Source organism: Brachybacterium sp. ACRRE, from assembly GCF_022346485.1.
In the GTDB taxonomy this organism is placed as follows: domain Bacteria; phylum Actinomycetota; class Actinomycetes; order Actinomycetales; family Dermabacteraceae; genus Brachybacterium; species Brachybacterium halotolerans.
Genome location: NZ_JAKRMO010000026.1, coordinates 1 through 49404 on the forward strand (window position 1 = coordinate 1; position 49404 = coordinate 49404).

Genomic DNA, 49404 nt, shown 5'->3' on the forward strand with positions numbered 1-49404 from the left:
CTCGCGGGCCTGACGGTCGTGGACCATGCGCACGGCACGGTCACGGAGCTCTGGGCTGAACTTCTTGGGCATACTCCGATTCTCCTTCGTGAGACTCGGAACGGAACCCAGGGCGCTTCACCGGTGATATGGCATGCCACCGCAGTGCGCGGGCTGGGCTGCGGAATAATTCTCAATCGAACGATGCCGTCCCCCGGTAACGAGGCGGGGCTGCTGCACGCCTACGTCGCCACCAAGGCTGATCGCGAGGACCGGGACTGGTCGCCCGTGTTCTCGATCGCGCCGTCCACGCTCGTGCCTGTGGTGCGCGAGCACTTCGACGATGACAGCGAGCTGCACCGCACAATCGAGCCCGCCCGGTGGGGCCTGCGGCCGTCCTGGGCGAAGGAGAAGGGACCGCGGCCCATCAACGCCCGCTTCGAGACCGTGACGACCAACGGCATGTTCAAGGGTTCCTTCACCTCGCAGCGCGTCGTCGTGCCGATGACCGGCTACTACGAGTGGGTCGAGCAGGAGGATGGCACGAAGCAGCCCTACTACGTCCATCCCGAGAAGGGCGGGCTGCTGAACGCCGCCGGCCTCGCTGCAGCGCGCAAGGAGGGTGACGACTGGGAGGTCACGTTCACGATCATCACGCGTGAGGCGAAGGACGCAGCTGGCGACGTGCATGACCGGATGCCCGCTTACCTCTCGGACGAGAAGCTGGGGGACTGGCTCGCACCCGGCAAGCTCGACGACGATGAGAAGGCCGACCTGCACCAGGGTCTCGGCGAGGTCTCCGAGGACGTCGCGAAGACCCTCGTGACCTACCCGGTCAGTCGCGAGGTTAACAATGCCCGGAAGATCGACCGCACCGACCCCTCGCTCATCGAGAAGATCGAGCTGGACTCGTGAGTCGCACCAAGCCTGAGGGCCAGGGCGCTGAAGCAGGCCGCATGGAGGTGGTCACGTAGTCCTTTTTTTGGTGCGCTGGTTCTGTTGACAGGAGGGCAAAGCATGAAGCGATGGCACGAGTTCCCAACACATCGCAGCGAAGAGTCGGACCCGACCGACTGGGAAAGAGAAGACCTAGCACGCACGACGGATGATCTAACGGTCCTTCGATCGTTGTGGGATGATCCCGTGCCGGAGGTGCGGGGAGCGGCGCGCGGGCAGACCGCGAACCCCGTCGAGGTTCTTGCGGAGGCTCCGGTGGATTCCTCCTCACCGACCGCGCGCGAGAAGTTCGCGCGAGCGACGTTCACGTCACGCGACCACATCGCACTCTTCCTCGATACGACAGAGGACCTGCGGTTCACCGACGACGCGATCTCTACGACGCTGGGTGAAGTGGCCGAGCAGATTCTCTCCGCGAGGGGATGATCGACCGGGTCGCGCTCGCGGCAACGACGCACTGGACGCTGTGACTGCGGCACCTCCGGTGCAGCCACGCGTCGACCCCTCATGCCATCCTCACGATGAAGGAGCTGCAGCAGATGCGCATGGTCAAGCCCGAGCCGCGCTTCGTCCAACTGATGTTCCGCGAAGTCCCGTCCGACGACAGCCCGTCGGCGTCCGGACCGAACCGGCCGCTCGTTGGTGTCTACGAGGACGAGGCCGACGCGATCAGAGCAGAGCTGCGCAACCCCGGTCTCGGGGTCCACTGGATCGAGCTCGAGGTCATCGGTCCTCGCGCTCGCACATCGCGGGAGTTCGTCTGGGTCGCCGTCGACACGGACAGTCCGCTCGCGCCGGAGGTCGACACCAATCCCCGCGCAGTCTTCGGCACGCTCGAACACGCACGATCCTGGGTCGAGGAGCGCGCCCGACGCGGTGAACACCTCCTGCTGTGGCGACTGCCGCTGAATCAGATCGTTCCCACGGACCGCTCGGTCTTCGAGCCGGTCGAACTGGGCTGAACGAGCGCTGCTGGGAAGGAAAGGCGACGTCATGGAGTGGTACAGGTCCACAGAGTGGTCACTGGGGGAACAGGAGCGCTTCGAGCTGAAGCTGCGTCGAGCCCGTACGGAGAACAGGGGTGACTATCTTCGCATCAAGGGCTTGGCTCTCGAAAGTGCTGGACTCATCGCTGCCGCACGGGCGTTGTACGTGAGAGCCGCTGTCGAGGCCGGCGGGGGCGAGTTCACGCAGAGTGCTGCAATAGAGCACCTGGCGGATTCTCTGTTCGACGACGATCCGGCAGAATCCGAACGGCTGCTGCGCAAGATCATCGCAGTGAACCCCACCTTGAACGGCACGTCCCACATGGAAGAGGTCCACCTCGCGGAACTCCTCATTCGCCGGGGTACGGCAGAAGGGATGGCCGAGTCTCTCGAGCTCCTGGACTCGTGGGATGCGCGGGGCGCGGGTGACTTCCCAGCCCAGCTCTTCGAGGCAGCGGTCGCTCGAGCTCGTTGGAACAATGCCGCAGGCGAGACGCTTGCCGCTGCCAAGTGGGCAGGTCGGGCGCTCGAGCTCGCTGAACCTGAGTCACCGTTGACCGAGACCCCGGGCCTCGCGGTGCAGGACCCCGATGATGCCCTGGTCGAGTGGCTTTCGCAGCTTGCCGAGCGAGGAACATTCGGTCGTGCGCGGTGCGCCCGCACGGACCCTTCGCTCATCGATCCGCTGAACGAAAAATGACCCCTCTGCCGGAGGCCCCGCGCAACCCCCGTCACGGGCGTGCGATCACCGCGGTTTTGACCCCGACGTCGTCGATCCAGTCCACCGTGCCGTCCACCGTGACGACATGCCCCGACTCCTCCGGATCGTCGGAGTCCCAGCAGATGCGATGGTTGTCCGGCGTGCTTCCGACGAGCCGCCACACGCCACCGTCCTCACGGGCCTCCTCGACGCGCACGACCTGATTCTTCAGCCTCTTTCCCACGCGGCCGAGTGCCGTTGGATCGAAGGGGGAGTCGGCCACCGGAATGCCGTCAGCGTCCCTCTCTACAGGCACCTCGAGCTTGGCTCGGGTCACCTTCGTCTGGTCGACGCCCCGGTACTGCTCGTGGGACTTCACGGTCCCGGTGAGCACCGTCGACGCACCGATCTCCAGGTCGACCAGGTTCGTGGTGCGCCAGACGACCTCGTGCCCATCCTCCGTGCGCATCGTGATGAGCTGGAACGGCTCGTCCCCGTGGGGCCAGGCGTACTTCTGCTGCGTCCCTTCGTAGATGTTCGTGATGGTCACGGGAATGTTGCGGAGGCGCTCCTTCTCCTGGCCGATGAACCCGGCGGCAGCCGACTGGACACGATCGACCTGCGCCTTCTCCCGGGCGGCTTCGCGCTGCTTGCGCCCGTACACGGCGACCGCGGAGGCGACGGTCCCCATCCCCTTCTCGCTGACGAACCCGTTGTCCAGCAGCGTGGAGAGGTTCCGTCCGTAGTCCGTGTCCGTGTCGACCTCGCGGGCTGCCGCGATCACCTCGTCGACGGTGCCATCCCGCAGAAGCTCCTGCGCCTGTGCGTGGGCCTCGTCCTTCTCCTTGCGCTGTGCGGCGTTGTCGTAGTTCCCGTACTCGAACATGCCGTCCAGGCTGTCGACCGTCGAGACGGTCCCCCACTCGGTGGCGTTGCCGCGACCGACGAACCTCTTGCCGTTGTCCGAGGCGACCAACGCGCGGGCGATCAGCTCGCGGTTGTCCATCACGGGCACAGGAAGCGGGTCAGCGCGCATGTCGTCGTCGATCTGCTCGGTGAGGTCCATGCCCAGGGCCCACAGCCCCTTGGGCTTCACGCCGAGGAACGTCTGCACGCACGTGGACCCCACCTGGAGCATCTCGCCGGTCTCCGGGTTGGACACCAGGAACGTCTGGTTGCGGTCGCGGAACTGTCCGCAGTGGTCGCATCGCCCCGGCTCCGGTCGCCACTCGCCGAAGTCTCGGCCTGCACTGCGGAGCATGAAGCTGTCGGTGCCCGGCTCACGGTCGAGGACGGCGTCGAACGACCAGCCCTCGTGGCTGATCTCGGGCCTGTTCAGGACGAATGTCGTCGTCCGCTCTTCGATCATCGCCCCGGGGAACGCGCCGCCGCGGAGCTCGTCCTCAGTCGGTAGCCGGCGCTTCACGGTGTCCGTGCGCTCGAACGTGAACCGTTCGTCGATGCCTTCGCGTGCGAGGCGCCGGTTCGCCTTCTCGATGATCTCCTCCGCGCGCTCCGCGAAGACGGTGTCCATGCGGACGGTGCGACGCTGCCGGTCCTCCTCCGCGCGCTCGCGCGCCAGAGCAGAGTCGATCTCGTCGACCGGACGGGGAGGCTGGGCGATGTCCACCACGGCTTCTCGACGCGCGATGGTCCCGAACTCGCCCTTGTTGCCGGCCTCGCCGGTGTCCCGCTTGCGGATCTTGGTGCTGGTCACGACCTATCCCCTTCTCCACTGGTGCCCGGGTGTGGTTCAGTGCTCGCCCGGGCGGCGACCGAAGGACTCCTGCAGCTGCGCCTTCAGCGTGCGCACGCGCGCCTCGGCGGCCTCGATCTCCCGGACTGCGGAGCGCTCAGACTGGAAGTTCACGCCTCCGCTGTCGCCGAGTCCCTCGATCGCCTCGACAGGACCCCCGAGGACCTCTCCGGCGCTGGGCGCCCGGCCGGTGAAGTCCATGAGGTAGTCGGATGCCTGGTCGCCGATCCGGTAGGCAGAGCCGTCCTCGGCGCGGACGAACAGCTCGGCTCCGTAGTGCGGCTCCGGGTTGTGGCCGTACTCCTCGACCTCCTCGACGCTCGCGTCCCAGACAGCGACCAGGGCAGTCCCCTCGGGCATGTCGTCGTTGAAGCGGGTGATGTCGCTCGGCGTCGAGCGGGCCAGTGCGCCCTCCTTGGTGGCGAAATGGTCGGCCAGTGCACGGGTATCCAGCGGAGGCTGGGACGAGCCCTGGGCGGTGGTCACCGCGAGATCAGCCTCGCTGCGGCGGGTGTGGCCGAACTGGCCGCCGTTGCCCTGCTCGCCGGTGTCGCGCTTGCGCGTCATGTGGGTGTTCATGCCTGATCCTTCTTCCATGTTCCAGTGACGATGGTTCCTGCGGGGACGGTGGCTCCGGGTTCGACGACAGCGTCCTTCTCGATGCGCGCACCGTCGCCGATGCGGGCGCCGTCTCCGATCTGCCCGCGCAGGTCGACGTGCACGCGGTCCCCGACCAGGACGCCTGCGCCGATGGATGCGTCCTTGCGCACGCGCACCCGGTACCCGAGAGTCGCGGCGTCGCCCACCCTCGCTGCCTTCTCGAGCTTGCAGCTGCCGCCGGCGCGCACTCCGGCCCCGATGTGCGCGCCCGTGGACAGGGTCGCGCGCGGGCCCAGCACCGTGCCGCGGCCGACACCGGATCCTTCCGTCATCCATGCGCCCGCGCCGAGACGGGCGTGGTCCCCGACCCAGGTGCCGGGGCCCATGATCGTGCGGTCGCCCAGGGACGCGCTCGTGCCGACGCGGGAGCGCAGGCCGACGGAGCTGTCTGCGCCGACGCTTGCGTGCGAGCTCACGCGGGAGGATGCGCCCAGGGTGCTGCCCGGCCCGACGAGCACTCCGCTGTGGACGCGTGCGCCGACACCGGCGTGCACGTCGGCGCACAGGGTGCTCTTCCCGATGCGCGCGCCGGGGGCGATCACGGCCCCGGGGCCGACCGCGGCCCCCTCCTCGATCGTCGCCCGCCGGGACACGGTCGCCCGCGGGTCGATGCCTTCGAGAGGGGGCTCGTCGTCTGCCGGCGGCTCCCACGCCTCGTCCCCGAGGGACGGGAGGTGCGTGCAGGCGATGTCGCCGGCCCCGCGTTCGATCTCCGTGGTGAAGAGTTCCACGTCGACCCACTCGGGGTCTTCCGCGAGGAGCCTGTGGGTGCGGATCCCCGTCTGAGCCAGTGCCAGCTTCTCGTTCTTCCTCAGGGAGTCCCAGAGCTGTTCGATGGCTGCGGGGCGGCGGCGGACGGGGATGTCGCGGACGAGCTGATCGTCGGGCACCGATTCCAGTGCGGGACGGGGCGAGAACACAGCGGGTGCCTCGTCCTCGCGGTCGTCTCGCACCGCCAGGGCGAGGGCGCTGGAGGCGAGGAACGCGTCCGCGCAGAAGGTGTCGTCGGACTGGACGTATGCCTGCAGTGCGGCGCGTCCGAGCTCGTCCCGCTGACTGCTCGTCAGTCGCGCGGCGATGCGGGCGTCCGGAGAGTCGGCGATCCCGGACTGCGCGGCGCCGAGGTCGACGACTGCTTCGAGCCGGTGGAGGGTTCCGAACTCGCCCTTGTTGCCGGCCTCTCCGGTGTCGCGCTTGCGGATCTTGGTGCTGGACTTCATCGGGTTCCTCCTTCCCCTCTCTCCGGGCCTGCCTCATTTGAAGAAGTGGGCGGGTTCCCTCTCGCCACGGCGGAACGGAGCGCCGGTGGCGGTTCAGAAGTCGAAGTCGTCCGGAGCGTCCTCGTCGGCAGCCTCCTGGGGTGCCTCCGCGCCGTCGGAGTCATCGGAGTCGTCGTCGGCCGGAGGGTCGGGTAGCTCCTCGGGGTCCTCACCGAGGTCGCGACGGATCAGACCGATCACCGCATCCAGGCGCTCCATGCGCTCCTCGAGCTCGTCCCGCTGGACGACCAGGTGCTCCAGGCGCATCTGCGAGGCCTCGACCTTCCCCTCGGACTCCGACGTGCCGGCCACGACCCGCGTGGGGCACGGGTAGGGGACTCGCACGGATTCCTCCGAGAACTTCCAGTCGTCCCCGTCGGCGGTCGCGCGGTTGAGGGCGTCCAGACGCAGCCTGGTGCACTCGGCGCAGATGACATCGACGTCGTAGCCGTTCTCGTGGGAGACGAGGGTGGGGCCGTGCAGCTTGCGGACGGATTCGATGAGCGAAGCCATGGTTCTCCTTCGGTGGGGTCTACCCGGTCCAGTGGGCGGATCGCCCGTGCCGCGGGACGATCACAGGGACGCCATGACCGCGTCGGTGGACTCGAACGCTGTTGCACCCAGCGCGAGCAGGGCATACCCGGACAGGGCGGCGCACAGGGCCCATTCGCGTCCGCTGCCCGCGTTGCCCAGGATGGGCAGGGCGACGTTGCCGTCCTCGTGCCACAGCGGAGACGCCGTATCTCGGGGAGGGCGCATCACCAGAGGCCAGGTCGGGAAGGGCAGGCTCTCGGTGGTCAGCAGGTCCCCGGCCAGGTGGACGCACACCCCCAGGCCGACGGAGAGCGGCAGCCAGATCGCGACAGTCGGCGCGGCCGCCGCGACGACGATCCCCGCGCCGGCGCCCACCAGCCACGGCAGCAGGGAACCGTCCACGACCTTCAGCGCCCGGGTCGCGAACACGCACATCAGGGTCACGACCACGACCGCGCCGACCTGCACGTCGCCGAGGAGGGGGACGCTCACGCTCCAGCCTGCTCCGGCGACGAGTGCGGTCACGGTGGTGAACACGAGCGCCGAGAGCAGCGTGTGGGTGGCCCCGCGGTGGCCAGTGATGGCACCGATGGCCGAGGTGATCGACTTCGACGCCGCGCCGGCGGAGCGGGCGATCGTCGCGCTGGGGTGGTCGACGTCCGGGAGGAGGGCCGCGCCGGTGGTCACGATCGCTCCTGCCAGCACCTGTGGCCCGTCCAAGGACAGGGCGTTCACGCCGAGAGCATGCCCGGAGATCTCGGCCGAGCCGAACAGTGCCATCCACGCGGCGGTGCCGCTGATGGCATGGTGCCCGCCCATCATCTTGGTCCCCTCCCGCCGCTGCGGTCTCGTGCTCTGGGCCTGACAGTGGGCGCACCGGGTCTCAGGCGGGACGCGTCGTCACCGGTACGAGGGGCCGGTGTGGAGCGTGCCGGCGCGCAGCATCGACAGGCGTCGCTGCAGCAGCTCCTCGAGCTGGCGTTCGGTTCTGCGTTCGCTGATCTGCTGCCAGTGCGTCTTCGGGCGCTTCGCCTGCGGCCTGGGAGAGGTGCCGATCAGGCATGCGTCCTCGTCGGCGTCCTGGGTGCATACGGCGGGCTCGCGGCATCGACGGCACGGCCACACCGCGGGAACCGAGGCCTCAGGGTGCAAGGGCACCGTCGTGGTGATCTCGCACTGCCCGCACAGGTAGTCGACCTCGTGCGTGCGCAGGGGGACGACATGCCCTGGGTTCTCCGAGGAGACCGCGCGGTGGGGGATGGACCCCACGAGGAGGGTGGAAGTCACTGGCTCACCGCCAGATCCTCGTGCTCGATCACTTCGATGAGCCCCAGCTTCTGCAGGGACTCGAGCATGGAGACGTCGTCGGCGGGATCGATCCAGGCGATGTTCCCGGTGGGGCGTTCGCGGCCGGTGAAGGGGGCGAACAGTGAGGTCACCAGGACCAGCGGCACCGGGTTGTCCCAGCGCGGCCCGGGGTCAGCGCTCTCCCTGCCGGCGAGCAGCGTCGACCAGGTGTCCTCGTCGGTGGTGGAGTCCAGGTCTTCGCGCTGCACGGCGGTGGCCACGATGGACTCCTGTACGGCGGTGGCGATGACGATCGCCTGCTCGAGGCGCATCAGGAACAGCAGGTCGCGATCATCCTCGTCGAGATACTCCTCGCCGATCACCGCGGCCAGCAGCTCGTCGTTGCGGTCTGCGTTCACCACGCGCGAGCCGATGCGGATGGAGAACAGGGTGTCGGGGGCCGTCTTCGTGGGATCAGGGGTCCAAGTGCTCATCGCGACTTCCTCGATCGTGGGATGTAGGGCATGCACTCACTCCAGTGGGCGGGAGAATCCGCAGCGGACATGAAGAGCGGGGAGCGCCCCGTACGCTCCCCGCTCAGCAGGACTGCCCTACACCCCTGCACTGGTGACAGTGGGCGGGGGCGAAGGTGCTGTGTGATCAGGTGCTTGCCTGCCGCCCGGCGCGCGCCGCCGCGGCTGCGCCACGCAGCTCCGTCCCGTCCTCGCTGTACACCCGGTCCGACGCGGCCTTCGGCACCCTCCGTCGGTTCCACGGGTCGTCGTCCGGGAGCTGCTGGATGGCGTCCTCGAAGGACTCCCCGCCCGTGTACTGGGCGATCTGCGACTTCGACGGCGCCGGAGAGTCGCACGTGGTGGCCCCCAGTGCGGTCAGGCGCTTCTCGTACTCGCGGAAGTCCGCGTAGTAGCTCTTGAACACTCCCGGCTCCGCCTCCGTCTCGAAGACCCCGACACCGAGGCGGGCGCGCCTGTCGTTGGCGACGTTCCCCGGGATCCGCGGGACCATCGTGGGGTCGTTCAGCGCCAGGCGGCGGTTGCTGTCGGTGGGCTTGGCGCCCAGCAGGATCTTGTTCTGCAGGTTCGTGCGGAGATCGGGCGTGATGCCCGTGTTCTGCGAGGCGACCTGCGTGGACAGCAGCAGCTTCATGTCCACGAAGCGCAGCTCGGCGGCCGTCTTCTTGATGAACCTCTTCAGCCGTGCCTTGTTGGAGTTGGTCTGCTCGGCCTCGATCCGGATCGGGTCGTCCTTGGAGATCTTGGGGACCTCCTCGGGCAGGAGCAGGCCGGTGAGCTCGTCGACCACGACGAAGATCGGGGGGAACTGCTCGGAGGCGGGCAGTTCGGCGGCCTTCACGACGCCGTGGCGCTCCAGGATCTCCGAGCGCCGCTGCCCTTCGTCGTAGATCAGCCCCATGGTGGTCACCGACGCCTCGAGGCTGTCGCAGCCCCAGAACCCGGGGGCGCAGAACTTCTTGGCCCACAGGAAGTCGACCTTCTTCGCCGGCACGTCGACGATCGCCAGCTGCATGCCGCGGGAGAGCGCACCGAAGATCGCCGCGTTGATGGTGACGGTCTTGCCGGCGCCCGAAACGCCGTTGATCGCGGTGTGAGGACCGGACTCGAGGTCGAGGGTGAACCGCGGGGAGGCGGCGTCCGCGCGCTCGGGGAGGATCCGACCCAGGGGCAGCTGGGCCCATGCTTCGCGGTCCGTGGCGCGGTCCGGGACCTTTTCGTCGAAGGGGTAGGGGATCGCGGCAGGGAACGTGGGGGGCTGGCCGGGGACGATCTGTGCGGACAGGGACTTGGGGGAGACGTCGACGTACCAGCCGGGGGCGCCGACGACGTTCTCGGCGACCTCGGTGAGCTTCTCGTCGTGCTTGGAGGGCATGTAGGACCGGGGCAGGCGCAGCTCGAATCCGCCTCCGTGGCGGGCGGAGACCTGCACATCCCACGGCTTGACGGACAGGGCGTTGGCGACGGCGCTGCGGCAGCGCACGACGTCCTCGCTCAGCCGCTCCAGGACTCCTCGCCCCAGGTGGGGTTCGTACTGGGTCATGGTGTAGCCGGGGTTGGCGTGCTCGAGGCGGGCGGCCTCGCGGTCCCCGTCGGACGGCTTCGCGTCGGTGCGCAGCGTGGCAATCAGGCGGGTCGAGCCTCGCTCGGAGGACACCTCGGTGACCGTGCGGATGCGCTCGAACGTGACCGTCTCGGTGTCGGGGTCGAAGCTGGAGACCTTGAAGCCGACGCCTGCTTCGTCGCTGATCTTCTTCTCCACGGCGAGCACGTGGGCGTCGTTGTAGGGGTCGAAGCCGGGGATCTTGTGGCTGGTGCGCTGGATCTGGGTGCTGCTGCCCATGGTCTCTCCCTTCAGTTGCCGGTGGTCGCGAGGTTCTCGTCGGAGAAGCTGTTGGCGACCTCGGCGAGGACTGGCTGGTAGGCCAGGTACAGGCCCTGCGCGATCTCGCTGAGCTGAGGGGTGATCTCGCCGACGAGGGTGGGGCCGTCCGCGGTCTGCCGATCAGCCTGGGTCTGCAGGTGGTTGAGCAGGGCGGAGATCTCCGGCTGGGAGGCGAAGCGGGAGCGGGCGACGCGGACGAGGGAGCTGACGGCTCGGGCAGGGTCGGATGTTCCCAGGGGGGTGAGGTCGCCTTCGGAGACGAGCTCGCACAGCGCGACGGTGTCCAGGGCGGACAGGGCCATCGAGGCATGCTCGAAGCTCTCGACCAGGGCGAGGGAGGCGATGGAGGCCCAGTCGGAGTCCTCGTTGTCGTCGGGCACGAAGATCGGCGCGATGTCGATCGCGTCGAGGTCGGGGTCATCGACGCCGTTCCACCACGAGCGGATGCGGTCCTGGGTGGCGGGGTCGTCGGCGTCGAGGTCGTAGAGGGCCAGGATGTCGAGCCATCCGCCGCTGTCGACGTCGTAGAGCCCGTTGCCCCACATCTCGAAGGCGATGCGCAGTGCCCAGGCGTCGTCGCTCTCGGGGATCGTTCCCTCGTCGGTGGCGATGTCGTAGCGGTCGCGCAGGGCTTCCGGGAGCCACATGAACGGGTAGCGCAGTGCGTCGGGGCGGACGCCCGGGGTGCCGCGCAGGGGCGCACCGTCTGTGTAGCGGGGCAGAGGGATGGAGACGGCCGGGGAGGTGACGAGATGGTCGTCGTCGAGCCCGAGGACGTCGCGAGCCAGGCCGACCCTGAGCGCTTGCGGGATGATGCGCTCGGGAAGGGTGAGGCTTTCTCCGGGCTGCAGCAGGTATCGGACTCGTCGGGTGTGCATGTGTCCTCCAGGGGTGGTTCGTGCGTGCACCCTCCCCATATGCGAAGGAGCGCCCGCGCCCCGGGGTCGTGACGGTCCAACCCGACGTGTTCGTGCGTATCTGTGCTGGTCAGCAGACGGTTGCGGGCGTAGCCAGGCATCGATCCCCACGGTCTCCACCCGCGGTCCACCCAACGAACGTGCAGGTTGGGGCGGGAACCCCCTCATCCCCTACATACTCTCTCTATCTCTTTAGAAGAGAGATGTATGTATGTATGAGGGGTTCATGTTCTCCAATCCCCTATAGAAGGTCATGTTCCGCGCGTCGGGATGGGGGATATGAGGGAATTCCGCGAACGACCTGCGCGGATTCATGCCAGAGCGCGGGGGAGCGATGGCGGAGCCGGTGGGGAACACCCCTCACCTCCACGCCCATCTGGCCCGTCCCGCGAGGAGCTCTCCCCGCCCACTGCACCCTTCGCATGGCACGACTCGCGGAAGGAGCCAATGTGAGCACAGGCGGCTTCGTCCACCTCCACACCCACTCGGAGTACAGCGACTTCGACGGACTGTCCTCGGTCAAGCGCCTCGTCCAGGCAGCCTCCGGTGACCACCAGGGCGCCCTGGCGATCACCGACCACGGGCGCCTGGCCGCACTGTGGTCTTTGCGCACCGCCTGCGCCGACGTCGGCGACGTCAAGGCGATCCCCGGGATCGAGGCCTACATCGTCGTCTCCGGCACCCGAACCGACCCCGGGACGATCCAGGTCGCCGCCGACTCGGACGACCTCGACGCCGGAGGATCCAGCTCCCCCGGGAAGGGCTCGAGCACGAAGACGAAGAAGTACGAGCACCTCACGCTTCTCGCCGCCACACGCACCGGCCTGCGCAACCTCATCGAGATGTCCAACGCCTCCCAGGAGACGAAGACCGGGAAGTACCGGCTGATCGACTACGAGCTCCTCGCAGAGCACGCCGAAGGACTGATCGTCCTCACCGGATGCGTCGGCGGGCCGGTCGCGGGACCCCTGTCGCGCATCACCGGCGAAGACCCCGACGCCGACGACGCCGAAGCCGCGCGGGCTCAGCAGAACCTCGACAAGCTCGTGAGCGCCGTCGGCCACGAGAACGTGTACATCGAGGTCGCCGACCACGGACAGGACGCCCAGGAGCGCGCCCTGCACGGCCTCTACGAGATCGCCCAGCGCAACGACCTGCCGGTCGTTGTCGCCAACGACTCCCACTACGTCGACGAAAGGGACCAGGTCGTCCACGAGGCGCACATGGCCCTGGGCCAGAAGGGACTGACCGTCAGCTCCCCCGACCGCTACCACTTCAGCGGACACGGGCAGTTCTTCCGCACCGAAGCCCAGATGCGGGCCGTGCGCCCAGACGACGAGACCTGGCAGAGGGGATGCGACGAGACCGTCCGCATCGCCGCCCGCATCGACGAGGACATCTTCCCCGAGACCCGCCTGCGCGTGCCCAGCTTCCCGATCCCCGCATGGTTCACCCGCGGCCTGCAGGACGGCACCTACAAGCGCTACACCGTCCCTGCCTCCGCAGCCGACGGCACCGACCCCGTCACGTTCTCCTACTTCATGCACCGCGTCCACGCCGGAGCCACCGAGCGCTGGGGGAGGGACCTCCCGGCCGAGGTCTCCTCCCGCATCAAGTTCGAGATGTCCGTGATCTGCCGCCTCGGCGTCATGGACTACTTCCTGCTCGTCGCCGACCTCATCGCCTGGGCCCGCTCCGACTGGACCGCCGAGGACTGGGTCAGCAGCCACGACACGGACACCGTGCGCGAGGACCGCGCGCTCAAGGATCCGATCTCGGTCGGCCCCGGCCGCGGCTCCGCCCCCGGGTCGGCCGTCTCCTACAGCCTCAGCATCGTCGGCGTCGACCCCATCGCAAACGGCCTGCTCTTCGAGCGCTTCCTCGACCTCGAGCGCTTCGAGATGCCCGACATCGACGTGGACTTCGAGAAGGAGCGCCGCGCCGAGGTCATCCACTACCTCTCCGTGCGCTACGGGCACAACAACGTGTGCCGCCTGGGCATGCACGGCACCAACAAGATGAAGCGCGCCCTGGACAGTGCCGGCCGCTACCTCGAGATTCCCGTGACCCAGGTGGCAGAGGTCAAGAAGCAGCTGCCCCAGGACGGGGCGGACCTGCGCATGCTCATGGACACCGACCCGCCCGACACCAGCTCGCTGAGTGAGAAGGACGCCGACGCGCTGCTGGAGCGGCACGCATCGGGTGAGACCCTGCGCAGGTACCTGGCCACTGCCGACGATGAGATCCGCTCCATGGTGGAGTACGCGGCGGTCCTCGAGGGCGTCGTGGTCAGCCCCGGCATGCACGCCTGCGGAGTCGTCGTCTCCGACGAGAACCTCACCCCGCTGGTCCCCATGCGCCTGGACAAGGGCGAGTGGGTCACCGAATGGGACGGCCCGGACGTCGCCGACTTCGGACTGCTGAAGATGGACGTCCTCGGTCTGCGCACCCTCGACATCGTCAAGGCCACCCAGCGCAACGTCCTCGACGAGCACGGCGAGATCGACTTCGACCTCGGGACGCTGCACACCGACGGGGCCCGCGGCGAGACGACCTGGGACCTCCTGGGCCGAGGCGACTCCACGGGGGTGTTCCAGCTCGAGTCCGAGGGGATGCGCGAACTGCTCACCACCGCCCACCCCCGATCCCTGGACGACCTCTCCGCCCTCATCGCCGCCTACCGTCCCGGCCCCATGAGCGCCGGCATGCACACTGAATGGGCCCTGCGCGCCGGTGGCAAGGCGCCCGTGTCGTACGACGCTCTGAGCTCGGACCGCGCCGAGCAGGAGACCATCGGATCGGTCCTCGGGGAGTCTCAGGGCGTCATCCTCTTCCAGGAACAGATGATGCGCCTGGGCAAGATCGTCGGGAAGTTCGACGCCGTGCGCGCGAACAACCTGCGCCGTGCGATCTCCAAGAAGAAGCAGAAGCTGATCGACTCACTCAAGCCGGACTTCATCGCCGGCGCGCAGCGCGAAGGCGTCGGCGAGGACGGGAAGACGCCCGTGCCCGCCTTCTCCGCCGAGACCGCGGAGCGGCTGTGGACGGCCTTCGAGGGATCCGGGTCCTACGCGTTCAACAAGTCGCACACCACCGCCTACGGCGTGCTGTCCTACCAGACCGCCTACCTCAAGGCGAACTGGCCCCCGGAGTTCGGCGCCGCAGCCCTGCGCTTCACCGGCTCCGGGAAGGACAAGGCGCACTTGCGCGTGGGCACCATCCGGTCCCTGCGCGCCGAGGGCGTCGAGGTGATGGCCCCCGACATCAACGCCTCCGACGAGTTCACGATCGCGCGCGAGGGGAAGGTGTGGATCGGCCTCGGGGAGATCAAGGGCGTCGGATCGATCGCCGCCGAGGTCGTCGCCGAGCGCCGACGCAACGGCCCCTTCACCTCCATGGGGGACCTCGCGACCCGCGTATCGGTCACCGCCACCAACTCCGACGGGAAGCAGTCGACGAAGTCCCTGACCAGCGCCCAGCTGGCCGCACTCGCCCAGGCCGGCGCCTTCGACTCGTTCGGCGACGGATTCCGGCTCGGCCACGTGATCGCCGCGCGCGCGATCCGCAAGGACCCGCAGCTGAGGATCGCCCAGATGGAGTACTCGGTGCTGGAGAAGGCGGCCCGGCAGCGTGAAGTGATCCTCGCGATCACCGGGACGCACCCCACCAAGACCCTGGCCCGCCAGATCGGCGCCCTCTACCAGCGCCGCGCAGGGGATGACGCTGCACCCAAGCCGCCGCTGGGCCTGCACCGCCTGCCGAGCTCTGACGGATCGCGCATCCACACTCTGGGGGTCGTCTCGGCCTTCACCGAGCGCAGAACGCGCCGCGGGTCCTGGATGGTCACCCTCGAGGTCGAGAACTCCCACACATCCATCCAGTGCGTCGGGTTCTCCGACGTCCACGCATCCCTCAAGGAGCTCGGCATGCCCGCCGTCGGTGACCTCGTCGAGCTCCGCGGGCAGGTGCGCGTGCGGGAGGTCGAGCGGGAAGTCGTCGACGAGGAGACGGGGGAGACCAGCACGCAGGTGACGACCGAGCGCTCGATCGTCCTGTCCGACGTCGAGTACATGGACGTCGAGGACCCCGACCGCGACGCCGAGGGTGACCCGGAGCTGTCGGTCGGTCGACTGCTCGCGGACGGGGCAGACCTTCCCCCGGGGCGCTCTGCCCCAGAGCGCGATGCGCCCGCGGCTCCCACGCGCGCGCAGGAGCCGTCGCCGTCGTCTCCCGATAGTGACGATGAGGAGGAGTTCGAGCCGATGTCCGCGCCCTCGCCTTCTCTCGAAGCGGAGACGAGGAAGCACGCTGAGGACGAGGCACCGTCACAGGTCGCCGTCCGCGTCCCGGCAGCACGAGGCCGAAAGCCGTCCGCCGCCGCCACCACCACGGAGAGCGAGGACGCAGACCTGGAGACTGTGGCCGACAGTGACCAGTGGAAGAGGCTCCGCGAGGCCCTGCGACTCGCCACGGGTAACGAGTTCATTCTCGCCCGCCCTCGGCGCAACTCCACGACCGGCAACGACGTCGGCACCTTCCTGCGCGTGGAGACTCCGCACGGGGCCGCACTCGTCCCCGTGTCCGCCCAGCGCCGGCTGTCCAACCTCGCAGCAGCCGGGCGCCTTCCGGCGGTGGTCTCCAGCGACAAGCTGCGCTGCGTCGTCATCGACACCCGGCAGTGGGACCGGCACCTGCGGGCGATGACAGACGCCATCAACTCCGGGTTCATCGACCCCTCGGCGAGCAGCGTCGACGGCGTGGAACCCACTGCCTTGCGGACCGCATGAACCCGTCCCGGCGTGAGCGTCCCGTGGGACCCAGCCCCCGCCCACTACAAGGGCACACGGGGAGTTCCCGTGACGGCCCCCGGGCCGACGCCATGTGACAGAGCACGAGCGATGTCACGACCACGAAAGAGGAGTTCACATGGCTATCGACGGCAACGCACACGTCATCGTCGGGCAGCTCACGGCCGACCCCGAGCTGCGCTACACCCAGTCGGGCGTCGCGGTCGCCTCCGGCACCATCGCCCACAACGACCGCGTCTACAACAAGGACGCCGGCGAGTGGCAGGACGGGGACCCGCTGTTCATCCGCTACTCGTACTGGCGCGAGTCCGGCGAGAACTTCTCGGAGTCCCACAGCAAGGGCGACCGCGTGATCGCCGTCGGGAAGTTCAAGCAGAACAACTTCACCGACAAGGACGGCAACGAGCGCACCAGCATCGAGCTCGTCATCGAGGAGGCCGGCCCGTCCAACCGGTACGCCACGACCACCGCCACGCGCGTCAAGGGCAACGGCAACAAGGCCTCCGGCTCCAAGCAGAAGGCCAAGGCGAAGGCCGGCGCGTCCTCGAAGGCGTCGTCCAGCGACTCCCAGTCCGACGGCGACGACGACTTCGACTTCTGAGCCGGACCACCTCCCAGAGGCCGCCGACCCACCCACCCAGGGTGCGTCGGCGGCCTTCACGGCACCAGAGAGGCCACACCCGTGCAGTTCCGACAGAACCGGCGACCGATCCGCATCCAGCGCTCATGGCCAGGCACCATCATGTGGTTCCTGTCCTCGCGGCTGGCCATCGCCATCCTCGCCGTCCTCGGAGCCCTGATCATCGCGGGCATCCTCGCGTTCACGCGCCCCTGGCAGGCCTTCACCGACGATGACGACGTCGTCCTCGTGCCCGTCCCCGTGCCAGTCGCCGTCCCGGCCAACAGCGAAGATCAGACCCCACTCGACACCGACGGCGACGGTCTCCCGGACCTCCGGGAGAAGGCCGAAGGCACCGACCCGAAGAAGGCCGACACCGACGGGGACGGGGTGAACGACTCCAACGAACTCCACGACGGCACGAACCCGCGGAAGAAGGACACCGACGGGGACGGTCTCGAGGACGGCGACGAGCAGGAGCGCGGCACCGACCCGTTGAAGAAGGACACCGACGGCGACAAGACCGACGACGGCGACGAGGTGAAGAAGAAGACCGACCCCCTCAAGGCGGAGAAGAAGAAGGACGAGAAGGAGAAGAAGTGAGCGAGCTGCTGCGCGCCGCCGCCACCGCCTGGAACCTCCTGCACGACCATCCGTGGCTGCTCGCCGTTGCCGGAGCGATCCTGCTCATCGTCTTCGTGCTGCGGTCACCTGCCGGAGGGGCCTGCAGCAGCCGCGATCCCCGTCGCACATTCACCGCGGCCGAACGCGCGCACGCGTTCCAGCGCGCCGGAATGCGCTGCGAGCACAAGTCCATGTTCTGGGTGCGATGCACGAACACCGCCACTCAAGGCGACCACGTCTTCCCCTGGTCCCAGGGCGGCCGGACAGCGATGAGCAACCAGCAGGCCCTGTGCGCCTTCCACAACAACCGCAAGTCCGGGGCCGTGCCGACCCGGATGTACATCCTGCGCCTGCAGCGCCGGCGACGCCGCTACTTCCCATCCGGAGAACAGGCCCGCATCGAATGGCGGCCCGGCGCCGCCCTCTGACGCCCGCAGTCGACCAGGCCGGAGCGAACTGCAGGACGCGCGCACCCGAGGCACGCCAGGATCCCTTCGCTGCGACGAGCACGAGGTACAGCACCGCCGCATAGGAAGACGTCTCCGGGGTCGTCGTCGACAGGGGAGAGACGCCCCTCAGGGAGAGGGTCACAGATCGCTCGCACACCGATTCCCCGTCCGGGCGATACCCGAACCCGACGACCGTCGCCCCCTTGGACAGCTCCAGCGGAGACCCGGCCTCGAAGGACGACTGCACGACCTCGTCCAGGCCCGGTGCATCGATCGCGATGTCCGCGTCCTGCGTGATCGCCTCGCTCGCGCGCAGGTGACCGATGACCCCTTCCAGGGTGGTGCCGTCTCGCACGATCAGCTGCTCGCCCACGAACGCAGCGACTCCGTCCGCTCCCTGAGGTGCTCGCGTCCCATGCGCCGACAATCCCCGAGGCGACTCCAGGTTCACTGCCGCGGCGGTCGCGGGGGCTGAGGCCACCGGCTTCTCGTCGGGTCGGGCGCACGCGCTCACGAGGCCGATGCTCGCCACCGTCGCCGCCGTGGCCAGGAGGCCGCGGCGCGAGGGCGGTCGCGCGGGGAGCAGGCTCACTCGTCGCCCCCGTCGTTCTTGGGGATCTTCATCTCCTCGATCGACTTGACCTGGTACTTCCCGTCCTTGTCGCGCACGATCGTGGCCGTGTACGCGGCCGCGGACGTGTTGCCCTGGTCGTACGGGTCGATCCACCGGCCGGTGTAGCCGATGGTGATGGGGCCGCCGTCCTCCGTGGTGTACACCTGCGAGAGGATCTCGGGCTTGTAGCCGTACCTGCCGCTGGGGGAGGCCTCCGGCTTCACCTTCGTGGGCGTGAGGATCCAGTCGGCGAGGCGCTCCTTGCGGTCCTTCGCGCTCTCGCCGTCCTTGTAGGCCAGGACCTGGGCGAGCGCGCCCTTGCGGACGTTCGTGGCGAGATCGATGCGCTGCTGGCTGGAGATCGGGGAGATGAGGTCTGCCGCCGGGCCAGGGGAGTCCTCGTCGCCGAGCATCTTCGGCGACCAGTCGAAGGACTGGACGCGGTACTCGGTGTCGTTGTCCGCGTCGCCCTCCTCAGCGTCCACGGGCCGCGCCACGGTGATCGAATAGGCCGGCACCTCGTCCCCCTGGTAGGTGCCGTAGACCGTGTACGCGTAGGTCTCGTAGACGTCATCGGTGCCGTGGTCGTCCTGCTCCACGCGCGGGTTCGAGATCTTCTTCGCCAGCGACGAGTCGGTCCCCTCCAGGGACGCCTGGAACGTCGCATCGGAGATCGCCTTCACGTTCCCCGGGTAGGAGTCCGCGAACGCGGTGGCGACCTGCTCCGGGTCCGTGAAATCCCCCGTGACCTTCGCAGTCTGCTCCTCGGCGTCGTCCTGGTCCGAGGATCCGCCATCGCTGGGATCAGCCCCGCCCTGGTCCGACGGCATCACGGCGACCCCCGTCGGCTTCGGGTCCTCGTCCCGGCCGCCGCGGGCGGCAGCGAACCAGATCACGCCGCCGAGAAGGGCTGCGACGGCGACGATGATGATCACCAGTCGGATCCTGGGGGTCATGGGGGTCATCCTTTGTAGATGTCGATGTTGCGGTCACGGTTACTGCCGGAGGGGATCGCCTCGATGTGCCAGAACTCCTGATCGTGAATGTACAGGCCGTGCTTCAGGCCGATCTTCCGCAGCTCCTTCCAGCGCTCGAGCTCCTCGCCCCCACCGGGGTACGAGCAGGCGCCCTCCTTCGTCTTGGTCGACCCGCAGTTGTTGCGCGAGTACGAGGCGGAGAACCCATCGATGTCGGCCGCCATCCCGAACTCGTGATTCGAGTAGCCAGGACGTGCCGCCCCACCAGGCGAGCTCGCGTACAGCGACTGCTGCTTCTCGTGGGAGCGGAAGGTCGACGTGAACCCAGGGTCGAGCCCGGCCTTCTTCGCCTCGTTGTAGAAGGCGACGAAGTTGCTGGCGACCATGGCGTTGAACTGGACGGGACCGCCGTTGGCTGTCGTCGCCCCATCGAGGTTGCACAGCCGGATCTCCTTGCCGGTGCCCTCGAAGTAGGCGGTGACGACGCCGCCTTCGCTGGTGCCCTCGGGGCACTTGAGGTCCTTGGAGGACTGCGTGAGCGCAGCGACGTTCACGCATCCCTTCTTCCCGTCCGGGCAAGGCTTCACGGATCCGGCCTCCGTGGTCCCCGCGGTGCTCGTGCTCGCGCAGGACGCGGTGCTGGTCGCGCCGCTGGGCCCCAGGTCGGGTGTCGTGGAGGTGGCCGCGGTCAGCTGGTGCGACTCCCCGGACGAGGACGCCTCATCATCGCTGGAGGAGGCTGCCGGTGCGGCCGCGTCACCTCCCGGGTCAGGCGCATCGGCCTCGTCATCGCTGGAGTCGGTGCCCCCGGCGTCCGGGACCTTCGAGCCCTTGAACTGGTCGTAGATCTTCTGGGCGTTGGCGATGCGCTCGTCGATCGCGGAGACGCCGGCACGCTCGTACTTGGACTCGAACGCGCGCGTGGCATCCTCGACGCTGTCGGAGTTCGCCAGGGCGTCACCTGCAGCCTTCTCCGGTCCCTCCATCTCGCTGATGATGTAGCGCATCTGGAACAGGACCATCGTGTCGACGTCCTCGTCGCTCAGAGAACTCGGCAGCTGGTCGATCGTCGGCGCCCCCACGTAGAACTTCTTGCCGAGCTCCTTGATGACGGCGTCCCGCACGGCCGCGTGGCGATCCGCGGTCCACTGCACGAGAGCCCACCCGGAGCTCACCGTCGGCGTCCCGCTGCCGCCTTGGGACACGAAGGGGTTGAACTTCGACTCCCGCTCGATGTTGCCCATCACCCCGGCGGTCTGCTCTTCGGTGTACCCGGCGCCGCGCAGGTAGTTCCAGACCTTCTCGCGGATGTCATCACCGACGACGGCCCCCGGGTCACCGACAGCGCTCGAGCTCGAACCGGGCTGGCATGCTCCGGACAGGGTGGTGGCCTGGCTGCTCGCGGGAGCGAGGGCGGCGAGCACGGCCCCTGCGACGGCCGAGAGGTAGAACGCCTCGAGAGCGAGGATAAGGGCGAGGGAGAACGCGAGAGCTCCGATGAGCCAGCGGAACGCCTTCGTCTGGAAGATGCTGGTCACCGCGGACCCGGCGAGGCCGGCCACGGGTGCGCCCACTCCGGTCGACGCCAGGGCGGCGGTCGTGGCGGCTCCGGCCCCGGACGCGGCGACGTCCTGGGCGCCGCCGACGATGTCGCCGTTGCGAGCCTTCTGCGCGCCGCGCACGGCGCTGACCGCGACATCGGATCCGGTGGCCTTCTTGACGCCGAACTCGGCGCCCTTCTGGGCGAGCTGCTTCCCGGTCTCGGCGATCTGCGAGGACGAGCCACCATCTTGGCCGGACCCGAGGTCTCCGGCACCGGGGCCCTCGAGATCGTCCTGCTCGGGCGTGCTCGAATCCCCGGTGATGTCACCGGGCTGCGCCTGCTCGTTCGCCATGCGAGACCTCCTCGCTCACCCCAGTGGGCGGGAGGCAGACATATTTGCGTTCACAGTCCTCCGCGCACGATGGGAGGGGGCGCGAACCCGATGTCTCCCCACTCCTCCTCGTTGTCGTCGGCCGCCGTCTCGGCGCGGGGATCCTCCGGTGTGGCGGACGGGGAGTCCTCTACCGGGACGGTCTCCTCGCGCACGCTCACCCCGGCCTCGAACGCGGCATCCTCGACCAGCTCCCGGTACGTCGCGCCCACCTCCGATTCCTCATCCAGGCCGGGCACGTCGATGACCACCTCCGAGGCTTCGTTCGCCTCGAGGGCCCGCTGCAGCTCCTCGACGATGGCGAAGGTGCTGCCACCGGCGAGGTCGGAGAGCCTGAGCGACGGCCGGTCATCGAGCTCGAGATCCGGTTCGGGGGCCGGCTCGGGTTCCTCGACGCCGTCGTCCCGGGGATTCTCCGGTGCGTCGGTCTCGCCCGGGGTGCGGGGAGCGCCCTGGTCGCCGTCCTCCCCGTCCAGGAGCGCGCTCAGGTCGAAGTCGATGTCCAGGTCGAGGTCGACCTCTTCCACGGCGGTCTCGGGCTCGTGCTCCTCCACGACGTCGACGAAGTCCTTCAGGGGGAGCACCGCGAAGCGCGGGTCCGACGGGTCCAGGCGCCGGTCGTCTCCCGGGGTGGCGACCTCGGCCTCGACCAGGTGCTGCTGGAGCGTCTCGTTCTCCTCGTACCAGACCTGCATCAGGATCGGGTGCGGGGCCGTCATCGGCTCGAACAGGCCGCGCCCCACGCGGGGCTCCGCGATCGCATCGGCCTCCAGCGGGTTGCGGAACGCGCTCATCTTGTCGCCCGTGGTCATGTTGCCCAGGCCCATGCGCGCCAGGTTGACCTTCAGGTCCGAGCCGCCGGGCATGGTGTCCAGCGTCTTCGCGTTCAGCTTCTGCGTGCCGAGGATCAGGTGGATCCCCACCGACCGGGCCTCTCGCCCCAGCTTGCCGACGATGTTGCCCACGATCGCGCGCGCGCTGTTCTCCGCCTCGGCCTCCAGGCGGGCGTGGTCTGCCGCAGGGTCGTCGGACTTCGACGGTACGGCAGACTTCCCGATCAGCGACGTGAACTCGTCGATCACCACCACGATGTGCCGAGGGCGCACGTCGGCCGGCAGCTTGTCAATCTTCACGACCCCGTGCTCGCCGTTCAGCGCCTTGCGTCGCTCGAGCTCCCCGTAGAGCGCCTTCATCGTCGACGCTGCCTGGTAGACGTCCGCCGCGAACGGGGCGATCGCCCAGTCCTTGGCGAACAGGAAGTCGTAGCCGCCCTTGGTGGGGTCGATGACGACCGGGTCGAATCCGCGCGTGATCAGTCCGTACAGGAGCGTGCTGATCCCCGCGGACTTGCCCGACCCCGTGCCGCCCAGGACCAGCAGGTGCGGGTTCTCCTCGGTCGCGAAGATCATCGGCTCGCCCAGGGCGTTGACCGCGAATGCGACATCGTCCTCGGGCAGCGCATCGAAGGGGATGCCGACGCGCTCGGGCAGAGGATCGTGCTCGGCCATGAACAGGCGGACCCCGGAGGCACCCCGGCGGCGCACATCCAGGAACTCCACGTTCAGGTTCGAGCGCAGCTTCTCCCGGTTGCCGCGCACCTTCGCGAAGTCGACGCCAGCAGGCAGGTCGAAGTCCAGCACCTCCACGTGCTCGTTCGAGGCGAGCGTGGCGACCTTCGTCAGGGAGGGGACGAGCCCCGACAGGTTCGCGACCGAGGAGTCCACGAACGCCTGGTCGAAGTCGACGCTGCGCACCTCGACCTCGGCGCCGCGGCGCAGCTTCGCCCCCGACCCGGGGTCTCCCATGTAGACGGTGACCTCCCCGTCGCCTGCGTCCTTGATGCGCATCCACGGGCATGCCAGCTGCGACCGGATCGCGTCGGCCTTCTTGCGGACGTCGACCAGCGTCGTCCCGCCGTGCAGGCGCAGCGTGACCTTCCACGCGTGCTTGGAGCTCGACGGCTGCGTCAACGGGTCAGCGGAGACGATCTCCGGCTTGGGGAGCTTCACGTTCGAGGCCCGGAACGCCGTGTTCACCAGATGCGACAGCACCCAGGCGGGAGCGCTCGTGGCCACGGGCGCCGGCGCATCGGTCGGGGTGACGTCCTGTGGGGTCGTGGGCACCGGCTGAGTGGACCAGCGCACCACGAACAGGTGCGGGTGCCTGGACCCCTGCCCCTCCTTGTCGCCGGGCCAGCCCACGATGGAGACCATCTGGGCGCCGGTGATCGACGTGCGCATCCCCTTCTCGAAGTCCTTGCCGCGGGGGTCGATGTAGGTCTCCCCGGCATCCAGCCCGGTCTTCGTGGCGAACAGCTGCTCGTGCAGGATCAGGGGCTCCCGCGAGAACCGCTGCGGCAGCTCAGCATCCCGGGTGATCTCGAACCGCGTCGTGGGCGGCATGAACCCCTGCGGCAGGGTCTGCTCCCACCGCTGCTCCCACTCGATCTCCGCCTGCACGTTGCGCACCTGCTCGGGGGTCAGCCCCGAAGCGTCCGTGTACTGGGCGTCCTGCGCCAGCGGGTCGCCGATCAGGACGAACCCCTCGCGCCGCTCGACGACAGCGTCGACCTCGACGTTCTCGTCGTCGATGACGGTCGAGCAGTGCTGGCCGATGCTCTGATGCTCGGCCTGGATGCTCTGCCACGGCGGCGAGGGGATCTTCGGCATCACCCAGCTGGTCTTCCAGATCGCCAAGGGCGAATCGTCGGGGGTGACCGGGGTCGGGCGGGGAACGCCGCGCACCCAGCGCCACACCTTGCCCAGGGGGCCGTCCTGTGGGGCGCCCACGGGCTCGGTGAGCGTGCGCTCCAGCTTCTCGCGCTCCTCGTCCTGGCCCTCGTCCAGCTTCTCGATCTGCCTGCGCACCCGGGCGTCCCGCTTCTCGGTCGCCTCGGCGACCCGCGGGTCCACCCGGTCGGGGAGGTCCGAGACCTGCGTGGCATCGGTCAGCACCATGCGGTTGATGCCGATCTCGTCGAGCGCCCGCGACATCGCGGACTCCAGGGCGAGGTCACGGGAGAGGTCATCGAGGTCGGGGTCCAGCAAGTTCGGGAAGGACCCCTCCGGCCACTGGACGACCCGCGAGCGCAGCTGGTGCGCGGTGCCGGGGACCGGCCTCCCGGAGGCGTCGAGATTCGGGCTCGACAGGACGTCCAGGCGCGTCGACGGGTCGCCATAGGCGGCGGAAATCAGATCCGCACGATCCTGCATCCCCACGGCCCCGATCTTCGGGGGAGCATCCATCACGTCGACGATCGCGCCGCAAGGGGCATGCGTCCGCTCCACCAGACGGGGCGATCCCTCCTTGGCGTTGAAGGCCTCCTCGAACCGCGGCGCCCACTCGGTGCGGGCCTCCTCGAGCATCCGCCACCGGGTGAGGCAGACGGACGACAAGGGGCGACCGATCACGGCGGCTCCGGCGAGGATCCCCCCGCCGAGCATCCCGAGAGTGTGCCACAGCGGGGCTTCCTGCCCGGTAGCTGTCAGGGCGATGCCCGTCAGCCAGGCGCCTGCGGCGATCGCCAGGGGGGCGACCAGCAGGTACGGCCGGGACAGGGAGGACCACAGGGATGCCACGGACTTGCGCCCGAGGGTGACGGCCGGCTTGTCCTTGATGCGTCGGGAGCGTGCCAGCAGGGACACGATCACGTGATGGGTGAGGAAGCCGGAGGTGGCCGGCACCCACCAGGGCATCGGCACCGTCGGCGCATCCCACGGGAGGAACGCGAACACCTTCTCGAGCGCGAGCGTGGGGACGGCGCCGGACAGGGGGAGCGCGGCGACGATCAGTCCGAACGCCGCGGACGTGAGGAACGACAGGCGCACGGGAATGCCCGGCCACAGCGACTCCCGTCCCCACAGGTTGCCCATCAGCAGCGACGTGCGCGTGTCCAGCCACGAGCGATGGCGGCGCACCAGGAGCTCCTCGCGCTCGTTCGCCGGCGTCTCGCTGGGGCCGGTCAGCGTCGGAGCGGGATGCACCCAGGCCACGACGAGCACTCCGAGGAAGAGGACCCATCCGGTGGGCAGCTCGAGCAGCGCCAGCGCGATCGTGAGCACGGCGGTGGCGGCCAGCAGGATGCCGGTGAGGTTCACGGCGGGCTTGACGTACTTCTGAGGCATGGAACCTTCTCAGCTGGAGCGCAGCAGCGGGTACAGGGCGGCGGTGATGTCGGGGTCGGTCGGGGCGTCGGGGACGAGCGCGCGCACTCGATGCGGCAGCGCGGATGCGCGGGTCACGTTGGCGCCGGGGATGTGCAGGAAGCGGACGTTCACGCTTCCCGAATCGCGCGAGCACTCGACGGAGACGAGCGGCCGGCGGACCAGGGCGCGCGGAATGTGCGCGGCGATGCGCTGCTGGAGCATGGGCATCGTGCGCCGGTCTGCGTGCTCGACCTTCGTCAGCCAGCGGTAGGACACGTCGTCGAGCGTCCAGTACAGGCCGGGCTTCCAGCGCTTGGAGTCGATGATCAGGGCGACGTTGCCGCCGGTGACGATGTGGTCGATGTTCGCCCGGATCCCCTTGGCGGGCACATCCAGGTCATGCCAGACGTCCCGCTGCGACTCGACGGCCATCAGGTTCAGGACGTGCCCGGTGTGCTCCTCGCCCTGGCGTCCCGCCTCTGCGGCCTCGGTGCCGAGATCCTCGACGGAACCTCCGGCGGTGCCGTACACGATGCCGCTCACAGGATCACCCCGAGCAGCAGGGAACCGAGGAAGACCACCAGGATGACGAACAGACCGATCTTCACCCGGCTCTTCGCGAGGAAGTCTGCGAGGTCGTTCGAGTCCTTCTCGAATCGGGGGCCGCGTCCGAGTTCCATTGTCTCCACCTTCGGTAGCGAGTCGTGTCGCTACGGTCAGTGGGCGGGGGAACCGTTAGCTGGGACAGAGGAACGTCTTGTGGTGGCCACGATCATGGCACTGGCATGATCTGCAGATGGCTGACTATCGAGAACCCGTCCGACCCGCGACCGAAGTAATCGACGCTCTGAGCGCCGAGATCGAAGCGGACCTCGATGTGGAGGCCGGCGGAATCGGTTGGTGGAACGGACACGTCGGGTGGCAGGTATCCGCACAGCTCGGTGAGTACCTGATCGCGTCCTGCTCCGGTGTCGCCACGTCTTTGCGTCACGCGTCGCTCGCGGTCGAGGAGCACCGCAAGACCGAGTACTCGCTCAACTATGACCGTTCGACGCGAGCTCAGGCGTTGGTCGGGCGAGTCACCGGTAGCGAGGAGAAGATCGCGGCGTTCACCGCCGCTTCCCCAGCAGAGGAGCGACGCGAGGAACTTCAGGTCATCTGGGTGGAGCAGGTCCTCGTGAGTCTCGCGCAGGCTCTCGATCGTCTCGCAGCCGTAGTCCTCATCGTGTCTGGGGTTCGGGTGAACGTGGTTGCTACCGATTGGGCCGAGCTGACCAAGATGGCGAAGAAGGAGCCGAACAGCGGGCCGTCGCAGGACTTGCGGCAGGGCGCCTTCGAGGATGCCGGAACTACGGGGCGCGACCGCCAAGGAGCCATCCTCAGGATCGCCGTGGCGTGGAGGGAGCATGGTCCCGACGATTGGCTCCCGTGGCTGATGAAGTCACGAAACGCTGCAGTGCACCGAGCCCCACGCATGATGATTCATGCGATGACCACCCACAAGAGGCGGCCATCGGGGCTAATCTCCCCCCTCTACGCGCAGCCAGACTGGGTAGATACGGAGGCGATTGTCAGAGGGTCACGAGGCGGTTTCGCATCGATGTTCCTGGAGCCGTCGCCGCAGGCGGTGTTCGAAGGCCTGCTTGCATCGGTCACGTCCCTTGCCACTGCGGTGGCCGATGAAGCACGAGCCCTATGGATCGAACGCCGCAGCGACCCTGGACTGATCGTCCAGAACGGAGTCACGTGGCGCCCACTGGACAAGGCGTCGGTGCACCAGTTTTCTGGTTACGGCGAGGCGGCTCCGATCGTCTTGGAGGACATCGCCTTGCCCCCATCGACGGAGCGGCGAATGCGTGCCGCCAAGCTGATGGACGACCAAATCGGCGAGTGGGAATCTTGAATTTCGGACAGCTGAGGGCAATCTCGCTGAGCCGCTCGATTCGCTAGGACGTTGCGCGGCCGAACTTCCCTCGCAGCCAGCCTCCCTGGGATCCGAAAGCGAGCTCCTCGTGAGACGCAGTGCGCCCCTCGAATGTCTCGTCGTCGCGGCGGACTTCGCCCGGCGCCACGTCGGAGGTGATGTGCCCCCAGACCAGGGCCCCATCGCCGATCTTCACGCCGTCGTCAATGCGTGCTCGAGCGCCGATCACGACGCCGTCGCCAGCCTGGACGTCCTTGCCGACCTGTGCGCCGTCGACGACGCAGCTGCGGGCACCGAAGCGGCTGCGTTCACCGACGCTGGCGCTGGCTCCGATCACGGAGTCCTCGCCGATCGACGCGTCCTCGCGCACGAAGCTGCGCCAGTCGACGTCGCTGCGATCGCCGATCCGCGCGCCGGCACCGATGACGGAGTGCTTGCCGACCGTGGCACCGTCTCCCAGTCGGGCATCCACTGCGACCACCCCGTGGTTGAAGACCCTCGCGTTCTGTCCGAGCGATGCTCCGCTCTCGATGCACGTGCTGGGCGAGATAAGGGTGCCGGCACCGATGTCGGCGCCACGGTCGACCTGAGGGGTGCTGTTCCTCAGGGGGGAGGTCTTCACCCTGATGCCGCGGTCCGTGAGCGATGCGATCTCATCGGCCGAGTAGTAGTCCTTGTCCGGGAACGGATGCCCACCGGCGCTCCCGGTGACGGCCACGTCTGCGTCGCTGCGGGTGATGGTGCCGAACTGGCCGCCGTTGCCCTGCTCGCCGGTGTCCTTCTTGCGCTTGATCGTCATGTCCCGTCCTTCGCCGTTGTGTTCCTGTCACTGGGTGAAGTGGGCGGGGCGGCCCGATCGGATGCCGGGTCAGGGTTCGAACCCCCATGCCGGCGTGGAGCGTTCGTTGGCTTCGCGAAGGGAGAGCTTGAGCGTGAAGGCATCGACTTTGCGTGCTTCAAGGTCCACAAAGACGGCATCTGACGTCTCAAGCTCGTCCGATGAGAGGTAGTACACGGTATAGCGAGCTTCCTCGTCCTCCTCTACCTGATCAGCCGTTAGCTCTATTGCGAGACAGCAACGGAAAACGGCGCGGGACTTCATCTGCATGTCGTAGTCGGGGGTGAAGAGTTCCAATTCGATACACGGGGAGGGGCTGTCGTCGTGCACCCTTGCCTTCGACTGGGCCTGCTCCCACAGCAAGGCGATCTCCAAGGCGACCGCCTCCGCGCACTCCTCGATGGATACCAGAGGGGAGCTGCCGAACGCGATCGCCCGCGGCGGGGAGTCATCCATGCTGCACATCATGCATGTAGCCCTCACTCGGTGTGGTCAAGACCAACAAGGTGTCGCCACTTCCTGCCTGCGACGCCCTGGGTGAACCCCGGTCCGGTCATGCGGTCCGGGACCAGAGGGCCCGCGAGCGCGTCGACGCCCTCGGCGCCTGCGAAGCGGACCATGTACTGAGCCGTCCGCGGCACCTCCCCCGTGCGCAGCCAGTGCGGGGTGCCCGCGAGCATCCGCGCGTTCAGCGCGATCGTCCGCCCCGCGCCCGCCGACCCGTCCGGGAACGGCATCTCGTCCTCATCCAGCAGCCGCACCTGGTGCCATCCCTCCTGCCCCTCGGCGTCACGCTGCAGGAACGACGCCGACAGCTCGAGGAAGTCATCCGCCGCCTCCCGCAGCCCCGGGAACCACGACTGCCACGACACCATGCCCAGCCGGGCCGCCGTCCGATTCCTCGCCGTCCCCGGGAAGTCCCGCACCGCCTCACGGATCGCCGCCTGGATCTCCGAGCGCGTCGTGTTCTTCGCCGCCGCGCTCGTCGCCTGCGACGGCGTGGACACATCCACCACGAGCACCACCAGGGGCAGCTCATAGGACGGGTGGCGCTGCAGCACCTGCGCCCACTTCGCGACCTTCCGGCGGAACGCCTCACCGACCGACGCCGTCGTCTCCACCGCGATCACAAGACCGTCATGGCGCACGATCCCCGCGTCCGCCTTCCGCCCCAGATCCTCCTGCGGCGCGCTCTGGCCCGCGGCCGCCAGCATCTGCGCCAGAGACACCTGCTTCTCGCCGAGGACGGTGGCGACATCGCAGAACTCCGCGACCCGAAGAGCCAGCTCCGTCGTCAGCACGTTGTGCCGGTCGAACCGGTGCTCGCTGTCCCAGCCCTGCCCTCCCGTGACCGCGACATGCTCGGCGAACGTGAGGGACTTGCGGTACGCGGTGTACGCGTCGACCTGATCGCCGATCGTCCACATGCTCATGCGCTCGCGCGCCGGCGCCAGACGATTCGTCCCCGCCGACACGTACCCGTGCGCCAGCAGGCCCGCGCTGAACGGAGCCGACAGCGACGCCGGGTACGTGGTGCCCATGACCTTCGAGCCCGTGATGCACGCCAGCTGCTCGCGCGTGACCGTCCGCCACGACGAGACTGCCCCCAGTGCGCCGAGGATCGAAGGGCGGTGACGGTTGGACCGCAAGGACTTCATCGCCTCGCCCTGCGCCGTCACGTAGCTGGAGGGGATGCCCGACCACCGCTTCTGGTCGGGGCTCGCGCGGCGATGCTGCGATGCGCTCACCCAGCCGTCGGACGTGCCGGTGGCGAACATGCCCTCCCAGTACGGGTCCGCGCGCTCGGCGGCACGGAACGGGCGCTCATCGATCCGCCCGGGAAGCTCCCCGAGGTTCCACGTCGTCACGAGCTCACTCCTCCAGGCCGGGCGGGTAGACGACGGACCGGAATCCCTCGCGGTCTTCCTCGAACGGGTGCACCCTCGCGGTGAACACGGTCTGCCTCTGCTGCTGCACGGCGGTGCGCACCATGACCATGAAGCGGGGCAGATCCATGACCTCCTTGGTGTGCACGACCTCGAACCCCTCGGTGGCGCCGCCCGTGAAGTCGCGGACGATCTCGGCGGCCACCTCCGCGTTCTCCTGCGCGTACGAGATCACCGTCGACAAGGAGAACATCGTGCGGCGAACATCGTCAGGAAGCAGCTCAGGCTCCTGCGTCGCGAAGATCGGGATGACCCCGAAGTTGCGGCCCTGCATGCGCGACCACTTGATGACGTCCGGAGAGTTCTGGGCGACGCGCGCGAGCTCATCGGAGATCATCGCGACGTACTTGCCCTCGTCCTCCCATCCCGCACACACCGACTCGATGGACTCCTTCAGCGAGTACAGGAGCATGCCGCTCAAGGCGTCGCCCACCGCCTGCGGCAGCCGCAGGTTGTCGGCGCTCGCACCCGTCGCCGTCGACGTCGACCCGGAGTTGATGACGACGCGGAGGTAGCGGCGCAGGATCTCCTCGAAGGAGACGACGCGGCCGTCGGTGCGCCACCAGTGCGGTGCCAGCATGAGCACCTCGACCTTCGAGGACGGGGCCTTCTGCAGGGCGGCCCGTGCCGTCGCCTTCACCGACGCCCCATACAGTTCGGTCAGGCCACCGGCCGCGATCTCCAGGCTCTCGACATCGCCGTCGATGGTCCCCTTCCTCACGTCGGCCAGGCGCCGGCGGATCGTCTCGGCCAGGTGCGCACCGAAGTCGTCCCCGTAGCCGCCCAGCAGCGAATGGGCGATCGACACCGTGGTGGCGACCGGTGTCGGCGACGGTGCGTCCGGGCTCGTCTCGATCGCCTCGGTGAGCACATCCACCGGTGCGCCGAGCGCCGCGGTGAACACGCCGCGCAGCGTCTTCGCCGAGGCCGCACCGATCGAGTCCCCGCCCCAGTGGTAGATCATCTTCTCCACGAACTTCGCGGCACAGTCCTTGACGTCGCTGCCGTCGGCGAACATGTCGATCCGGGCGCCCTCGGGATCAGCCAGATCGAACACGTGGACCTTCTTCTTGCCCAGTGCGCGCGCCCACCGCTGATACTCGGCGGCGTCCTTCCCCGACTTCGACTCGAACGCGACGACCGCACCCTCGGACCCGAGCATCGAACGCAACTGCTCCGGTGCCTCCGCCTCATCACGGGGCAGTGGCTGCTGGTCGGCCAACAGGAACGCGAACAGTGCGCGCAGCAGATACGACTTCCCCGATCCGGGCTTGCCGAACACGGCGATCCCCGCCCACAGGTCGCGGGCACTCAGGCGCACCATGCGGGAGGCGGAGTCCAGTCCGATGACCGGCCCGATGCGTCGCAGCAGCGCCGGGGGAGCCCCGCGGTCCCCGGTCTCCGACGTCCCCGACGATGAGCCCGCGGCGGGTGCGAGCGCACCCACGGGAAGCAGTGCGCCGAGCTTGAACGAACCCCGGTTCAGCGGGTAGTCGCCCGGCCCCTTCGATGTGCGCTTCGAACCGCCGCCCTGGAAGTCGTCCGCCGACTCGGCGCGCCCCTGATCGTTGCCCTGCGTCGGCGGCCGAGTGCGCAGCGCCCACCGGCGCCGGGGGAGTGGGAAGTCACCGCGACGGAAACGCCTCTCGTAGCGCACACCCCAGGCGACATACCCCGCAAGCACGAGCAGAGGAACGAGCGTCGCGAGCATGAGCACCAGCGACACCGACCCCACGACCGCGGCCGGAACCACCGCCGCCACAGCCGACGTCGCGGCCCGCGCAGCGACGCCCGCCGCGAGCACCAGCACGGCGATCCCCGCGAGCGCCGCCACCACCCACCGTCGCGGGAAACGCACGGCGCGCGTCTCCAAGTCGAAGCCGTGCATGTCACCGGCGACCTGCCGCATCAGCGACTCCGTGCCTTCACGGGACGACGCCGCCGTGGCCACGTGCGCGATGACCCCATTGGGCTCGAGCGAATGATGGGTGCCGCCGACGATGCGGCCCTTGATCCACCGATCCCACATCCTGTTCTCGTTCAGCAGCCGAGACCGGCGCGGGGCGCGCATCGTGATCGCCACCCACGACCCCACCGACATGTCCGCCAGCGACGCCGCCATCGAGAACGGATCCTTCCCCGACTGTGTCGTCGACGAGCGCGTCCCACCGGGCCGGTAGAACATGTGCCCGACCTCCCCGGCCGCATCCAACCGCGGCAGCCCATCGACGTAGGCCAGCTTCCCGGTTACCGCCTTCGCCGCAGACAAGGCAGCCTTGTTCATCTCCTCCGTGTCCGGAGTGACGAGGTAGTTCTCCAGCCCGTCGTCCGTCATCACCGCGAGGAACGTGACAGGCGTGCGCGGGCTCAGCGCCGACGCGAACGCGCGCATCCGCGTGGCGACCATCTCCGGGTTGTTCTGACCGCCCGACGCGCGCGTCACTCGGCGGACCACGATGTTGCGACTCATACCCTCCCCATATGCGAAGGAGCCCCCTCTCGGGACCCTCCAAAACCGCCCCGGCGCTCTCACCAGCGCAGACACCTTCCGGACGCGGCCTGACCTCGATAATCCGCCCGACAGCCACGCCGAGCGTCCCCGCCCTGAACGCGCTGTGTCCACGATGCGGCTTCGCCGCGGAAATCGTGGTGCGTCCAGTCGTATGACCTCGTCCTCGTATCGACCCCTGTGCTTGATGGCTTCGCCGCTTCGGTGGTCGATCCTGCGTTCCCTCGTGAGGTCATCCGATCCGGCGGGGACGCTCGTGCGGAGCACTCGCCAGTACGCTTCGCGTACCGCTGCGCGGACGTCACGCTCCCGCTGCGCGGGATCGTTCCGCCGCTACGCGTGGCGTCCCGCAGGGCGGAACGCATGCGCTGCGCGCAACGGCAACGCCGAGACGACGCATCGATGGACGATCCGTCGCCACGAACCCGGCCCCGCAGGGGCTTATCGCACTCCATGAAGTGGGCGGGAAGAACCTCTCACGGGACGTTCACGCATCGACGACGCCGCGACCAGCCGCAACGCGTCCCCACCAGTGCATGCACCCCGCCGGGAACACCACGAACAGTGGCATTAGCGTCACGAGGATCCCCCGTACGCATCAGCCCACCGACACGAACCAGCACACACGAGCACAAGTCGGATTTGCGCTGCGCGCAGCGCCCCGAATCCACCATGCTCACGTACCGAGAAGGACGCACCGACACCGCGAAGGTTGCGTCACGACCCCACACCAGCACCACGTCACGCACACCGCACCGAACACGCCACGCTCTCCGCAACGAACCACGAGGGGCGAAGCCCCCAGGGAGCGAACCGACCGATCCGGACAGGGAGCACCGAGGAGGACGAGCGCCAGCGAGGACGACGACGGGGCGAGTCGGCCGGTGAGGGAGAGTGAGCGACCTCTTGTTATCGCTCTCGGCGCGGTTCGATCGGCTCGCGGCGTCGGGGCTGTCGCCCACGCCCGGTCGCCTCGCGGTGGCTCGGCGGTTCGGTTCGGCGCCTGTCGTCGGATGGTGAGGGTGTCCTGCGGGCTCGGCGGTCCGCCCACTTCTCTGGAGCGCCCGGTATGCCGGCGCGTGGAGCCCGCTCGAGAGGAGACCCGCCATGTTCGGACGGTTCGTTGACGCATTGAAGATGTCGATCGATGAGGTGGGCGCGAGTCTCTCCCACGTCCCCGGCGACTTCTTGGTGGTCGGCTGCGCGCTGTCGATCCTTCTCGGGCTGGGCGGTGCGCTCTTCGTGCAGGTGAAGAACCGCGTGTACTCGGTTCCCGGGACGCGCATCCCCGCCCTGTCGGTAGTGGCCGTGTACGGGGCGATTGCGCTCCTACTGCTCGGGACGTTGACGTCCCACAGTCAGGTCACGGGGAGCGATCTGGGGCGCGGCGCCGTCGTGCTCGTCTGTGGTCTGGTCCTGCTCTGCGGATGGTCCGTGTGGGCGAACGCGAGGATGCGCCGGATCGAGAACGCAGCGGACGCATCGAGGCGCGAGGGCGAGCTCTAAACGGTCTCCGGCTCCCAGATGTTCTTGGCCGCGTCCAGTGCGTAGTGGAACGCAGAGAGCACGTCGCCGAGGTCGGTGACGAAGTCCCCGTGGGAGAGGGACTGCCACGCGAACCCGTGCGCGGATCCACTGGCGGTGTGCCAGATCCACGTGAGGTGATCGCGCAGCACGCCCGGTTCAATCCTCGCATCGGCGGCCGTGACTTCGCGTCCGATCAGGTCCGCGGCGATGCGGATCAATGACCTGTCGCCCGGGAGGCCGGCCGTGTTGACGGTTTTGATCTTCCGGCGGAGCTCGTCGACCTCGTCGGTGTCCCAGCGCAGGCCCGGCAGATGTTCGATGCGGTCGATGTCTGTGAGGGCGCGGTCGAGGCTGCGGGCTTCCATACCGAGGATGTGCTCGGCGTGCTCGCGTCGGTCGTCGGACTGCGTGGGCAGGGAGATGTACCCGAGTCGTCCTGCGGCCATGAGGATCGTGCGGAGTTCTGCGCGGAACGGCGCCGGCGCGAACAGGTCCGATTGGATCGCGAGGCGCAGATGCGATGCGGACTCGAGCGCCGCGATCACGGCGTCGCGCAGTGAGTCCTCGAGGGACACCGGGGCGTCGGGGAAGCTGCTGTCGATCGCCGCGATCTCACTGGACGTGGCAGGGGGCTGACGGATCCATGCGTGGGTCGCAGGCAGCTCGAGGTGTTCGATGATCGACATCGATCGTTCGAGATGCGCGGGAGCGTCCGGCGAGTCGACGCTGAAGATGTACATGGCTCAAGAGTAGGGAGCCGATACGAGCAGAGTCCGGGGCGTGATGCTGCGGGGGAGTTCATCGCCAGGTGTCGCCGATGAGGTCGAGCATGTTCGCGTCTCGGATCGCTCGGCGCTCCTGGTTGGTCCCCGCCTGGCTGGTGGTCATTCCGGTGGCGCGCGCATGCCTCGCCGCGTCCAGCCTGTCGCCGTTCGCTGAGGGGTCGGTGAAGAACCGGCCGTCGGCGAGGTAGAGCTTGGCCATGTCGCTGCTGACTTCGAGCCTTCGGGCGATCTCCGCGCGCGTAAGTCCTTCGCTCTGGAGCTTCACGGCCTGCTGGCACAGCTCCAGGCGATCGCGCATCTTGCGTCGGGAGTAGTCGTTGACGCCGGCGTCGGAGGGGAGGTCGACCCCTGCATCCTGGGCCGCGATCGTGATCGTTCGCGCGGACACTCCCAGCGTTTCGGAGATCTCGTGCCGGGACTGCCCATCCTCGAGCAGCGAGACGATCTCGGCACGGATGCGACGCTGCTCGGGGTCGATGCGAGGAGCGCGGGTGTCGACGCCGGCCTTCTGCAGCGCCCGGGAAACGACGGCGGGAGAGACTCCTTGGCGTCGAGCGATGTCGACTTGCTTCCAGCCGTCGTGGAAGTCCGCGACGATGGTCTCGTTCCTCTTCCGGATCCGGGCGTCCTCGGCTCTTTGGCGCTCGTAGCGCTTCTCGGCGAGATAGCGCTCGACTCCTCGGGGCACGGCGCCGAGGCGAACCGTCGATGGGAGTCCGGCTTCTGGCGCGCGGTGCCGGAGTGCGATGAGGTGGGGGAGCGTGTCGTTGGTGAGGTGGAAGCCGTCGCGGGCGATCTGCTCGCGGACCGATTCATCGAGGGATTCCCAGAGGGGATCGAGGAGGCGCACGTACTCCTCGTCCGAGGGCAGCAGCTTGTTGAGCTCGGGGAAGGTGGGCAGCGCGGCGAAGGCACTCGCGATGAGCAGCTTGGATCGCCGGTCGTAGTCACTGCGGTACTGGAGGGGAACCAGCACTCGAGCTCCTGTGTTGTTGAGCGTCGCGATCATCGCATGCGCGTAGTACGCGTACCGGGCAGACGCATACCCCAGGCGTGAGCCGTTGAGGTCGATGGCCAGTGCGTGGTCGTCGTGTGCATTGAAGGGTTCGGGGACGAGTTCGCCCCAGGTCTCCACCCATGTGCCCGGGGGATGGAACCAGCACGATGGGTCGGCGTACAGGGCGCCACGCACACCGATCCACTTCAAGGGGACCTCTTCGAAGTCGCGGGAGTCATCGAGGGGGATCGCTCGTGCCGTCGTCCAGGTTGCCGTGCGGAGTTCTCGCTGCGGCCGTTCGTACTCGTGCGGGGGTCGACGATGGGTTCGTTCCCGCGCCTCGAGGAGTTCCCTTCGGGACACCACCCCGTGAAGGTCGATCTGCGTCATTCCTGAAGATTAGCGAGGCTCGGCGAACGGCGGCCGTGGTCGTCGAAAGATGGCCTGGGGTCAGGCGCGGTCGCTGCGCTCGCGCATGTCGCGGGTGCGCTCCAGCTTGGCGATGGTGTCCTGCGCTCGTTCGTCGGGTGCGTCGATCGATGCGATCCCGTGGCGCGCGGCGTCTGCGCCCGTGGGCCAGAGGGGCACCGTGGTGGAGTACTCGGCGCAGGAAGGGTCGAGGCTCCCGTCGATGATGCCGATCCGCACGGCCAGGAGCTCGAGCGGGTCGCGGTGTCCGAGCCAGCCGGCGCAGACGGTGCCGTCCTGCTGGTGGCAGGAGAACTCGCGTGCGGATGTCTGCTCGGGGATGTCGCCGTCGTAGGCGGGGAGTTTGTCGTATTCGCTGCGGTCCCAGACGCCGGAGGGCACGCCGCAGCGGTAGGGGCATGAGGCGCACGGGGTTTTCCGGGGTAGTTCGCCGCCGCTGTCGTTGGTGGTTCCCATCGCCGTGGTCCTTCCGCGCGTCCGGCCTCATTTTCGCAGAGCTGGTCGCTGCACCAGTGGGCGGGTGCTGCGCGTCGCAGGCCGTCCCGCGCCGGCACCCGAGAGCGTCGTGGGGTGTGGTCGGTGACGGCTTCGGGCCGGGGTGCTGTCCTGCCACGCGACGGGCGCGCCCACTGTCGAGGTGACAGCACCAGTGTCGGGAGGTCCAGAGATGACCACGCACCTGAAGATCACGACCGTCTACGCGGACGGGTACACCGAGATGCACGACCAGGACTGGCCGGGCTGGAATCTGGAGGCGGCCGCGTCCGTGATGCGCGCGCGGCGCTGCGTCGCTACGGGAGGCCTCAGATACGACCTGCCCCTGACGGACCGGCAGCTGGAGGTCGGCATCATCCGGCAGCACCACGAGTGGTCGAACGTGGCCGTGCCCTCCAGGGCGCTGCAGGATTCGTCGAGCTGACGTCCCGGAGGGCGCAGCGCGAGCGTCCAGCTCGTCGTCGACCGCAGATCCGGGAGCGCGCCCAGTCTCCCCGCGGTCGGCTGGGCGATCAGATGGGCCAGCGCGCCCAGCTGATGACCTGTGCCCTGTCGGGGACCGGGCAAGCAGCCTGGGCTTCCTCCCAGGTCTCGCCTTCGCCGGAGACGGTCGCGGTGTCGAAGGCGCTGATGTCGCGGTCGCGGACGGGAACGTCGGTGAAGTCGACGTCGAGGGCGACGCGGGCGTAGGCGGTGATCATGATGCTTCCAGTATCGCGGCTGCCCCGGGCGCCGGGAGCAACGGGCGCGTGTGACGTCCTCCGAGACGGATGGGCCGCCCACTATTCGGGCGACGCCGGAGGCTCCGGCGGTGACGAACATGGGGGTGCTCATGGAACGCGGTACTGAACGCGGCCACGGCTTTGCGCGCGGCGGTCTGATTGCTCTGGTCGTCGTCGTGGTCTTGGGCGGGTTCGCCTTCACGACGTCCACGAAGGAAGAGGGCGTGAAGATCACGGTGACGGAGAAGGATCGCGTCGTCACGCGCGAGAACTCCTACTACCTCGTGTGGTCGAAGGAGGGGGAGACGTTCAAGAACTCCGACTCCCTGTCGCAGGGGAAGTTCGCCTCCTCCGACCTGCAGGGCAGGCTCCATGAGGGGACGACCTACACGTGCACGGTGTCGGGGGTTCGGATTCCCGTCGTCTCGACGTACCGCAACATCCTCTCGTGCGAGACCGCGGGGAAGTAGTGCCCGCTGTGCCGGCGCCGGAACCCTCTGCGGGAGGCGGAACGATCAGGCGGGGCGCTACTCGTCTGGTCGAGGACCGGGACGGGTACGTCGTATCCGTCGTGGATCTCTACCACCGGACGAGCTCGGAGGCTGCCGCCGAGATCGCCCGCACTGGGCGCTTCATCAGTCTCTGCCAGGATCGCGAGCATGCCTTCTTCACGGACAATCCGGTGGGGGAGCGCAGCCGGCAGTACGGGCAGACTGTCATGCACGTGCTCGTGCCTGCATGGGCGGCACTTCCCGATGAGGTCTTCGACGACGAGTCGTACTTCCGGGTTCGCCTCGAGCATCTCGCGGACTGCAGCGTCACGGTGGCTCCCCGACCCTGAAGGACACTCCGCTGCGGCCAGACCGGTTGTCGGGTCGCGCTCAGAGGCTCCTGCCGCCGACACGCAGATGGTGCAGCACCTGTGCTGCGGCGAGGGAGAAGCTGCCGCCGAAGAGGAAGACGTAGCCCGCGGGCGTTTGGTGGGTGAGCACGTCGTACGCACCGAGGCCGAAGGCGATGATCCCGCCGACCGCCAGGACTGCGGTCACGAGGGCTGCCGGGGAGAAGCCTCCAGCCGGCTTGTGCTCGGGTGTTGGGTGGCTCATCGGGTCTCCTCTGTTCCCTGATCGTCGAGCGCGCGACGGAGGCTTCGTGGCGGCCGTGCTGGACGTCGTGTGGGCTTGCCCTTGGACCGCTCCCTGTGGCGTCCCCAGTACGCGCCCGCGATGAACATGCCGACACCGTTCGAGTGGGGTTCGGGGAATCGCGCGGCTTCCTTCATCGCGGGGTCCACGAGGTTTTCGCCGCGTGCGGCGAGGCGATTGATGGTGCGGGGAGTCATGGGGTCATCCTTCCAGGGCGCGCACGGTGGCGCACGGCCATGCATGGTCGCACTCGTTGCAGATGCGTGTCCCGCTGAGGGTGTCGCCCCAGGGGTGGTGGAGGTCCCGGACCCGCTGGAGGGCGTCCAGCAGCTCGGGCACGGCGTCTCGGGCGGCGGCGATGAAATCAGCAGTCTCGGCGGCATCGTCCTCGTCCTCTCGGAAGCAGTCGATGAGGGGCTGGCCGTCCACGGTCACCTCCCAGCAGTGATGCGGGGGCTGCCCGAGCGGACGGTGGTGGATGCGCTCCGCCTCCCATGGTCCGAGGGTGGCGGCGTCCGCGAGCTTGCGCAGGTGCTCCCGGTCGATGGTGGTCACGGGGTCTCGCGCTCCCTTCCGTTGGCGTGGAGGCCTCGTCCCATACGGTCGGCGGCGAGGTCGATGTCTGCGAGCACGGCGGTGGTGTGGGTGGGGCCGTTCGGGTGGAGATGCTCGATGTACAGCCCGACCTCCCTGGCGGCGTCGCGGCGGACCTGGGCGTCGTGGGCGGCGAGGTACGCGTAGAACTCCTGCACACCCTCCTCGTGCGTCACCATGCCCTCGCTCGCGTGGTGCACCACCTCGGCGTAGCCATGTGCGATCCGCTCGTCCGCTTCGCTCGGCGTGTACCCGGTCATGCGCCCGTGCTCCTCTCGTCTCGGTAGGGGTTGGGTGTCGTTTCTGCCTTGTAGTAGGCGGGGATCGAACCGTCGCATCGCCAGCGCTCATCGGCGTTGAGCCAGCCAATCTCGTGCCCCTCGTTCCACGCCTCGGCCTTCTCCTCGCGCGTGGCGGGCTGGACGACCGCGAGCACGGCGTCGGCCACCTCCCCGGCCGCGTCGATACCGATCGCGATGGAGTAGTAGCCCGAACCGATGACGATGCCCTCCACCTCGTCCCGGATCTGCTCGCGCAGGGTGTCGGTGCCGGTCATGCTCTCGCCTCCCGCGCGGCGATCAGGGCGGCACGGATCGCCTGCGGCTCGTCGGCGTATTCGTACTCATCGAGCACCGACCTCGCGGCCTCGACCTCAGCGTCGGTCGGTTCCTGCGATGCGCCCCACTCGGCACCCGCGACGAACCCGCGCCGGTACGCGATGTGCTCGTCTGAGTCGTAGGTGTTCCCGTCCTCGCGCCGGATGGGCGAGTGCGCGATGGTGGCGGCGTCCTCGGCTTCGGCTCGGGCGCGGTCGGTGAACGTGGTCATCGGGTCGTCTCCTCCGCGAGCCTCTTGATGGTCTCCCCATGCTTGGCGTGGATCAGCTCCGGGAACATGGCGGTGCCGTCCGCGTACGTGGCCGTCGCGGCCGCAATGAGGTTCGCGGTCCGCTGCTCGTAGGCCAGAGCGAGTGTCGCCTGCGCCTGGGCTTCGATGGCGACCGCAAGGGCCGCGGTATTGGTGTCGCCCTCGCGGTCCATCCACGCGCGCAGAATCTTCACAGAGCCCTCCGCGTCTGCCGCATGCGGGTTGCCGGGAATCGTGGCCATGGTCGGTCCCTTCTCGTTCGTGGGTCGACCATCAAGTGGGCGGGCAGGACCTACGACGGGACGCTATCTCGCATTACACGGCGTTGCGTTGGTCTTCCCCATACCAGTGGGGCTCATCGGGCTGCCTTCCTCGCGGCGATCAGGGCGTCGCGCATGATGTCTCCGAGCGTGAATCCCTCGCTGGTGTTGTAGGCGCGCAGAGCGGCCTCGACCTCATCGCGGGTCGGTTCCTGCGATGCGGCCCACTCGGCGCCGTCCATGAAGGCGGTCACCTTGTGTTCGCTGAGCGTCATCACGGGTTCCATGCGCTGGATGCGATAGCGCTCCTCGGCTTCGACTTGGGCGCGGCCGGTGAAGTCGCTCATCGGGTCGACCCGCTCTCGATCTGGAGCATGGCCGGTGCTCGGCCGGACTCGATCGCCAGTGCGAGCGACGGCTCGATCTGCTCGGAGACAGTCTGGCCTGTGCCTGGCACGATCGTGTGCGCGAGGAACTCGGCCTCGAACGTGACGATCCCCGACTCGACGGCCTCGAGCTTCGCCTTGATCACCAGAGCGAGCGCCCGCCACCGCTGCCGGCAGGCCTGCTCCCACGCCTTGAACGCCGCGTCCGCGCTGCGGGGCGTCCCACGCTCCGGCGTCCTCGTGAACTTCCGGTCGCTGCGAGACGGCATGGTCATCAGGAACCGCACCTGGCGGCCGTGAGCGATGAACGTGACGGCCGCGCGGGAGGTCTCCCCATCGTCCTCCGTGGCATACCCGAACCCTGTCGCCCCGTAGCGGGCGAGCACGGACTCGATCTCAGCGCGCGACCGACTCGGGTCGACGGTCGTGGACTTCGCATAGGTGCTCATCGGTCTTCGCTTCCTCGGCGGTGGTTGGTCTTGGCGACGGCGCGCATGAGAGCGGCGCGGAACGTGGCCGGGATCGGTTCGGGTGTCAGGGCGGGCGCGCGGCGGAACACGCGCAGCCGGCCGTCGCGTCCGGGGGCCATGAGGCCCCAGTCCTCCGGTAGGTCGTCGTGCACGATCGCTCGATCCGGCACGACCAGCCACCAGCGGTCGCAGTAGCGCTTGACCGCTTCGGCCTTCGTCGGGTCGCGGAGCTCGGTGAGCCAGTCGGAGCGGCTGACCTTGACCTCGTGGCCGTGCAGCAGGAGCCCGTGGTACGTCCAGCAGTCCTGGGCGAGGAAGTCCGCACGGCGCGGATCCCGGTAGCGGCCGTCGGCTGTCGTCCACCCGGAGTGCTCGGCGACGTGCTCGGCGCAGGCGTAGCGGCGGGCGGTGCCCTGGCTGGTCTGCGAGTAGCGATCATGGAGCAGGTCGAGCATGTTCCGTTCGGTGACCTTCGTTGGGACCTCGGGCAGAGCGTCGAGTAGGTCCATCATCGCTCCTCCTTGGGTGCGAGTCCCACAGCGGCCAGGGCGTGCGCCAAAGCCTCGGTGTGGGTGGGGTGATAGGTCCACTTGCTGTGGACCCCTGATGCTGCGATGCGGAGCAGCATCGGGGCGCTGCCGGGGCGGAGGGACGGCGTGCCCACCAGGACCACCCACGGGGTTCCCTCCCGCTGTGCGACTGACCGCGTATCCGCGCGGGTGATGACCGCCCGCTTCACGATGCACCGTCCTCGTCCACGCGGGCGGACCCGGCGCGGAACTCGAAGTAGTCGCCCTGCCAGACCGGCTCCACGGTCACCACGACCGTGCCGCGCACGTCCTCGTCGCTGTTCTCGTGCCAGACCGTGATCGCGCACTCGCTGGGGTCGAACCGTCCGACGTGATGAGCCCGGACGGTGTACCCGTCGTCGTAGGTGTTGTAGTGGTGCGGCACCCCGAACGCGACGTGGTAGTTGTAGATGCTCTCGCAGTCGCAGTCCCAGACGGCATGGCACGGCGCGTCTGCCGGTGCGTGGCAGGTCATCTCGCCGTTGCCAGGGCTGGTGAGGTCATAGGTGATCGTGTGGGTGCTCATCCCTCGCCCTCCCCGTCCTCGGTGACGCGCACGCCCAGAGCGTGATCCCGCTCGGCCAGCGCGTCCGCCAGTCGGCCGCGCTGCTCCGGCGTGAGGTCGCTCGCGGCGGGCATCTCGCCCAGCTCCTCGTCCCAGTCCTCGGCTCCCTCGGGTCGCTTCGGGGTCGGCGGATCGAACGCCTCGATCACGGCTTCCGTGATGTCGTCCGTCGCCATGGGGGTGTCCGGGTACAGGGCGCGGAGGTTGTCGGCCATCCGCTGAGCGATCATCACTTCCTCGAACAGGGCGGCGTCCAGATGCTCGCGCGCCGTCAGGGATTCCAGCTCGCGCACGCGGGTCAGCGCCTCGTCCCGCTCGCGGCGGACACGGGTATGGACCTCGACGACCCGATCCCGCTCCTCCTCGGCCTTCTCCGCGCGGGCCTCGGCCTCGGTGGTCTTGGCCTGCGCCTGCGCGATCAGGTCCAGGGCATAGGTGCAGTTGCAGGTGAGGTCGTCCTCGTCGGTCTTCGGGGCCGGCGCGGCAGGCAGGGAGGCGTGGAATCCTGCCCGCACTGCGCCCTCCTGGGGGCCGCCCACAGCCATGTAGGCGCGGATGAACGCTTCCACCATCTCGTCGGTGATCGCGGACGGCATCGGAGCGGGCGCGATCTCGTCCAGAGCCGCGCGGAGGTCGCCTGCATCTACATGAGCGGCTGCAGTGTGCTCGCGGCCGCGGAATGTCTCGCGGACGTGGACGGTGACCTCGTTGCGGCGGGCGGTCAGCTCTCCCGACGACAGGGTCACTACGTCGCCTGCTCGGTCCCTCAGGATCTTGCTGATCATGGTCTGCCCCTTCTCGATTGTGGGTCGACCTTCTAGTGGGCGAGCTCCGCGTGCGGTGGGACGAGAGGGCCCGTCACGCGTCCCGTCCCAGCTGGCTGAGGATCTGATCGCGGCTGCGATGCAAGCGTGCGAGCTCGGCGATCCTGGAATCGGAAGGGAGGCGTTGCCGCAGGGGAGCGTTCTGTGCCGCTCGGTCCGCACCGTGCTCGATCCCTCCGAAGAGAGGGTCGATCCTGCGGAGCTTCTGGTCGATCGCTTCGAGGCGAGCTTCCAGGCGCGGTCGGGCCTCCTCGCGCCGTCGCAGTGCCTTGGTGCGAGCGGCCTCGTGCTCTTCCTGAGCCTTCGCGAGCCGGCGACTGGCGACCGTGGCGTGCCGAGAGCACAGCCAGGGCCGGGTGGACGCCTTCGCGCACACCCGCTCGGCGGATTCGATCCACGCTGCGCACTGCGCGGGGTCACGGTCATCGATTCGAAGGGCGACCTGCAGGGCCAGGGTGCTTTCGTCGTGACTGCCCATGTCAGTGCTCCGTCTCGTAGTAGGTGCCCGGCTCGTCAGCCTCGCCGTAGATCTCTTCGGTCACGTGGGCCAGACCCGTCGTGTGCAGGATGTCCTGCGCCTCACGGCTCGCCTCATCAGCCCCGTCGCTGTGGTCCAGCACTGCGATCTGACCGGGGGTCAGGCGGTCGGTGTTGATCTCGACCGTCCGGGTGCGGAAGACGTACTCGGCCATGGTGTAGGTGCGGATGCTCATGGTCAGTTCTCCTCGTCAGCGGAATCGGAGGGGTGGTTCTCCCCGAAAACGGTGCGCCAGACGTCTCGGGCGAAGCCTTCGAGTTCGCCGTCGATCACGGTCACCTCGTCGGTCTCGATGGTCAGCACGCGGTCATCGGTCTCCCACTCCTGGCACGGGAAGTCGATGTTCTCGGCGAGCTCCCCCTTGGACAGAAGCTCCAACCGGGGGTTGCGATGGGTCTCAACATGGACGCTCATGGTCGGCCTTCCTCGTCTCGTGCGGTTCGAGGACTCAGTGGGCGCTGCGGCCGTTCGGCGGGACGGCTACGAGCTCACCGAGGGGACGATGCCGGAAGTGCCCCCAGCGAGGCGGCCACGCGCTCGCCCAGGAAGCGGGAGACGCGCACGGGCACAGCGTTGCCGATCTGCTTGACCACGTCGGATTGCGAGCCGTGGAAGCGGTAGGCGTCGGGGAACCCCTGTGCTCGCGCCCGTTCGCGTGGGGTGAGCATGCGGAAGCGAGGGCCGGCGGCAGTGAAGGTCGCGATGCCATGGTGGTTGCCGCCGGCGGTGACGGTCGCCAGTGGATGCTGATCTGCTCGGCGGGGGCGTGCGTTGCGGCGGTACATCACCAGGTGCGGGATGTCCTTCTCGGTGATCTGTTCGATCTGCGGGGTGACGTACAGGCGGCGGGTGACTGGCTTCCCGAGGTCCGGGTCGAGGATCCGGTCAGCGTGCCGGGGTGCGATCGATGGGGGAGTCAGGTCGACGCTGTCGCCCTGGGTGAAGACGCCGAACCAGCGGCGGCGGGATTGGGCCTCGCCGATGGTGGCCGCGTCGATCACGGTCTGCTGCACCTGGTAGCCCAGGTGTTGCATGCCGTCGAGCCACCAGGGGAACAGGCTCCAGTCGGTGAATTCGCGGACGTTCTCGACGACCACGGCCGGGTACCTGTGGACCTCGGCCGCGGCGATGACGGCGAAGGCGGTTGCCCTGTCGATCGCTCCGGCGTCGGCCTTCAGCCGTTCCTGCTCGACGGGGGGCTTTCTTCTGCCGCCGGCGCGGGCGTGCCAGACACACGAGGGCGATGCCCAGAGGAGGTCCGTGGAGGGGAAGGCGCGGAAGTCCGTCTCGGAGAGGTTCGCGAGGTGGTGCTGGGTCTTCGGATGGTTCGCCGCGTGAGTCTTCACCGCCGTCGGCCAGTGGTTCGCGGCGGCGAGGACCCGGTAGCCGGCCTGTTCGAGTCCCGCTGAGGATCCGCCGGCGCCGGCGAAGAGGTCGGTGGCAGTCAGGGTGTGAATGGGCACCGGGTCCTCGTGGTCCGTGGCAGGGTCGTTCATCGCCGACTCCCGAGCCCGGGGACTACTGCGATGGCGATGATGAGGCCGGGGATGAGAAGGGCCAGTCCGACGAAGAACGCGAGGACCTTGGCCATGCCGGAGAGCCCGCCGTAGATCGCAAGGAAGTTCGCCCCGGTCAGCAGCAGCCCGCCGAGGGCGGTGATTCCTGCCGCGAGGGCGCTGACGACGTGGACTCTCGCGGTGTGCTGAGCGGCCTTGTCGGTGTCGGGCGCGGAACGGGCGAGGACGCGATCGAGCATCTGGATGAGGACGGCGCAGAGGACTCCTGCACCGAGGGGGAGGAAGGCGGTGACGATGTCGCCGACGCTGGGCAGACCAGCGGACAGGTAGGGCTGGGTGTTCATGGGACCTCGTCTCGTTCACGGTGGGCCCTTCAAGTGGGCGAAGAGTCGCGGCCGCGGGACGGATCGTGGTGGGGCAGGGCGATGTACGGTCCCGGTCGCGAGCGGGGCGATGTCCTGCAGCAGGTTGCGATCGCCCACTGGTCTGGTGATGCCGGAGACCTCCGGCGCAGGAGGAGGCAGATCGTGAGCTCAAGGAATCTCGCTACGGAGTACGCGCAGCACACCGCCGGCGCTGACAACGTGTGCCTGATGATGGACCTGGTGAACACCGAGGCGCTCCAGCAGGTGGTGGCCAAGGCGTTCGAGCAGGGCCGTGCAGAGGAGCGACGTCAGCTGTCCGCTGCGACGCGGGACCGTGCGGAGCTCAAGCAGCGCCTGGTCGATCGCCTCCACAGAGGTGGCTTCGGCACGTACACCTACGAGTCGGTCGAGGTGGAGGACGTGGCCGAGGACATGCTCGACGAGCTGGGGCTGTGAACGATGACCACCACCTACGAGGAGAGGTCGCCCGTGCCGGCGGCCCAGGAGCCCGGCCCTGGCGCGGTGACCTATGCGCAGGTACGCAGAGATGCGGTCACCGTGAGTCTCGACGGTGCGTTCGTCGATGAGAGGACGCCGGCAGGATGCTTCGGGATCGTCGTGCGCAATGCCGGTGGCGTGCATACCTACTGGCTGCGCGGTGCGTTCGGGGACCCCGGAGCGCGCGTCGTGGCGCGCACGCGAGTCGTCGACGGAGAACTGGTGCACTACGTAGGCGGAGGCCTCGATGGGGGACGGAGGGAGACGGAGTGAGCATCGTCGACATCGCCGGTAGCCCGTACACGGTCGACCCTCTGGGCCGCGTCGAGCTCGTCGCGACTCGCAGAGATGCCATGAGGGGGCTTCTCGCCTTGTCCCTCGCTGGTCTTCTCCTGGCTGGAGCCTGCGCGTTCGGTGCCGTGAGTATGTACTCGCGGGACGTTCAGCTGTCCGCCACGACGGGAGTTCTTGCCTGCGCCTTCGGAGCAGCCGGAGGGGGCAGCGCCCTCGTGTTGCGCAAGGTGCGTGCGCTGCGTCGCGATCCTGGTGCCTGGAGGATTCCTGCTCGCCGCGCACCATTACGCCCTGCGGACGCGGGCGCATCGTGGGGTCAGATCCTGCGTCCGCCACGGGCCGTCGGCCCGGTCCTGGTCGGCATCGCCGCCCTGGGGTTCATCGGCAGCGTTCTGATGTCCGCCCCCGTCCCGGCTCCCCTCGAGGTGCTGGGGTTGTGCGCCGTGGGTATCTTCCTCACGTGCCTGCTCACCCTCCTCGCACTCTTCCAATCCGCGATGGTCTGGGTCGTGTGCGCGAGGATAGTTCTGATGTTCTTGCCTGGGCCGGCGCCCGAAGGGAAGAGCGACGCGGGGTAACGAGAAGCGAGTGGTCCTCAGCGCGGTGATGGCCTGGCGGTGGAGTCTGCCCCACCCTTGTCCGCCGTGATCCCACCTGCTGGGGAGGGCGATCTTCGCAGGTCATGCGTCGATCTCCTACATCCCCCACATCCCGCCGCGTGAACCATAGGCCTATAGGGGAGATCGGAGAACATATCCCCCTCATACATACATACATTTCTCTTCTTAAGAGATAGAGAAAGTATTTAGGGGATGAGGGGGTTTCTGCCCGGACCTGCGCGTTTGTTGGGTGGAGGACCGGTGGGGGCCGTGGGGAACGACCCGGAAATCGGTCGGTGGCCTGCACAAACGAGTGGTGGGGATCGTGCGGGGGCTCTCCCTCCTTGTGCCGACTGGCGACCCGCGTGAGGCGCATGCCCACGGATGACTCCGGTGCACGGCGACGGAGAGGCCCGTGCAACGTGGCAGTCCTCGGTCCCGCGAGACGCCCCGTCCGCCCACTGTGCGTTTGACCAGGAAGCGGCGAAGAGGAGACGTGGATGAGCACCGCAACGCACGGCGAGGCGACCACCAGCGCGGACGTGGAGCGCTACGACCCCTGGGAGACGTACTGGGAGGTGTGGAAGCTCCGCGACGGCAAGCTCGCCAGCACCGGGCGAGAGCACGCGACCGAGGCACAGGCCCGTGCCGTGGCAGACGGGCTCACAAGCACCGAGACCGAGGTGCACAAGGTCGAGCGTGTACGCCGCGATCCGATCCCGGAGCGGTTGCGAGTCGGCTGGAGCACGATCGAGACGTGCTTCCACGAGCACGCCGCCGACATGACGAAGGACGACCTCGCGCGCGGGCTCGGCACGGAGTTCCCTCCGGAGTTCGCCGACTGGGCGGTCGGGATGCTCGCCGCCCGCGACTGGCGCGAACGCCACGACGCCCAGGTCCGCGAGGCCGCTGCCCGGGAGGCGCTCGAAGGCCTCTCGGCGTGGCTCGCGAAGGTCGCTGCTGCTCACCCCGAGCGGAGCGCGCACATCCCGATGATGCGAGCCCACATCGACCGATACCTCGCCGACAACCATCCGAAGGACTGATCTCGTGAACGACGACATGACCCACGCCGAGGGCAAGGCCCCGGGATCCGAGGACGAGAACGGCGGCCGCGCACAACTGCGCAAGCAGGTCGCCGTCGACATGCTCATGGTCACCCAGGGCGACGTCGACCCCATCTACGCGTGGCAGGTGCAGGACGAGGAGGTCCGCCAAGAGCTGCTCGAGCAGGCCGACACGGCGATCGCACGCATCGTCTCCGAGCTCGACCTCGCCGCCCGGCTCCTGCCCGCTCACGCCCCCTTTGCCAACTCGAGGGGCGCAGGCGCATGAGCAAGCAGACCAGGATCCGCGAGGCGCGCGCCATCACCCGCGGTCTCGCACGAGGCTTCGCGATCGTCCTCAGCGTGCTCTTCGTGCTCTCTGGAGCGCTCTCCTGCGCAGCTGGCGATCTGACCCCGCTGCTCGCCGCCGTGGCCCTCGCGGTCGTCAGCTACGCCCTCCTCGGTGCCCTGCACGCCGCCGAGATCCACCGCATTCGACGCAGCCCACTGCACTGACCGCGCACCGACCGGGTTCAGGATCAAGGGATCGGACGGGTCACCCGCAACCTGTCGAGCACCGGCGCCGTCCCGTGAGGACGCGAGGTCGCCCGCTTTCGGGGAGAGACGGGAGAAGAGTCCCGTCCAGCACGAAGGGCACCCCGATGCACATCCTCTGCCGCGACGTCTCCGCTGTCTCCCGCACGCTCGGCATCCACAACGCCGACCTGGCAAGTATCAGGACGACGCACGGCGAGGTCCTCCTCTTCTTGGCCGTCGCAGGTGAGCCGATCGAACCGCTGACCGTCTCGACCAGCTCTTTTCGGGATGCCCCGAACTGCGACCAGATCGCCGTGCGCGACTACGACCGCCATCGCGGGCTCCCCATAGTCCTCGAGGCCGCGGGCATCGCCATGCGCGCGGATCGGATTCGCCTCGCGGGTCAGCCGCTCTCGCTGATGAAGCGCCCTGGGTTTCGTTCCGTGGTTAGGCGGGCGCGGTCGTCGTGGGGTGAGTGTAGGACGCTTCGACCGCTGCGGGGGTGCGGTAGTCGAGAGTTTCATGCAGTCGGGACG

58 protein-coding genes are annotated in these 49404 nt (G+C 68.5%); 19 read left to right on the forward strand and 39 right to left on the reverse strand.

What is annotated here, in order from left to right:
• The first annotated feature begins 183 nt into the window (after positions 1-183).
• The 4 genes from MHY49_RS09215 (at position 184) to MHY49_RS09230 (ending at position 2622) form a co-directional block, all read left to right on the forward strand.
• Positions 184-894 (forward strand): SOS response-associated peptidase, encoded by a 711-nt coding sequence (locus MHY49_RS09215; protein WP_239203704.1) that lies wholly within the window; start codon positions 184-186, stop codon positions 892-894.
• A 102-nt stretch (positions 895-996) separates the two neighbouring features.
• A complete protein-coding gene (locus MHY49_RS09220; RefSeq protein ID WP_239203705.1) occupies positions 997-1362 on the forward strand; it encodes a hypothetical protein in 366 nt (121 codons plus the stop codon).
• Positions 1363-1457: 95 nt separating this feature from the next.
• Complete coding sequence (locus tag MHY49_RS09225; RefSeq protein ID WP_239203706.1) at positions 1458-1898, forward strand: hypothetical protein; 441 nt, start codon at positions 1458-1460, stop codon at positions 1896-1898.
• Positions 1899-1929: 31 nt separating this feature from the next.
• On the forward strand, positions 1930-2622 hold the full coding sequence (locus tag MHY49_RS09230; protein WP_239203707.1) for a hypothetical protein: 693 nt from the start codon (positions 1930-1932) through the stop codon (positions 2620-2622).
• A gap of 31 nt (positions 2623-2653) precedes the next feature.
• Here MHY49_RS09230 and MHY49_RS09235 read toward each other — a convergent pair whose 3' ends face one another.
• The 9 genes from MHY49_RS09235 to MHY49_RS09275 all read right to left on the reverse strand — a co-directional run bounded on the left by MHY49_RS09235 (position 2654) and on the right by MHY49_RS09275 (position 11414).
• Positions 2654-4339, reverse strand: a complete 1686-nt coding sequence (locus MHY49_RS09235; protein ID WP_239203708.1) for a hypothetical protein — start codon at positions 4337-4339, stop codon at positions 2654-2656.
• Between the two features lie 36 nt (positions 4340-4375).
• Complete coding sequence (locus tag MHY49_RS09240) at positions 4376-4957, reverse strand: hypothetical protein (protein WP_239203709.1); 582 nt, start codon at positions 4955-4957, stop codon at positions 4376-4378.
• A complete protein-coding gene (locus MHY49_RS09245; RefSeq protein WP_239203710.1) occupies positions 4954-6258 on the reverse strand; it encodes a hypothetical protein in 1305 nt (434 codons plus the stop codon). The genes MHY49_RS09240 and MHY49_RS09245 overlap by 4 nt, the downstream gene beginning before the upstream one ends.
• A gap of 93 nt (positions 6259-6351) precedes the next feature.
• Positions 6352-6810 carry a hypothetical protein gene (locus MHY49_RS09250; protein WP_239203711.1) on the reverse strand — a complete coding sequence of 153 codons (459 nt, stop codon included), beginning with the start codon at positions 6808-6810 and terminating at the stop codon, positions 6352-6354.
• A 60-nt stretch (positions 6811-6870) separates the two neighbouring features.
• On the reverse strand, positions 6871-7653 hold the full coding sequence (locus MHY49_RS09255; protein WP_239203712.1) for a metal-dependent hydrolase: 783 nt from the start codon (positions 7651-7653) through the stop codon (positions 6871-6873).
• 78 nt (positions 7654-7731) lie between these two features.
• Positions 7732-8118: an RNA polymerase-binding protein RbpA gene (locus MHY49_RS09260; protein WP_239203713.1), complete on the reverse strand. Its 387-nt coding sequence runs from the start codon at positions 8116-8118 to the stop codon at positions 7732-7734.
• Positions 8115-8612 carry a hypothetical protein gene (locus MHY49_RS09265; protein WP_239203714.1) on the reverse strand — a complete coding sequence of 166 codons (498 nt, stop codon included), beginning with the start codon at positions 8610-8612 and terminating at the stop codon, positions 8115-8117. The genes MHY49_RS09260 and MHY49_RS09265 overlap by 4 nt, the downstream gene beginning before the upstream one ends.
• 166 nt (positions 8613-8778) lie before the next feature.
• On the reverse strand, positions 8779-10494 hold the full coding sequence (locus MHY49_RS09270; RefSeq protein WP_239203715.1) for a cell division protein FtsK: 1716 nt from the start codon (positions 10492-10494) through the stop codon (positions 8779-8781).
• 11 nt (positions 10495-10505) lie between these two features.
• On the reverse strand, positions 10506-11414 hold the full coding sequence (locus MHY49_RS09275; RefSeq protein ID WP_239203716.1) for a hypothetical protein: 909 nt from the start codon (positions 11412-11414) through the stop codon (positions 10506-10508).
• Between the two features lie 488 nt (positions 11415-11902).
• On the opposite strand from MHY49_RS09275, the gene dnaE reads away from it, so the two are divergent.
• The 4 genes from dnaE (at position 11903) to MHY49_RS09295 (ending at position 17932) form a co-directional block, all read left to right on the forward strand.
• A complete protein-coding gene (dnaE, locus tag MHY49_RS09280) occupies positions 11903-16240 on the forward strand; it encodes a DNA polymerase III subunit alpha (protein ID WP_239203717.1) in 4338 nt (1445 codons plus the stop codon).
• A 139-nt stretch (positions 16241-16379) separates the two neighbouring features.
• Positions 16380-16862 (forward strand): single-stranded DNA-binding protein, encoded by a 483-nt coding sequence (gene ssb, locus MHY49_RS09285; RefSeq protein WP_239203718.1) that lies wholly within the window; start codon positions 16380-16382, stop codon positions 16860-16862.
• 81 nt (positions 16863-16943) lie between these two features.
• Positions 16944-17483, forward strand: coding sequence for a thrombospondin type 3 repeat-containing protein (locus MHY49_RS09290; protein ID WP_239203719.1), 540 nt, complete (start codon positions 16944-16946; stop codon positions 17481-17483).
• The gene (locus MHY49_RS09295; protein WP_239203720.1) at positions 17480-17932 is read left to right on the forward strand and encodes an HNH endonuclease; all 453 of its coding nucleotides are present in this window, start codon (positions 17480-17482) and stop codon (positions 17930-17932) included. The genes MHY49_RS09290 and MHY49_RS09295 overlap by 4 nt, the downstream gene beginning before the upstream one ends.
• Positions 17933-18541: 609 nt before the next feature.
• On the opposite strand, the gene MHY49_RS09300 is transcribed toward MHY49_RS09295, so the two are convergent.
• From MHY49_RS09300 to MHY49_RS09320, 5 genes are read right to left on the reverse strand one after another with little or no spacing between them, the layout of a single operon-like run.
• The gene (locus MHY49_RS09300) at positions 18542-19522 is read right to left on the reverse strand and encodes a hypothetical protein (RefSeq protein WP_239203721.1); all 981 of its coding nucleotides are present in this window, start codon (positions 19520-19522) and stop codon (positions 18542-18544) included.
• Positions 19523-19527: 5 nt separating this feature from the next.
• Positions 19528-21438 (reverse strand): phage tail tip lysozyme, encoded by a 1911-nt coding sequence (locus MHY49_RS09305; protein ID WP_239203722.1) that lies wholly within the window; start codon positions 21436-21438, stop codon positions 19528-19530.
• Positions 21439-21488: 50 nt separating this feature from the next.
• The gene (locus MHY49_RS09310) at positions 21489-25601 is read right to left on the reverse strand and encodes an FtsK/SpoIIIE domain-containing protein (protein WP_239203723.1); all 4113 of its coding nucleotides are present in this window, start codon (positions 25599-25601) and stop codon (positions 21489-21491) included.
• A 9-nt stretch (positions 25602-25610) separates the two neighbouring features.
• Positions 25611-26165, reverse strand: coding sequence for a nuclease-related domain-containing protein (locus MHY49_RS09315; protein ID WP_239203724.1), 555 nt, complete (start codon positions 26163-26165; stop codon positions 25611-25613).
• Entirely contained in the window at positions 26162-26302 is a 141-nt protein-coding gene (locus MHY49_RS09320) for a hypothetical protein (protein WP_239203725.1), read from the reverse strand. The genes MHY49_RS09315 and MHY49_RS09320 overlap by 4 nt, the downstream gene beginning before the upstream one ends.
• A gap of 116 nt (positions 26303-26418) precedes the next feature.
• Here MHY49_RS09320 and MHY49_RS09325 point away from each other — a divergent pair, with 116 nt between their 5' ends.
• Positions 26419-27525 carry a hypothetical protein gene (locus MHY49_RS09325; protein WP_239203726.1) on the forward strand — a complete coding sequence of 369 codons (1107 nt, stop codon included), beginning with the start codon at positions 26419-26421 and terminating at the stop codon, positions 27523-27525.
• 43 nt (positions 27526-27568) lie between these two features.
• On the opposite strand, the gene MHY49_RS09330 is transcribed toward MHY49_RS09325, so the two are convergent.
• The 4 genes from MHY49_RS09330 to MHY49_RS09345 all read right to left on the reverse strand — a co-directional run bounded on the left by MHY49_RS09330 (position 27569) and on the right by MHY49_RS09345 (position 32800).
• Complete coding sequence (locus MHY49_RS09330; RefSeq protein ID WP_239203727.1) at positions 27569-28345, reverse strand: DapH/DapD/GlmU-related protein; 777 nt, start codon at positions 28343-28345, stop codon at positions 27569-27571.
• A 69-nt stretch (positions 28346-28414) separates the two neighbouring features.
• A complete protein-coding gene (locus tag MHY49_RS09335; protein ID WP_239203728.1) occupies positions 28415-28840 on the reverse strand; it encodes a hypothetical protein in 426 nt (141 codons plus the stop codon).
• A gap of 23 nt (positions 28841-28863) precedes the next feature.
• The gene (locus tag MHY49_RS09340; protein WP_239203729.1) at positions 28864-30162 is read right to left on the reverse strand and encodes a hypothetical protein; all 1299 of its coding nucleotides are present in this window, start codon (positions 30160-30162) and stop codon (positions 28864-28866) included.
• Positions 30163-30256: 94 nt separating this feature from the next.
• The gene (locus MHY49_RS09345; protein ID WP_239203730.1) at positions 30257-32800 is read right to left on the reverse strand and encodes a hypothetical protein; all 2544 of its coding nucleotides are present in this window, start codon (positions 32798-32800) and stop codon (positions 30257-30259) included.
• 1146 nt (positions 32801-33946) lie between these two features.
• On the opposite strand from MHY49_RS09345, the gene MHY49_RS09350 reads away from it, so the two are divergent.
• A complete protein-coding gene (locus tag MHY49_RS09350; RefSeq protein ID WP_239203731.1) occupies positions 33947-34345 on the forward strand; it encodes a hypothetical protein in 399 nt (132 codons plus the stop codon).
• Here MHY49_RS09350 and MHY49_RS09355 read toward each other — a convergent pair.
• The 3 genes from MHY49_RS09355 to MHY49_RS09365 form a co-directional block, all read right to left on the reverse strand.
• Positions 34342-35106, reverse strand: a complete 765-nt coding sequence (locus tag MHY49_RS09355; RefSeq protein ID WP_239203732.1) for a hypothetical protein — start codon at positions 35104-35106, stop codon at positions 34342-34344. The two genes, MHY49_RS09350 and MHY49_RS09355, sit on opposite strands and share 4 nt — an antisense overlap.
• A 58-nt stretch (positions 35107-35164) precedes the next feature.
• The gene (locus MHY49_RS09360) at positions 35165-36358 is read right to left on the reverse strand and encodes a helix-turn-helix domain-containing protein (RefSeq protein WP_239203733.1); all 1194 of its coding nucleotides are present in this window, start codon (positions 36356-36358) and stop codon (positions 35165-35167) included.
• A gap of 240 nt (positions 36359-36598) precedes the next feature.
• On the reverse strand, positions 36599-37033 hold the full coding sequence (locus MHY49_RS09365; RefSeq protein ID WP_239203734.1) for a DUF6283 family protein: 435 nt from the start codon (positions 37031-37033) through the stop codon (positions 36599-36601).
• A gap of 211 nt (positions 37034-37244) precedes the next feature.
• Here MHY49_RS09365 and MHY49_RS09370 point away from each other — a divergent pair, with 211 nt between their 5' ends.
• Positions 37245-37496 carry a hypothetical protein gene (locus MHY49_RS09370; RefSeq protein WP_239203735.1) on the forward strand — a complete coding sequence of 84 codons (252 nt, stop codon included), beginning with the start codon at positions 37245-37247 and terminating at the stop codon, positions 37494-37496.
• Between the two features lie 88 nt (positions 37497-37584).
• Here MHY49_RS09370 and MHY49_RS09375 read toward each other — a convergent pair whose 3' ends face one another.
• A complete protein-coding gene (locus MHY49_RS09375) occupies positions 37585-37773 on the reverse strand; it encodes a hypothetical protein (RefSeq protein ID WP_239203736.1) in 189 nt (62 codons plus the stop codon).
• A gap of 110 nt (positions 37774-37883) precedes the next feature.
• On the opposite strand from MHY49_RS09375, the gene MHY49_RS09380 reads away from it, so the two are divergent.
• Entirely contained in the window at positions 37884-38264 is a 381-nt protein-coding gene (locus MHY49_RS09380) for a hypothetical protein (protein ID WP_239203737.1), read from the forward strand.
• A 101-nt stretch (positions 38265-38365) separates the two neighbouring features.
• Entirely contained in the window at positions 38366-38635 is a 270-nt protein-coding gene (locus tag MHY49_RS09385; protein ID WP_239203738.1) for a hypothetical protein, read from the forward strand.
• A gap of 40 nt (positions 38636-38675) precedes the next feature.
• Here MHY49_RS09385 and MHY49_RS09390 read toward each other — a convergent pair whose 3' ends face one another.
• The 17 genes from MHY49_RS09390 to MHY49_RS09470 form a co-directional block, all read right to left on the reverse strand.
• Positions 38676-38900 (reverse strand): hypothetical protein, encoded by a 225-nt coding sequence (locus MHY49_RS09390; RefSeq protein WP_239203739.1) that lies wholly within the window; start codon positions 38898-38900, stop codon positions 38676-38678.
• Positions 38897-39136, reverse strand: coding sequence for a hypothetical protein (locus MHY49_RS09395; protein ID WP_239203740.1), 240 nt, complete (start codon positions 39134-39136; stop codon positions 38897-38899). The genes MHY49_RS09390 and MHY49_RS09395 overlap by 4 nt, the downstream gene beginning before the upstream one ends.
• A gap of 4 nt (positions 39137-39140) precedes the next feature.
• A complete protein-coding gene (locus MHY49_RS09400) occupies positions 39141-39494 on the reverse strand; it encodes a hypothetical protein (protein ID WP_239203741.1) in 354 nt (117 codons plus the stop codon).
• Positions 39491-39793: a hypothetical protein gene (locus MHY49_RS09405; RefSeq protein WP_239203742.1), complete on the reverse strand. Its 303-nt coding sequence runs from the start codon at positions 39791-39793 to the stop codon at positions 39491-39493. The genes MHY49_RS09400 and MHY49_RS09405 overlap by 4 nt, the downstream gene beginning before the upstream one ends.
• Complete coding sequence (locus MHY49_RS09410; protein ID WP_239203743.1) at positions 39790-40089, reverse strand: hypothetical protein; 300 nt, start codon at positions 40087-40089, stop codon at positions 39790-39792. Before MHY49_RS09410 ends, MHY49_RS09405 begins: the two co-directional genes overlap by 4 nt.
• A complete protein-coding gene (locus tag MHY49_RS09415) occupies positions 40086-40361 on the reverse strand; it encodes a hypothetical protein (protein ID WP_239203744.1) in 276 nt (91 codons plus the stop codon). Before MHY49_RS09415 ends, MHY49_RS09410 begins: the two co-directional genes overlap by 4 nt.
• Positions 40358-40642: a hypothetical protein gene (locus MHY49_RS09420; protein ID WP_239203745.1), complete on the reverse strand. Its 285-nt coding sequence runs from the start codon at positions 40640-40642 to the stop codon at positions 40358-40360. The genes MHY49_RS09415 and MHY49_RS09420 overlap by 4 nt, the downstream gene beginning before the upstream one ends.
• 113 nt (positions 40643-40755) lie before the next feature.
• Positions 40756-41007: a hypothetical protein gene (locus MHY49_RS09425; RefSeq protein ID WP_239203746.1), complete on the reverse strand. Its 252-nt coding sequence runs from the start codon at positions 41005-41007 to the stop codon at positions 40756-40758.
• On the reverse strand, positions 41004-41495 hold the full coding sequence (locus MHY49_RS09430; protein ID WP_239203747.1) for a hypothetical protein: 492 nt from the start codon (positions 41493-41495) through the stop codon (positions 41004-41006). Before MHY49_RS09430 ends, MHY49_RS09425 begins: the two co-directional genes overlap by 4 nt.
• Positions 41492-42028 carry a hypothetical protein gene (locus tag MHY49_RS09435; RefSeq protein ID WP_239203748.1) on the reverse strand — a complete coding sequence of 179 codons (537 nt, stop codon included), beginning with the start codon at positions 42026-42028 and terminating at the stop codon, positions 41492-41494. Before MHY49_RS09435 ends, MHY49_RS09430 begins: the two co-directional genes overlap by 4 nt.
• Before the next feature lie 223 nt (positions 42029-42251).
• Complete coding sequence (locus tag MHY49_RS09440; RefSeq protein ID WP_239203749.1) at positions 42252-42611, reverse strand: hypothetical protein; 360 nt, start codon at positions 42609-42611, stop codon at positions 42252-42254.
• Complete coding sequence (locus tag MHY49_RS09445) at positions 42608-43435, reverse strand: hypothetical protein (protein ID WP_239203750.1); 828 nt, start codon at positions 43433-43435, stop codon at positions 42608-42610. The genes MHY49_RS09440 and MHY49_RS09445 overlap by 4 nt, the downstream gene beginning before the upstream one ends.
• Before the next feature lie 73 nt (positions 43436-43508).
• Positions 43509-43952, reverse strand: a complete 444-nt coding sequence (locus MHY49_RS09450; RefSeq protein WP_239203751.1) for a hypothetical protein — start codon at positions 43950-43952, stop codon at positions 43509-43511.
• A 1-nt stretch (position 43953) separates the two neighbouring features.
• Entirely contained in the window at positions 43954-44187 is a 234-nt protein-coding gene (locus MHY49_RS09455) for a hypothetical protein (protein WP_239203752.1), read from the reverse strand.
• Between the two features lie 2 nt (positions 44188-44189).
• Positions 44190-44426, reverse strand: coding sequence for a hypothetical protein (locus MHY49_RS09460; protein WP_239203753.1), 237 nt, complete (start codon positions 44424-44426; stop codon positions 44190-44192).
• Positions 44427-44500: 74 nt separating this feature from the next.
• A complete protein-coding gene (locus MHY49_RS09465; protein ID WP_239203754.1) occupies positions 44501-45508 on the reverse strand; it encodes a DNA cytosine methyltransferase in 1008 nt (335 codons plus the stop codon).
• A complete protein-coding gene (locus MHY49_RS09470; RefSeq protein ID WP_239203755.1) occupies positions 45505-45873 on the reverse strand; it encodes a hypothetical protein in 369 nt (122 codons plus the stop codon). Before MHY49_RS09470 ends, MHY49_RS09465 begins: the two co-directional genes overlap by 4 nt.
• A gap of 183 nt (positions 45874-46056) precedes the next feature.
• Here MHY49_RS09470 and MHY49_RS09475 point away from each other — a divergent pair, with 183 nt between their 5' ends.
• The 6 genes from MHY49_RS09475 to MHY49_RS09500 all read left to right on the forward strand — a co-directional run.
• Entirely contained in the window at positions 46057-46350 is a 294-nt protein-coding gene (locus tag MHY49_RS09475) for a hypothetical protein (protein WP_239203756.1), read from the forward strand.
• Between the two features lie 3 nt (positions 46351-46353).
• Positions 46354-46665, forward strand: a complete 312-nt coding sequence (locus MHY49_RS09480) for a hypothetical protein (protein WP_239203757.1) — start codon at positions 46354-46356, stop codon at positions 46663-46665.
• Between the two features lie 1120 nt (positions 46666-47785).
• Positions 47786-48331, forward strand: a complete 546-nt coding sequence (locus MHY49_RS09485) for a hypothetical protein (protein WP_239203758.1) — start codon at positions 47786-47788, stop codon at positions 48329-48331.
• A 4-nt stretch (positions 48332-48335) separates the two neighbouring features.
• Positions 48336-48620: a hypothetical protein gene (locus tag MHY49_RS09490; protein WP_239203759.1), complete on the forward strand. Its 285-nt coding sequence runs from the start codon at positions 48336-48338 to the stop codon at positions 48618-48620.
• On the forward strand, positions 48617-48847 hold the full coding sequence (locus MHY49_RS09495) for a hypothetical protein (protein WP_239203760.1): 231 nt from the start codon (positions 48617-48619) through the stop codon (positions 48845-48847). The genes MHY49_RS09490 and MHY49_RS09495 overlap by 4 nt, the downstream gene beginning before the upstream one ends.
• 146 nt (positions 48848-48993) lie before the next feature.
• On the forward strand, positions 48994-49404 hold a 411-nt coding region (locus MHY49_RS09500; RefSeq protein WP_239203761.1), incomplete at its 3' end, for a hypothetical protein.

Bases quoted from the DNA above. Each gene is read 5' to 3' on its own strand.
- MHY49_RS09410 (WP_239203743.1), bottom strand. From the start codon at position 40,089: ATGACCGGCACCGACACCCTGCGCGAGCAGATCCGGGACGAGGTGGAG.
- MHY49_RS09405 (WP_239203742.1), bottom strand. From the start codon at position 39,793: ATGACCGGGTACACGCCGAGCGAAGCGGACGAGCGGATCGCACATGGC.
- MHY49_RS09335 (WP_239203728.1), bottom strand. From the start codon at position 28,840: ATGGATGACTCCCCGCCGCGGGCGATCGCGTTCGGCAGCTCCCCTCTG.
- MHY49_RS09265 (WP_239203714.1), bottom strand. From the start codon at position 8,612: ATGAGCACTTGGACCCCTGATCCCACGAAGACGGCCCCCGACACCCTG.
- MHY49_RS09355 (WP_239203732.1), bottom strand. From the start codon at position 35,106: ATGTACATCTTCAGCGTCGACTCGCCGGACGCTCCCGCGCATCTCGAA.
- MHY49_RS09425 (WP_239203746.1), bottom strand. From the start codon at position 41,007: ATGAGCGACTTCACCGGCCGCGCCCAAGTCGAAGCCGAGGAGCGCTAT.
- MHY49_RS09225 (WP_239203706.1), top strand. From the start codon at position 1,458: ATGAAGGAGCTGCAGCAGATGCGCATGGTCAAGCCCGAGCCGCGCTTC.
- MHY49_RS09395 (WP_239203740.1), bottom strand. From the start codon at position 39,136: ATGACTCCCCGCACCATCAATCGCCTCGCCGCACGCGGCGAAAACCTC.
- MHY49_RS09495 (WP_239203760.1), top strand. From the start codon at position 48,617: ATGAGCAAGCAGACCAGGATCCGCGAGGCGCGCGCCATCACCCGCGGT.
- MHY49_RS09300 (WP_239203721.1), bottom strand. From the start codon at position 19,522: ATGACCCCCAGGATCCGACTGGTGATCATCATCGTCGCCGTCGCAGCC.
- MHY49_RS09350 (WP_239203731.1), top strand. From the start codon at position 33,947: ATGTTCGGACGGTTCGTTGACGCATTGAAGATGTCGATCGATGAGGTG.
- MHY49_RS09420 (WP_239203745.1), bottom strand. From the start codon at position 40,642: ATGGCCACGATTCCCGGCAACCCGCATGCGGCAGACGCGGAGGGCTCT.
- MHY49_RS09370 (WP_239203735.1), top strand. From the start codon at position 37,245: ATGACCACGCACCTGAAGATCACGACCGTCTACGCGGACGGGTACACC.
- MHY49_RS09345 (WP_239203730.1), bottom strand. From the start codon at position 32,800: ATGAGTCGCAACATCGTGGTCCGCCGAGTGACGCGCGCGTCGGGCGGT.
- MHY49_RS09415 (WP_239203744.1), bottom strand. From the start codon at position 40,361: ATGACCACGTTCACCGACCGCGCCCGAGCCGAAGCCGAGGACGCCGCC.
- MHY49_RS09250 (WP_239203711.1), bottom strand. From the start codon at position 6,810: ATGGCTTCGCTCATCGAATCCGTCCGCAAGCTGCACGGCCCCACCCTC.
- MHY49_RS09310 (WP_239203723.1), bottom strand. From the start codon at position 25,601: ATGCCTCAGAAGTACGTCAAGCCCGCCGTGAACCTCACCGGCATCCTG.
- MHY49_RS09305 (WP_239203722.1), bottom strand. From the start codon at position 21,438: ATGGCGAACGAGCAGGCGCAGCCCGGTGACATCACCGGGGATTCGAGC.
- MHY49_RS09435 (WP_239203748.1), bottom strand. From the start codon at position 42,028: ATGATGGACCTACTCGACGCTCTGCCCGAGGTCCCAACGAAGGTCACC.
- MHY49_RS09485 (WP_239203758.1), top strand. From the start codon at position 47,786: ATGAGCACCGCAACGCACGGCGAGGCGACCACCAGCGCGGACGTGGAG.
- MHY49_RS09240 (WP_239203709.1), bottom strand. From the start codon at position 4,957: ATGAACACCCACATGACGCGCAAGCGCGACACCGGCGAGCAGGGCAAC.
- MHY49_RS09470 (WP_239203755.1), bottom strand. From the start codon at position 45,873: ATGAACACCCAGCCCTACCTGTCCGCTGGTCTGCCCAGCGTCGGCGAC.
- MHY49_RS09255 (WP_239203712.1), bottom strand. From the start codon at position 7,653: ATGATGGGCGGGCACCATGCCATCAGCGGCACCGCCGCGTGGATGGCA.
- MHY49_RS09270 (WP_239203715.1), bottom strand. From the start codon at position 10,494: ATGGGCAGCAGCACCCAGATCCAGCGCACCAGCCACAAGATCCCCGGC.
- MHY49_RS09460 (WP_239203753.1), bottom strand. From the start codon at position 44,426: ATGAGCGTCCATGTTGAGACCCATCGCAACCCCCGGTTGGAGCTTCTG.
- MHY49_RS09320 (WP_239203725.1), bottom strand. From the start codon at position 26,302: ATGGAACTCGGACGCGGCCCCCGATTCGAGAAGGACTCGAACGACCTC.
- MHY49_RS09340 (WP_239203729.1), bottom strand. From the start codon at position 30,162: ATGTTCGCCACCGGCACGTCCGACGGCTGGGTGAGCGCATCGCAGCAT.
- MHY49_RS09455 (WP_239203752.1), bottom strand. From the start codon at position 44,187: ATGAGCATCCGCACCTACACCATGGCCGAGTACGTCTTCCGCACCCGG.
- MHY49_RS09375 (WP_239203736.1), bottom strand. From the start codon at position 37,773: ATGATCACCGCCTACGCCCGCGTCGCCCTCGACGTCGACTTCACCGAC.
- MHY49_RS09245 (WP_239203710.1), bottom strand. From the start codon at position 6,258: ATGAAGTCCAGCACCAAGATCCGCAAGCGCGACACCGGAGAGGCCGGC.
- MHY49_RS09275 (WP_239203716.1), bottom strand. From the start codon at position 11,414: ATGCACACCCGACGAGTCCGATACCTGCTGCAGCCCGGAGAAAGCCTC.
- MHY49_RS09325 (WP_239203726.1), top strand. From the start codon at position 26,419: ATGGCTGACTATCGAGAACCCGTCCGACCCGCGACCGAAGTAATCGAC.
- MHY49_RS09390 (WP_239203739.1), bottom strand. From the start codon at position 38,900: ATGAGCCACCCAACACCCGAGCACAAGCCGGCTGGAGGCTTCTCCCCG.
- MHY49_RS09330 (WP_239203727.1), bottom strand. From the start codon at position 28,345: ATGACGATCAAGCGCAAGAAGGACACCGGCGAGCAGGGCAACGGCGGC.
- ssb (WP_239203718.1), top strand. From the start codon at position 16,380: ATGGCTATCGACGGCAACGCACACGTCATCGTCGGGCAGCTCACGGCC.
- MHY49_RS09220 (WP_239203705.1), top strand. From the start codon at position 997: ATGAAGCGATGGCACGAGTTCCCAACACATCGCAGCGAAGAGTCGGAC.
- MHY49_RS09365 (WP_239203734.1), bottom strand. From the start codon at position 37,033: ATGGGAACCACCAACGACAGCGGCGGCGAACTACCCCGGAAAACCCCG.
- MHY49_RS09430 (WP_239203747.1), bottom strand. From the start codon at position 41,495: ATGAGCACCTATGCGAAGTCCACGACCGTCGACCCGAGTCGGTCGCGC.
- MHY49_RS09445 (WP_239203750.1), bottom strand. From the start codon at position 43,435: ATGATCAGCAAGATCCTGAGGGACCGAGCAGGCGACGTAGTGACCCTG.
- MHY49_RS09440 (WP_239203749.1), bottom strand. From the start codon at position 42,611: ATGAGCACCCACACGATCACCTATGACCTCACCAGCCCTGGCAACGGC.
- MHY49_RS09480 (WP_239203757.1), top strand. From the start codon at position 46,354: ATGACCACCACCTACGAGGAGAGGTCGCCCGTGCCGGCGGCCCAGGAG.
- MHY49_RS09230 (WP_239203707.1), top strand. From the start codon at position 1,930: ATGGAGTGGTACAGGTCCACAGAGTGGTCACTGGGGGAACAGGAGCGC.
- MHY49_RS09450 (WP_239203751.1), bottom strand. From the start codon at position 43,952: ATGGGCAGTCACGACGAAAGCACCCTGGCCCTGCAGGTCGCCCTTCGA.
- MHY49_RS09465 (WP_239203754.1), bottom strand. From the start codon at position 45,508: ATGAACGACCCTGCCACGGACCACGAGGACCCGGTGCCCATTCACACC.
- MHY49_RS09215 (WP_239203704.1), top strand. From the start codon at position 184: ATGCCGTCCCCCGGTAACGAGGCGGGGCTGCTGCACGCCTACGTCGCC.